General features: G+C 60.0%; 51 protein-coding genes and 1 tRNA gene (1 of these 52 only partly in view). 40 read left to right on the plus strand and 12 right to left on the minus strand.

All coding sequences use genetic code 11. The features are described 5' to 3' along the window. From PMI36_RS24395 to PMI36_RS24375, 5 genes are all read left to right on the plus strand, one after another. On the plus strand, positions 1 to 2777 hold a 2777-nt coding region (locus PMI36_RS24395; protein ID WP_032830124.1), incomplete at its 5' end, for an Ig-like domain-containing protein. 40 nt (positions 2778 to 2817) lie between these two features. Beyond that, positions 2818 to 4332 (plus strand): TolC family protein, encoded by a 1515-nt coding sequence (locus tag PMI36_RS24390; RefSeq protein ID WP_008068569.1) that lies wholly within the window; start codon positions 2818 to 2820, stop codon positions 4330 to 4332. Beyond that, positions 4316 to 4921 (plus strand): adenylyl-sulfate kinase, encoded by a 606-nt coding sequence (gene cysC, locus PMI36_RS24385; protein ID WP_008068571.1) that lies wholly within the window; start codon positions 4316 to 4318, stop codon positions 4919 to 4921. The genes PMI36_RS24390 and cysC overlap by 17 nt, the downstream gene beginning before the upstream one ends. Continuing rightward, positions 4918 to 5703: an aspartyl/asparaginyl beta-hydroxylase domain-containing protein gene (locus tag PMI36_RS24380; RefSeq protein ID WP_008068572.1), complete on the plus strand. Its 786-nt coding sequence runs from the start codon at positions 4918 to 4920 to the stop codon at positions 5701 to 5703. Before cysC ends, PMI36_RS24380 begins: the two co-directional genes overlap by 4 nt. Next, a complete protein-coding gene (locus PMI36_RS24375) occupies positions 5691 to 6701 on the plus strand; it encodes a sulfotransferase family protein (RefSeq protein ID WP_008068574.1) in 1011 nt (336 codons plus the stop codon). Before PMI36_RS24380 ends, PMI36_RS24375 begins: the two co-directional genes overlap by 13 nt. Before the next feature lie 277 nt (positions 6702 to 6978). Here the strand turns inward: PMI36_RS24375 and PMI36_RS24370 are convergent, their stop codons facing one another. Then, entirely contained in the window at positions 6979 to 7737 is a 759-nt protein-coding gene (locus tag PMI36_RS24370) for a slipin family protein (RefSeq protein ID WP_008009522.1), read from the minus strand. A 22-nt stretch (positions 7738 to 7759) separates the two neighbouring features. After that, entirely contained in the window at positions 7760 to 8287 is a 528-nt protein-coding gene (locus PMI36_RS24365; RefSeq protein WP_032830125.1) for an NfeD family protein, read from the minus strand. A gap of 210 nt (positions 8288 to 8497) precedes the next feature. Here PMI36_RS24365 and PMI36_RS24360 point away from each other — a divergent pair, with 210 nt between their 5' ends. Beyond that, the gene (locus tag PMI36_RS24360) at positions 8498 to 8965 is read left to right on the plus strand and encodes an aminoacyl-tRNA deacylase (protein WP_007899556.1); all 468 of its coding nucleotides are present in this window, start codon (positions 8498 to 8500) and stop codon (positions 8963 to 8965) included. Between the two features lie 134 nt (positions 8966 to 9099). Continuing rightward, positions 9100 to 9345, plus strand: a complete 246-nt coding sequence (locus tag PMI36_RS24355) for a DUF2789 domain-containing protein (protein ID WP_008068578.1) — start codon at positions 9100 to 9102, stop codon at positions 9343 to 9345. 3 nt (positions 9346 to 9348) lie between these two features. On the opposite strand, the gene PMI36_RS24350 is transcribed toward PMI36_RS24355, so the two are convergent. Next, complete coding sequence (locus tag PMI36_RS24350; protein WP_008068579.1) at positions 9349 to 9630, minus strand: type II toxin-antitoxin system RelE/ParE family toxin; 282 nt, start codon at positions 9628 to 9630, stop codon at positions 9349 to 9351. Further along, the gene (locus PMI36_RS24345) at positions 9627 to 9905 is read right to left on the minus strand and encodes a hypothetical protein (RefSeq protein ID WP_008068580.1); all 279 of its coding nucleotides are present in this window, start codon (positions 9903 to 9905) and stop codon (positions 9627 to 9629) included. Before PMI36_RS24345 ends, PMI36_RS24350 begins: the two co-directional genes overlap by 4 nt. A gap of 232 nt (positions 9906 to 10137) precedes the next feature. On the opposite strand from PMI36_RS24345, the gene PMI36_RS24340 reads away from it, so the two are divergent. The 6 genes from PMI36_RS24340 (at position 10138) to pgaD (ending at position 19373) form a co-directional block, all read left to right on the plus strand. Beyond that, positions 10138 to 10773 (plus strand): hypothetical protein, encoded by a 636-nt coding sequence (locus tag PMI36_RS24340; protein WP_008068581.1) that lies wholly within the window; start codon positions 10138 to 10140, stop codon positions 10771 to 10773. 299 nt (positions 10774 to 11072) lie between these two features. Then, positions 11073 to 12584: a YdgA family protein gene (locus PMI36_RS24335; protein WP_008068582.1), complete on the plus strand. Its 1512-nt coding sequence runs from the start codon at positions 11073 to 11075 to the stop codon at positions 12582 to 12584. A 417-nt stretch (positions 12585 to 13001) separates the two neighbouring features. Continuing rightward, positions 13002 to 15482 (plus strand): poly-beta-1,6 N-acetyl-D-glucosamine export porin PgaA, encoded by a 2481-nt coding sequence (pgaA, locus tag PMI36_RS24330; protein WP_008068583.1) that lies wholly within the window; start codon positions 13002 to 13004, stop codon positions 15480 to 15482. A 12-nt stretch (positions 15483 to 15494) separates the two neighbouring features. Further along, entirely contained in the window at positions 15495 to 17492 is a 1998-nt protein-coding gene (gene pgaB / locus PMI36_RS24325) for a poly-beta-1,6-N-acetyl-D-glucosamine N-deacetylase PgaB (protein ID WP_008068584.1), read from the plus strand. 1 nt (position 17493) lies between these two features. Further along, positions 17494 to 18849, plus strand: coding sequence for a poly-beta-1,6-N-acetyl-D-glucosamine synthase (gene pgaC, locus PMI36_RS24320; protein ID WP_008068585.1), 1356 nt, complete (start codon positions 17494 to 17496; stop codon positions 18847 to 18849). Then, positions 18846 to 19373, plus strand: a complete 528-nt coding sequence (pgaD, locus tag PMI36_RS24315) for a poly-beta-1,6-N-acetyl-D-glucosamine biosynthesis protein PgaD (RefSeq protein ID WP_008068586.1) — start codon at positions 18846 to 18848, stop codon at positions 19371 to 19373. The genes pgaC and pgaD overlap by 4 nt, the downstream gene beginning before the upstream one ends. 136 nt (positions 19374 to 19509) lie before the next feature. Here the strand turns inward: pgaD and PMI36_RS24310 are convergent, their stop codons facing one another. After that, entirely contained in the window at positions 19510 to 21039 is a 1530-nt protein-coding gene (locus PMI36_RS24310; protein WP_008068590.1) for an apoptosis inducing factor family protein, read from the minus strand. 138 nt (positions 21040 to 21177) lie between these two features. Here PMI36_RS24310 and PMI36_RS24305 point away from each other — a divergent pair, with 138 nt between their 5' ends. The 5 genes from PMI36_RS24305 to PMI36_RS24285 all read left to right on the plus strand — a co-directional run bounded on the left by PMI36_RS24305 (position 21178) and on the right by PMI36_RS24285 (position 25086). Beyond that, the gene (locus PMI36_RS24305) at positions 21178 to 21738 is read left to right on the plus strand and encodes a YbhB/YbcL family Raf kinase inhibitor-like protein (protein ID WP_008068591.1); all 561 of its coding nucleotides are present in this window, start codon (positions 21178 to 21180) and stop codon (positions 21736 to 21738) included. An 86-nt stretch (positions 21739 to 21824) separates the two neighbouring features. Further along, the gene (locus tag PMI36_RS24300) at positions 21825 to 23561 is read left to right on the plus strand and encodes a vWA domain-containing protein (protein ID WP_008068592.1); all 1737 of its coding nucleotides are present in this window, start codon (positions 21825 to 21827) and stop codon (positions 23559 to 23561) included. 17 nt (positions 23562 to 23578) lie between these two features. After that, positions 23579 to 24160 carry an RNA polymerase sigma factor gene (locus PMI36_RS24295; protein WP_008068593.1) on the plus strand — a complete coding sequence of 194 codons (582 nt, stop codon included), beginning with the start codon at positions 23579 to 23581 and terminating at the stop codon, positions 24158 to 24160. Then, positions 24157 to 24795: a hypothetical protein gene (locus tag PMI36_RS24290; protein ID WP_008068594.1), complete on the plus strand. Its 639-nt coding sequence runs from the start codon at positions 24157 to 24159 to the stop codon at positions 24793 to 24795. Before PMI36_RS24295 ends, PMI36_RS24290 begins: the two co-directional genes overlap by 4 nt. Positions 24796 to 24816: 21 nt before the next feature. Further along, entirely contained in the window at positions 24817 to 25086 is a 270-nt protein-coding gene (locus PMI36_RS24285) for a hypothetical protein (protein WP_238543564.1), read from the plus strand. 147 nt (positions 25087 to 25233) lie between these two features. Here PMI36_RS24285 and PMI36_RS24280 read toward each other — a convergent pair. After that, positions 25234 to 25310, minus strand: a tRNA-Arg gene (locus PMI36_RS24280). A gap of 347 nt (positions 25311 to 25657) precedes the next feature. Between PMI36_RS24280 and gabD the strand changes: the two genes are divergently transcribed. The 3 genes from gabD to PMI36_RS24265 all read left to right on the plus strand — a co-directional run bounded on the left by gabD (position 25658) and on the right by PMI36_RS24265 (position 29921). Further along, the gene (gabD, locus tag PMI36_RS24275; RefSeq protein ID WP_008068633.1) at positions 25658 to 27100 is read left to right on the plus strand and encodes an NADP-dependent succinate-semialdehyde dehydrogenase; all 1443 of its coding nucleotides are present in this window, start codon (positions 25658 to 25660) and stop codon (positions 27098 to 27100) included. Positions 27101 to 27280: 180 nt separating this feature from the next. Then, on the plus strand, positions 27281 to 28558 hold the full coding sequence (gene gabT, locus PMI36_RS24270) for a 4-aminobutyrate--2-oxoglutarate transaminase (protein WP_008068635.1): 1278 nt from the start codon (positions 27281 to 27283) through the stop codon (positions 28556 to 28558). A gap of 148 nt (positions 28559 to 28706) precedes the next feature. After that, positions 28707 to 29921, plus strand: coding sequence for a response regulator (locus PMI36_RS24265; RefSeq protein WP_008068636.1), 1215 nt, complete (start codon positions 28707 to 28709; stop codon positions 29919 to 29921). 125 nt (positions 29922 to 30046) lie between these two features. On the opposite strand, the gene PMI36_RS24260 is transcribed toward PMI36_RS24265, so the two are convergent. Next, complete coding sequence (locus PMI36_RS24260; protein ID WP_032830126.1) at positions 30047 to 31036, minus strand: GGDEF domain-containing protein; 990 nt, start codon at positions 31034 to 31036, stop codon at positions 30047 to 30049. 238 nt (positions 31037 to 31274) lie between these two features. Beyond that, on the minus strand, positions 31275 to 32456 hold the full coding sequence (desA, locus tag PMI36_RS24255; protein ID WP_008068638.1) for a delta-9 fatty acid desaturase DesA: 1182 nt from the start codon (positions 32454 to 32456) through the stop codon (positions 31275 to 31277). 147 nt (positions 32457 to 32603) lie between these two features. Here desA and dibA point away from each other — a divergent pair, with 147 nt between their 5' ends. The 6 genes from dibA (at position 32604) to PMI36_RS24225 (ending at position 39008) form a co-directional block, all read left to right on the plus strand. Further along, complete coding sequence (gene dibA, locus PMI36_RS24250) at positions 32604 to 34523, plus strand: phosphodiesterase DibA (protein WP_008068639.1); 1920 nt, start codon at positions 32604 to 32606, stop codon at positions 34521 to 34523. Positions 34524 to 34769: 246 nt separating this feature from the next. Then, positions 34770 to 34952 carry a sulfur starvation response protein OscA gene (gene oscA / locus PMI36_RS24245; protein ID WP_007899630.1) on the plus strand — a complete coding sequence of 61 codons (183 nt, stop codon included), beginning with the start codon at positions 34770 to 34772 and terminating at the stop codon, positions 34950 to 34952. A gap of 143 nt (positions 34953 to 35095) precedes the next feature. After that, positions 35096 to 36109, plus strand: a complete 1014-nt coding sequence (locus PMI36_RS24240) for a sulfate ABC transporter substrate-binding protein (RefSeq protein ID WP_008068640.1) — start codon at positions 35096 to 35098, stop codon at positions 36107 to 36109. A 204-nt stretch (positions 36110 to 36313) separates the two neighbouring features. Continuing rightward, positions 36314 to 37132 (plus strand): sulfate ABC transporter permease subunit CysT, encoded by an 819-nt coding sequence (cysT, locus tag PMI36_RS24235; protein WP_008068641.1) that lies wholly within the window; start codon positions 36314 to 36316, stop codon positions 37130 to 37132. Positions 37133 to 37145: 13 nt separating this feature from the next. After that, positions 37146 to 38015, plus strand: coding sequence for a sulfate ABC transporter permease subunit CysW (cysW, locus tag PMI36_RS24230; RefSeq protein WP_008068643.1), 870 nt, complete (start codon positions 37146 to 37148; stop codon positions 38013 to 38015). A 3-nt stretch (positions 38016 to 38018) separates the two neighbouring features. Continuing rightward, on the plus strand, positions 38019 to 39008 hold the full coding sequence (locus PMI36_RS24225; RefSeq protein ID WP_008068645.1) for a sulfate/molybdate ABC transporter ATP-binding protein: 990 nt from the start codon (positions 38019 to 38021) through the stop codon (positions 39006 to 39008). A 107-nt stretch (positions 39009 to 39115) separates the two neighbouring features. Here PMI36_RS24225 and PMI36_RS24220 read toward each other — a convergent pair whose 3' ends face one another. Next, the gene (locus PMI36_RS24220) at positions 39116 to 39634 is read right to left on the minus strand and encodes an Mpo1 family 2-hydroxy fatty acid dioxygenase (RefSeq protein ID WP_008068647.1); all 519 of its coding nucleotides are present in this window, start codon (positions 39632 to 39634) and stop codon (positions 39116 to 39118) included. A gap of 85 nt (positions 39635 to 39719) precedes the next feature. On the opposite strand from PMI36_RS24220, the gene PMI36_RS24215 reads away from it, so the two are divergent. Both PMI36_RS24215 and PMI36_RS24210 read left to right on the plus strand, forming a co-directional pair. After that, positions 39720 to 40406, plus strand: a complete 687-nt coding sequence (locus tag PMI36_RS24215) for a Crp/Fnr family transcriptional regulator (RefSeq protein WP_008068648.1) — start codon at positions 39720 to 39722, stop codon at positions 40404 to 40406. A 111-nt stretch (positions 40407 to 40517) separates the two neighbouring features. After that, positions 40518 to 40883 (plus strand): response regulator, encoded by a 366-nt coding sequence (locus tag PMI36_RS24210; protein ID WP_008068650.1) that lies wholly within the window; start codon positions 40518 to 40520, stop codon positions 40881 to 40883. A 151-nt stretch (positions 40884 to 41034) separates the two neighbouring features. On the opposite strand, the gene PMI36_RS24205 is transcribed toward PMI36_RS24210, so the two are convergent. Next, positions 41035 to 42039, minus strand: coding sequence for an AraC family transcriptional regulator (locus tag PMI36_RS24205; RefSeq protein ID WP_008068651.1), 1005 nt, complete (start codon positions 42037 to 42039; stop codon positions 41035 to 41037). Between the two features lie 100 nt (positions 42040 to 42139). On the opposite strand from PMI36_RS24205, the gene PMI36_RS24200 reads away from it, so the two are divergent. From PMI36_RS24200 to PMI36_RS24165, 8 genes are all read left to right on the plus strand, one after another. Next, positions 42140 to 43213 (plus strand): fatty acid desaturase, encoded by a 1074-nt coding sequence (locus tag PMI36_RS24200; protein ID WP_008068652.1) that lies wholly within the window; start codon positions 42140 to 42142, stop codon positions 43211 to 43213. A 465-nt stretch (positions 43214 to 43678) separates the two neighbouring features. Beyond that, the gene (locus PMI36_RS24195) at positions 43679 to 44260 is read left to right on the plus strand and encodes an alpha/beta hydrolase (protein ID WP_008068653.1); all 582 of its coding nucleotides are present in this window, start codon (positions 43679 to 43681) and stop codon (positions 44258 to 44260) included. A 60-nt stretch (positions 44261 to 44320) separates the two neighbouring features. Then, positions 44321 to 45253: a sigma 54-interacting transcriptional regulator gene (locus PMI36_RS24190; RefSeq protein ID WP_008068654.1), complete on the plus strand. Its 933-nt coding sequence runs from the start codon at positions 44321 to 44323 to the stop codon at positions 45251 to 45253. A 262-nt stretch (positions 45254 to 45515) separates the two neighbouring features. Then, positions 45516 to 46298: a MetQ/NlpA family ABC transporter substrate-binding protein gene (locus PMI36_RS24185; RefSeq protein WP_008068655.1), complete on the plus strand. Its 783-nt coding sequence runs from the start codon at positions 45516 to 45518 to the stop codon at positions 46296 to 46298. 564 nt (positions 46299 to 46862) lie between these two features. After that, entirely contained in the window at positions 46863 to 47528 is a 666-nt protein-coding gene (locus tag PMI36_RS24180) for an amino acid ABC transporter permease (protein ID WP_008068657.1), read from the plus strand. After that, positions 47509 to 48168, plus strand: a complete 660-nt coding sequence (locus PMI36_RS24175) for an amino acid ABC transporter permease (protein WP_008068658.1) — start codon at positions 47509 to 47511, stop codon at positions 48166 to 48168. Before PMI36_RS24180 ends, PMI36_RS24175 begins: the two co-directional genes overlap by 20 nt. Next, a complete protein-coding gene (locus PMI36_RS24170) occupies positions 48165 to 48947 on the plus strand; it encodes an amino acid ABC transporter ATP-binding protein (protein ID WP_007903149.1) in 783 nt (260 codons plus the stop codon). Before PMI36_RS24175 ends, PMI36_RS24170 begins: the two co-directional genes overlap by 4 nt. Further along, complete coding sequence (locus tag PMI36_RS24165) at positions 48944 to 49825, plus strand: transporter substrate-binding domain-containing protein (protein ID WP_008068660.1); 882 nt, start codon at positions 48944 to 48946, stop codon at positions 49823 to 49825. The genes PMI36_RS24170 and PMI36_RS24165 overlap by 4 nt, the downstream gene beginning before the upstream one ends. A 143-nt stretch (positions 49826 to 49968) precedes the next feature. Here the strand turns inward: PMI36_RS24165 and PMI36_RS24160 are convergent, their stop codons facing one another. Beyond that, complete coding sequence (locus tag PMI36_RS24160; RefSeq protein ID WP_008068662.1) at positions 49969 to 51138, minus strand: AAA family ATPase; 1170 nt, start codon at positions 51136 to 51138, stop codon at positions 49969 to 49971. A 304-nt stretch (positions 51139 to 51442) separates the two neighbouring features. On the opposite strand from PMI36_RS24160, the gene PMI36_RS24155 reads away from it, so the two are divergent. The 3 genes from PMI36_RS24155 to PMI36_RS24145 are packed head-to-tail and all read left to right on the plus strand — an operon-like array spanning position 51443 to position 56660. Beyond that, positions 51443 to 52546 carry an efflux RND transporter periplasmic adaptor subunit gene (locus tag PMI36_RS24155; RefSeq protein ID WP_008068664.1) on the plus strand — a complete coding sequence of 368 codons (1104 nt, stop codon included), beginning with the start codon at positions 51443 to 51445 and terminating at the stop codon, positions 52544 to 52546. Next, positions 52543 to 53610, plus strand: coding sequence for an efflux RND transporter periplasmic adaptor subunit (locus PMI36_RS24150; protein ID WP_008068667.1), 1068 nt, complete (start codon positions 52543 to 52545; stop codon positions 53608 to 53610). The genes PMI36_RS24155 and PMI36_RS24150 overlap by 4 nt, the downstream gene beginning before the upstream one ends. Further along, positions 53607 to 56660, plus strand: a complete 3054-nt coding sequence (locus PMI36_RS24145; RefSeq protein WP_008068673.1) for an efflux RND transporter permease subunit — start codon at positions 53607 to 53609, stop codon at positions 56658 to 56660. Before PMI36_RS24150 ends, PMI36_RS24145 begins: the two co-directional genes overlap by 4 nt. A 134-nt stretch (positions 56661 to 56794) precedes the next feature. On the opposite strand, the gene PMI36_RS24140 is transcribed toward PMI36_RS24145, so the two are convergent. Continuing rightward, positions 56795 to 56799, minus strand: partial view of a class I SAM-dependent methyltransferase gene (locus tag PMI36_RS24140; RefSeq protein WP_008068674.1) — the 3' portion only. 622 nt of this gene lie beyond the right edge of the window; the window shows 5 of its 627 coding nt (coding positions 623–627); the start codon falls outside the window, past its right edge; the stop codon is at positions 56795 to 56797.

The following is a 56799-nucleotide window of genomic DNA, read 5'->3' on the forward strand; positions in this document are numbered from 1 at the left end:
GTGTGGCCGACATCGCCGGCAACACCGGCAGCGGCACCACCAGTTCCGGCAACTACACCATCGATACGGTGCTGCCGACCGCGACCATCGTGGTTGCCGACAATGCGCTGAGAATCGGTGAAACGTCGCTGGTGACCATTACCTTCAGCGAAGCGGTCAGCGGTTTCAGCAACGCCGACCTGACCATTGCCAACGGCACCCTGAGCGCCGTGAGCAGCAGTGACGGCGGCGTCACCTGGACCGCGACCTTCACGCCGACCAACGCCATCACCGACACCACCAACCTGATCACCCTGGATAACAGCGGGGTGCAAAATGCTTCGGGCAATGCCGGTAGCGGCACTACTGATTCCAACAACTACGCGATCGACACCGTGCGGCCAACGGCAACCATCGTGGTTGCGGACGCGGCACTGGGGGTGGGGCAAACATCGGTAGTGACCATCACGTTCTCCGAGGCGGTGACCGGTTTTACCACGGCCGACCTGACGGTGAGCAACGGTACCCTAAGCAGTCTGAGCACCAGCGATAACATCACCTGGACCGCCACCCTGACGCCGACGGCGAGCATCACCGATTCGACCAACCTGATTACTCTGGACAACACCGGGGTCCTGGATGTGGCCGGAAACGCGGGTGCCGGCACCACGGATTCGAATAACTACGCAATCGACAGCCAACGGCCGACCGCCACTATCGTGTTGAGCGACACGACCCTGAAACCGGGGGAGACGTCGCTGGTGACCATCACCTTCAGTGAAGCGGTGACGGGTTTTGACAACAGTGATTTGAGCATCGCCAACGGCACCTTGAGCGCGGTCAGCAGCAGCGACGGTGGCATCACCTGGACCGGGACCTTCACCCCGACTATCGGGATTACCGACGCCAGCAACATCATCACGCTGAACAACAGCGGCGTCTTGGACCTGGCCGGCAATACCGGGTCAGGCACCACCAACTCGGCCAATTATGTGGTGGAAACCGAGGTGCCGACCGCCACCATCGTAGTTGCCGACAATGCCCTCAAGGCCGGTGACACCTCGCTGGTCACTATCACTTTCAGCGAAGCAGTCAGCGGTTTCAGCAACGCCGACCTGACCGTTGCCAACGGCACCCTCAGTAACGTTTCGTCTGTCGATGGTGGCGTGACCTGGACCGCGACCTTCACACCTGCGGTCAGCGTGACGGACACCACTAACCTGATCAGCCTGGACAACAGTGGTGTGACCAACGCGTCGGGCAATAGCGGTGTTGGCGTGACCGACTCCAATAACTACGCGATTGATACCGCTCGCCCTAACGCGACCATTGTGGTGGCGGACAATAAGCTGGGCATTGGTGAAACCACCACGGTGACCATTACCTTCAGCGAAGCGGTGTCCGGTTTCGACCTGTCGGACCTCAGCGTGGCCAATGGTGTACTGTCGAACCTGGCCAGTAGCGACGGCGGTGTGACCTGGACCGCCACACTCACACCGACCGCGAGCCTTAACGATGCGACCAACCTGATCCTGCTCGACACCGGCAATGTGCTCGACGCGGCGGGGAATGCCGGCGCCAGCATCGCCATTTCCAACAACTACGCACTCGATGCGACTCGCCCGACCGTCACCATCGTGGTTGCCAACCCGAACCTGGGCATTGGCCAGACGACGCTGGTGACCTTCACGTTCAGTGAGGCGGTAAGCGACTTCGATTTGTCGGACTTGAGCGTCACCAACGGCGAGCTGACCAATCTGGCCAGCAGCGACGGCGGCAAGACCTGGACCGGAACGTTCACCCCCACCGCGAACATCACCGACCCGAGCAATTTCATTGCGCTGGACACCAGCAACGTGACTGACCTGGCGGGCAACATCGGCGCCAGCGTCGCGGTGTCCAACAACTACGCCATCGACGGCGAACGGCCGACGGCCACGGTGGTGGTTGCCAACCCGAACCTGGGCGTGGGCCAGACCTCATTGGTGACCTTCACCTTCAACGAAGCAGTGAGTGGCTTCGACCTGTCCGACATCAGCGTGGCGAACGGCAGCTTGTCCAGTTTGAGCAGCAGCGATGGCGGTAGAACCTGGACCGCGACCCTGACGCCGAACGCCAATGTCAGCAGTGGCAACAATGCGATCAGCCTGAGCGTCGCTGGCGTCAGCGATTCAGCAGGCAACACGGGCAGCGGTGTCAGCCTATCGAACAGCTATGCGATCAATACGGTCGTTGCACCGTCGTCGCCGATTGTCGTGGTGCCGCCGGAACCGGAATTCCGGGCCTCGGATCCTGTCAGCGTGCCCGATCTGCCCAACGTGCCATTACAACCGATCATCTTCACTGCGCCCACTGGCGATCTCGGTTCGCCGCTGACCTTTACCCCGCTGTTTGAACAGCGAGTGATCGGCAACGGCATTCGGCCTTTGGGCGATATTTTCATGAGCCACGGGGCGCTGACGCCTAGCTTTATCGCGCAGGTATTCAGCAGCAGTGAAAACGGTGGCGATGGCTCAGGTCACGGCTTCCTCGGTTTTGGCGGTGGCGACGGCGGGGTCTTTGGCAGCAGCACGCTGTCAAATCTGTTCAATCAGGACACGGGCAGTGAGGGGGACTCGCTGAACGCCTTCGGCCATAACTCAATCAGGATGGGAGATGCTTCCCAAGGACTGCGCGGTGTGTTTGGCGCACCGAGTCTTGGTCAGCAATTGCAACAACTCAAGGACACCGAGCAGCGGCAGGTCGAAAGCCTGGCCGCGGCTTTGCACCAGGTCGGCATCAGTGAAATGCAGGCCTGAAAAAACCATTAAAGCAGGGCGGCACCTGGGGGCTCCAAGGATGAAGAGAAGTCAGAAGTTATTCGGCGCCAGCCTGCTGGCGCTGGCGATCAGCGGGTGTGCAGTCACCAGTGAACCGATCGAACGCAGCGTCAGCCAACAGCGCGCCAAAAGCGATCTGCAAAACATGTACAAGGGGCAGGAGCCTCTCAGCGGCCCGCTGACCCTGCACCAGGCCATGGCCCGTGCGGTGAAATACAACCTCGAAGGCCGGCTCAAGATCATGGAAGAGGCCTTGGCCAAGCGCCAACTCGACCTCGCCAGTTTCGACATGCTGCCGCGCATGGCGCTGGATGCCGGTTACGTGGGGCGCAACAACGTCAGCGCCTCCAGCAGCCAGAGCGTCGAGACCGGGGCCCAGTCCCTGGAACCGTCGACCTCCCAGGACCGCGACCGTGAAGTGGCGGACCTGACCATGGTCTGGAACGTGCTCGACTTTGGTGTCAGCTACATCAGCGCCAAGCAACAGGGCGACCAGCGACTGATCGTCCAGGAGCGTCGGCGCAAGGTTATCAACACCATCGTGCAGGACGTGCGCTCGGCCTATTGGCGAGCCATGGCCGCCGAACGTTTGCTCAAACAGATCGACAGCCTCATGGTCCGGGTCGAAACCGCTCGCACCAATAGCCAGAGCATGAGCGAGCAGCGTATCGGTGATCCGATTCAGGCATTGGGCTATCAACGCTCGCTGATCGAAGCCACCCGGCAACTGGAAGAACAACGCCGCGCACTGTCGTTGGCGAAAACCGAACTGGCAACGCTGATCAACCTGCCGCTGAGCACCGAGCTGACCCTGGCGACCCAGGATGATTACATCATCCCGGAACTCAAGGTCGATCTCGCCAGCCTGGAACAGGAAGCCCTGACCAGTCGGCCGGAGTTGCGCGAGCAGGATTACCAGACCCGGATCAGCGCCGCCGAAACCCGCAAAGCCATGCTGCGTCTGCTGCCGGGGCTGGAGTTTGCCGCTGGCGGGCATTACGACAGCAACTCGTTTTTGGTGGAGCAGGGCTGGGCGGATTACGGGGTGAAAGTCACCTGGAACCTGTTCAATGTGATTTCCGCGCCCGCCGCGATTGACGTCGCCAAGGCTGGTGAAGAAGTCGCCGCGGCGCGCAGGCAGGCGATGTCGATTGCCATACTGGCGCAGCTTTACGTGGCCAACGCCAACTATCGCGAGGCGATGCGGCAGTTCAAGACCAATCAGCAACTGTCAGACATCGATGGGCAAATCGTCGGCCAGCTGCGCAATCGTCATCAGGCGGCCGGGCTGGGCGAACTGGACCTGATCCAGGGCGAGCTGAACACCTTGCAGGCCGATCTGCGACGCGACCTGTCTTACGCCGATCTGCGCAACGCTTACGGGCAGATCTTCGCCAGCGCCGGTCTCGATCCGCTGCCGGACGAAGTGCAATCGACCGAAGTCCAGTCCATCGCCACGGCCCTGGCCAATCGCGAAGAGGCCTGGGCGGCGGGCAACATCTCTGTGCCGGTGGCCCATGCCCCGGTCCAATAATCTGCTGGCGCCGACGGCGAGCATCAGCCGCGCCCAAAGGGAGACCCGCAACGGCCATCGCGGCACGGCAATTCTGCTGACCGGTTTGCCGGCCGCGGGCAAATCGACATTGGCCCAGGCACTGCACGCCGAGTTGTTCGAGCACGGCGTGCAGAGTGTGGTGCTCGATGGCGACGGACTGCGGGTCGGGCTCAATCGCGATTTGGGGTTTACCGACAGCGATCGCCTGGAAAACATCCGCCGCGCCAGTGAACTCGCGGCACTGTTGGTCGAGAACGGCCAGATCGTCATCCTCGCGATGATCGCGCCTTTGGTGGAGTTGCGTGAATTGTTCGCCCGACGATTGGGGGAGGATTACCGTGAAGTCTGGTGCAGCGCCTCGTTGGCGGTGTGTGAACAGCGTGACCCCAAAGGTCATTACGCCCGCGCTCGACGGGGTGAGTTGGCGGGGTTCACCGGTATTTCCGCGCCTTACGAACCACCGCCATCCGCATCGTTGGTGCTCGACACAGGTGTGCAATCGGTGGAGGCCTGTCTCGACCGTTTGCTGACCTGGCTCGGCGAATGCGCGGTGCTGCCGAAACGATGAGTCGGCCGGCCTTCTCCCGCTTGCCGGTAACGGTGGATTTGCCGTTGCTGTTGCAGGCACTGACGGCGATTGGCGAGGGCGACTGGCACAGTCACTTCAATAGCGATTATTACGCTGGCGACTGGAGCGGCGTGGCACTGATTTGCGCGGCCGATGCCTTGACTGAACTGTCGCCCGGTCGCGGCGAGACGCTGTTGCGTGAGCCTTGGCGGCGGGATGTTCGATGGCAGCAAGGGCTGCGGGATCTGCCGCTGCAGATCGTCTGCGCGCGTCTGCTGCGGCTCGGCCCGGGCGGGCGCATCCATGAACATCGCGACTATGACCTGGGCGCGCCAGACGCTGACTTGCGTCTGCATATCCCGTTGCTCAGTCCACCCCGAGTGGACTTTCTGCTGGACCGCCAGCGCATGCCGATGGCCGCTGGCGAATGCTGGTTTCTCGACCTGTCGCGGCCTCATCGCGTGGACAATCGCGATACCCGGGCACGGGTTCATCTGGTGCTCGATTGCCGGCCCGATACCTGGCTGGAGCAAGCGATTCTCGACGGGTTGGCAACCACGCCGCTGCCGCAAATCGGTCATGACGCTTTAGCGCAGTTCCAGGCGTTGGTGGCCAGCGATCCGCAGCTGTGCAAGTCCTTGCAGGGGTTGCAGGACAACGAAGCCTTTATCGTCCGTACCCTGGAACTGTCCGCCGAGCGTGGACTTGCGTTCACCGCTGAAGAACTGCGCGCGGCGATGCGCGACGGTCGCCGTCAATGGAATGAACAATGGAGCGCCTGAACCTGGAAGGCTGGTTGCCGATTCGCGTGTGGCAAGAGGCCGGGCAATGGCAAGTCGACTGGTGCTGGTTCGGTGACACACCGCTGCATCAGCCGTTTTTTCGTGAGGCCGTGGAAGACGCGCTGCGACTGCCGTTCAATCAGGCGTTTCGCCGGAAAACTGCATTGTCGACCCTCGCTGACTGGCAGGTTTGCAGCCCTGGGCTGGCCCCGAGTGCGTTTATCTTTCATGCCTCGCGATGTGGCTCGACCCTGATCAGCCAGATGCTGGCGCAACTCGACAGCCACATTGTCGTCAGCGAGCCACCGCCGCTGGATGCGCTGTTGCGCAGTGATTTGCCCGCCGTCGAGCGCCGTGCTGCCATCAAAGGGTTGTTGTCCGCCTATGGTCAGCGTCGGCTCGGTTCGGAACAACGACTGATCATTAAGCTCGATGCCTGGAACATCACTGAATTGCCTGTGTTGCACGAGTGTTTTCCCGAAACGCCTTGGTTGTTTGTGTACCGCGATCCGCTGGAAATCGCCGTCTCGCATCTGCGTCGCCCGGGCATGCACATGGTGCCGGGGATGATCGGGGCGAGCGGGCTGGACGACGAATTGCCGTTCGATAGCCGCGAGGATTACATCGCCCGGCGGGTGGGGCGGTTACTGGCGTCGGGGTTGGCGCAATGCCGGGCGTTTGGCGGCCTGGCGGTGAACTACAGCGAACTGCCACAGGCCATGGCCGGGCGATTGGCTGAGTTTTTCGGGTTGGATGAATTGCAGCGTGAGCAAGTGTTCGCGGCAGTGGGACAGCATGCCAAACAGCCGTCGGACGTGTTTGTCGGAGACAGCGATGACAAGCGTCGCGAGGCCACGGCCCTGTTGCTCGAGCGGGTAGAGCGTTGGGCGCGAGCGCCGTATGAGGCGCTAGTTGCCAAGTCATGTATCGACGGCACTGACGCCATCGCGAGCAAGCCCGCTTCCATATTGGATGGGGGGCGCCCCCGTATTTCTTGAACATCCGAAATCCACTGTGGGAGCGGGCTTGCCCGCGAAAGAGGTGTGTCAGTCAACATTGATGTTGAAGCTGATGGCCCCTTCGCGAGCAAGCCCGCTCCCACAGTAGTCCTGGGGTGCACACAGCATTTGTGAACGCCCAAGATCAAATGTGGGAGCGGGCTTGCTCGCGAAAGCGATCTTCAATTCACCACAAATCTATCGAGCTAAACCTTGGCCCGAGCCTGCATCTGCGACTTCTCCCAATGATCCAGCGAGTAGGAAGGCTGCGATCTGTTCAAGGCTTGGACGACAAATCCGCCATCCCCTTGAGCAATTCGATCGGCAGCGGAAAGACGATAGTCGAACTCTTGTCCCCGGCAATCGAACTCAGCGTCTGCATGTAACGTAATTGCATGGCCCCCGGCTGACGACCGAGCATTTCGGCGGCCTGCATGAGTTTTTCCGAGGCTTGCAACTCGCCTTCGGCGTGGATCACCTTGGCCCGACGTTCCCGCTCGGCCTCGGCCTGCTTGGCGATGGCACGAATCATCGATTCGTTGAGGTCCACGTGCTTGATCTCGACGTTGGCCACCTTGATGCCCCAGGCGTCGGTCTGCGCGTCGAGCACTTGCTGGATGTCGACGTTCAGCCGTTCCCGTTCGGCCAGCAATTCATCGAGTTCATGTTTACCGAGCACCGCCCGCAACGTCGTCTGCGCCAGTTGGCTGGTGGCCATGAGAAAGTCTTCGACCTGAATGATCGCCCTTTGCGGATCGAGCACGCGGAAATACAGCACCGCATTGACCTTGACCGAGACGTTGTCCCGGGTGATGACGTCTTGCGGCGGTACGTCGAGCACCACGGTACGCAGGTCGACGCGAACCATTTGCTGGACCACTGGAATCAGCAGGATCAGGCCTGGGCCCTTGACCTGCCAGAAGCGTCCGAGCTGGAACACCACGCCGCGTTCGTATTCGCGCAGGATACGGAAGGTCGACCCCGCCAGTGCAATCAGCAGTAACAGCAGCGCGGCAAAACCCAGTTGCAGACCCATGACTATTCTCCGCCATCATTGTTCATACGGGCGCCGCGTCAGCCGCGACCACTTCCAGCAATAGACCCTTGCGTGCCACTACCCGGACCTGTTGACCCGGCTGCAGCGGTGTTTCGCTCATTGCCTGCCATTGCTCGCCTTGCAGGTGCACCCAGCCGATATAAGCACTACCGGCCTGCAACGACGTTATCGGCGTCACGCTGCCCAGTAATTCGTCGTCACCGGTGACGTTGCGGCGCGGTCTGGTTTTCAAGGCGCGGATCAGCAGGAACGTCAGCAGCAATGCGCTGATCAGCCCCAAGCCGATTATCAAGGGAACGGGGACTTCGGCATTGGTCAGAATCACCGCCCCAATCACGAACATCACAAGGCCGCCCAAGCCGACCACGCCGTAATTAGGCAAGGCCGCCTCGGCGATCAGAAACGCAATGCCGAAGGTGATCAACCAGAGCCCGATGGGATCGGGAACCAGCACCACGAGAGTGTCCGCCGCGAAAACCGGTCCGTTCAGGGCCAGCAGCAGCGTAATTGCACAGCAACGCATGTTCACTTGACCCTCCGGGAGAGTCATCCGTCCGCGAGCCGTTCATGACTCTGTATACCAGTCTAGTTGACCCTGCATTGGTATGAATTTTGACCAGTGTCGACAGCGTCCGACGGGCGGATTTCCCGCCGGATCCCACCAGCGGGCCTAGACTTTTAAGGGAGGCAAAAGTTAACCATCGTCCGCGATTCGTTGCTGCGGACACCGAGGTGCATCATGCGTATGGCAAAAACCGTACAGAACAGCCTGGACAAGGCCCACTGCGAATATGACATCGTTTCCCACCCGCACTCGGCCAGCAGCCTTGAAACGGCTCGGCTCGCGGGTATCCCTGCCGAACGGGTCGCCAAATCGGTGATCCTCGACGACCGCCACGGGCATTACTTGATGGCCGTGCTGCCTGCCAGCCGTCACCTGGACCTGAGCAAAGTCCGTGGCAGCAGCGAATGGCAAGTCACCCGGGAAAGCAACCTGCCGCACCTGTTCGACGATTGCGAACGCGGCGCCGTGCCTGCACTGGGTGAATCCTACGGGATGGACATGGTCATCGACCCACAGCTGACCCGGCAGAAAGATATTTACCTGGAAGCCGGCAACCACAACAACCTGGTACACATGAGCGTGCCGGAATTCTTGAAAATGGTGCCGCATGCCGAAGTGTGCGAGTTGAGTCTTTCGGCATAACAGTCGCCCCGACTGACGTCATCGCGGGCAAGCCTCGCTCCTACAGGACTTGCGAAAACCCTGTGGGAGCGGGCTTGCCCGCGAATAGCCGCACCGCGGTCACCCATCCAATAAGCGATCACAAGGAGCCCGACATGGAATCCCCAACCCACAGCCTCCCATCCCTGTTCAAACAACTCGGCCTGCCGGATGACGCCGAAAGCATCGATAAATTCATCGCTACCCATTCACCGCTCAAACCCGAACTGCACCTGGCGGACGCGTTCTTCTGGAGCGAGAGCCAGGCAGAGTTGCTGCGTGAGGAGATTCTGGATGATGCGGATTGGGCGGAGGTGGTGGATCAGCTGGATGTGCTGTTGAGGAAGGGGCGGGGGGTGTAACAATCATCTTTCTGGTGGCCACTGTCGGGACGTATGCGCTAGAGCGAGTATCCAGATCGCGTCTGGCCCCAGTTCATAAACGACACGATAGCTCTGATGTGGAATTAACTCGCGGGTACCTGCAATGATTCCGCCAGGGCCGCTTTCTGGGTATTGGGCAATGCGGGATATCGCGTCTTTGAAGCGATTGTCCATGTCGATGGCGGCTTGCGGGTTGACGGCATGCAGGTAATCCCAAATGTCTGCACGATCCTGTGCTGCTGTTGGCGTCCAGATTATCTTCATTCTTGTATGGCTGCTCGCACTCGCCTGGCAGTGAATTCTGCTTCAACTTCCTCATTTGTCAGGCCATCCCCAGCGCGCATGGAAACTCGGGCCTTGTCGACCTTACGTTGCAGGAATGCTTCGTACTCGCGCGATTCTCGCTGGGTTTGAACGAATTGACGCATCATTTCCCTGACGATTTGAGAGGCAGGACGATGAGAAGCTTCTGCTTCGGCCATGAACTGTTCACGCAATTCGGGTTCGAGTTTCATCGTAAAAACGGCTTGTTTTGACATGTCCAAGTCCTCGGAATATGTACTGACGAAGTATATACATCTTCACTACATTCTTTGGTTCAAGCTTGTACACGTCACGACAGACGGACGTTCCTTGCATTGCGGCCGGGAAAGCGGACGAACGCAAGGGTCACACCCCGGCAAACCCTGAGGCCGTTGCTATGCTTTGACTTGATGGGGGCGCGTGGCGAACCCGTCGATCAAGGCTTGCGTTGATCATGGGGATCTAATAATGAAAAACCCTTACGCTCCCGGCTTCTGGTGCGCCATTGCGGCATTGGTTTTGCTGTCGGCCACCTATTTCTACGGCGTCATGCTGGCCCACCAACTCGACACGGCGCTGATATTCCTCGACAGCGCGGCGGCGTTGATCGCCGTGATGGCTATCGTGGTGGTCGCCTGGGCTTCATTACAGAACCAGCGCATCAAGAAGCGACAACTTGAACAAGGCAAGACCCTGGTGCTGATCTGGGACACCAAGGTGGCTTTGCGTCGCGTCGAAACGGTGTTCGACCGGTATTTCTGGGGCAGTTACTGGCAACCGGGGCGCACGTTCCAGGAAGTCATGGGCGAACTCACCGGCACGCCGCTGGAAAAAAGCCTCGAAACCTTGAAAAAACAATGCCTGGCGCTGGACAAGCAAGTGGCCGATGAAGGGTGGCACTGGCTCAACAATGCGCGAGAGCTGTCCGATGTCGCCAACGCCATGGCCCGTGAACGCTATCAGCTGGATTTCTGCGACCCGCGCGCGGAAGTGACCGGCGGGGCGGTGATTAATCGGGATTTTGAAGTGCTGGTGTATACGTGGACCGCACGGTTGAAAAGCTTCGATCATCAGCTTGATGAAATTGAAGTGCAGTATTCGTGAATTGAGGTTGGCTGGACTGACGCCTTCGCGAGCAAGCCCGCTCCCACATTGGAATGCGTTCCCCTGTGGGAGCGGGCTTGCTCGCGAAGGCGATCGGATAGTCACCGAAACTCTCGACCCTTGCCAGTTGTCCACAGGCAGCCACATCCCCTGGACACTCTTTCACCTTTAATCATTGGGCCGCTTTGCGGAGCAAATGCTAATCTCCACCCCACTTCCAGCGCAGTCGGAACCGTAACCCGCCATGGGTTCAGGGAAGACGACCACACTTTCAACAACGGACATTGAACGGATACTTCATGAATAAATCAGCAGGCGTGCTACTAGGAATTGTCGTGGCCATCGGTGCAATCAGCGCTGGCGGTGCGTGGTACACCGGCAGCAAACTCGACGGGGTGCTGACCACCTCGATCGCCGACGCCAACAAAGAGCTGCAAGCCGCGCTGGCAGGTTCCAACGGCACGGCGTCGCTGGAACTGGTGTCGCTGGATCGCCATGTATTCAGCAGCACCGCGCACTACCGCCTCAAGGGCGAAGGCGAAATGTTTGGTGAAGCACCGGTCGAGTTGCTGTTCGTCGACCGCATCGAACACGGTCCGCTGCCGTTCTCACGCCTGGTGTCGCTGAAGTGGTTGCCGGTCCTGGCGACCAGTCACTACGAGCTGGAAAAGACCCCACTGACCGAAAAGTGGTTCGCTGCCGCCAAGGACAAATCCCCGGTCAAAGGCGTGGTTAACATCGGCTACGACAATTCCACCAAGGGCACCCTCGAGTTTCTACCGCTGGAAACAGCACTGGATGATAAATCCAATCTGACCTTTTCCGGTATGAAACTCGATGTAGCCGCCAGTGCCCAGGCGCAAAAGGTCAAGGCAGACGGTTATATGGACAGCCTGAAGCTGACCACCGTGGCTGAAGATCAGACCCCGGTGCAGGTCGAGCTCAATGGCTTGACCGTGGCCAGTAACCTGAACAAAAGCACGTACGGCTATTACACCGGCGAAAACACCGTCGTGCTGACCAGCAGCAAAACCACCTTCGGCGCCAAGCAATCGGTACTCGGCGTCAAGAACTTTGAAATGAAGAACCAGACCGAGGAAACGGGTACCAACGCTTCGGGGCGTGCCGATTACAAAGTCGGTGAAGTGTCCTTGAACGGCAAGGTTATCGGCTCTGCGAAGATGGCCATGAGCCTGAAAAATCTCGACATCCCGTCAACGATGTCGCTGATGCAGATCTACCAGACCAAACTGCAACCCTACGAAAGGGCCGCCGCTGAAGCCGCTGCCGCCGGTGAACCGGCGCCGGAGCTGAACCTGACCCCGGCTGAAGAGGCTCAGGTCAAGACCGGCCTGGAGAAACTGCTGGCCGCAGGTCCCCAAGTGGCCCTGGAAAACCTGTCGTTCAACACCAGCAACGGCGAAAGCCGCGCCAACCTGGTGCTGGACCTGACCAAACCGCAGTCCATGGACCTGCCGCCAGACCAGTTGGTCAAGCAATTGATCGCGCTGCTGGACTTCAACCTCTTGGTGTCCAAGCCAATGCTGGTTGACGTGCTTACCGTGCAATCGCAAATCGACGGCCAGACCGACGCCAAGCTCATTGCCGATCAGGCGAGCGCAACCGCCGACATGTTCAGCAGCATGGCGGTGGGCACGCAACTGGCGAAACTGGACGGTAACAACGTCGTCACCAAGCTGCACTACGCCAACAATCAGGTGGACTTCAACGGCCAGAAAATGACCCTCGAGGAATTTGTCGGCTTCGTGATGAGCAAACTCGGTGGCACGGGCGACGTCAGCATCCAGTAAAAACTACAGGCTTCAACACAACGCCTGGCCTCTGCAATACGCAGACGCCGGGCGTTTTGCTGTCTGGGTTTTCGAAACGGGGAGAGGGGGGAGGAGGTTCCAATGCCAGTCAGTCAAGCGCAATCCATGTGGGAGCGGGCTTGCTCGCGAAGGCGTCGTGTCAGTCAATATCAATGTCTACTAACAGACCGCTTTCGCGAGCAAGCCCGCTCCCACAGGTTCTGCATCTTGACTGACTGGCATTGAGAGAAGGCCCGAGCACCACGAATCTGAACAATTATTGTGCGCTGAATAGTTGACTTCGCTTGCATGCAAAACTGCGTCGATAAAGCCTGGCCGGGTCTTTCGATCCGGCTTTCCGCTACGAATGGGCAAGGGGACATTGCGACCCGGCTGGCCATGTAAGGATGCTGACGAATGCCGTGTATTGCTGGTCCCTTTATTCATCGTGGTTTACGCCCCTTGTTTCGCGTTGCGCTGTGCGGCCAATTGCTGTGGCCGGTGCTGGCGTTCGCCGATACGCCTTATGACCAAATGGTTCGCGATGCACGAGCCGGCAACTACACGCCTGCGCTGGCTGTATTGCGCCAGGTGCCAGTCAACCAGGCCACCACCGGCCAGATCAGCGATCACTTGCAGATCGCCAGCTGGGCAGGCCTGGACGCTGAAGTGGTTTGGGTCTATGAAACCCAGGGGCACAATCGGGCGTTGCCGGTTCAGGCCCTGACCGCCACCGCGCGTGCCTATCGCAACCTCAAGCGCTGGGACTCGGCGACCCAGGTGTACAACAAGGCTCTGGCCCTTGACCCGAAAAATGCCGACCTGCAGCTGGGGTTGGCGATGACCCAGGCCGACGCCGGTAAGCCTGACGAGGCGGTTGCCCGCGCCAAGGCTCTGGTGGCGGCGAAACCGGATGACCCTTCCCGCCGCTTGGCCCTGGCGTACGCCTTGACCCGCGCCGGTGCCACCTACGACGCATTGTTTGAATACGACCAGGCTTTCATCCGCGCCGGCAGCAAGCCCGACGTCGCTCGGGAATACGTGATTGCCCTGCAACGCGCCCGCCTGCCGGAACCGGCCTTGCGCCTGGCGCATCAGCGGCCGGGATTGCTGGATCCGGTCACGCTGCGACGTCTTGAAGGTGATCTGGCCGCAGAACGCGTGCGGCTGGCCGAGCTGGCCACCCGCAGCGAAAAAGAACGTTATCTGATCGCTGATCGGGCTCTGGCCGATTACGACCAGTTGCTGACGACCTGGACGCCGGATCCTCAGGCCCACGATGACGTCATCCGCTGGCGAATCGATCGCATGGGCGCCCTCAAGGCCCGCGCGCGCACCGCTGATGTGATCGCCGAATACCAGAAATTGCTCGCCGAAGGTGTGAAGATTCCGACCTATGCCTTGCGTTGGGTGGCGTCGTCTTATCTGGACCAGCGTCAGCCAGAAATCGCCACCGATTTGTATCGTCAGGTGCTGGTCGCGCCGGATGCCGATGTCGGCGACCGTCTGGAAGACAGTACCGCGCTCTATTACGCCTTGCTCGAAAGCGATAAGGCCGATGAGGCACGTCAGGTCGCCGAGGACTTGGCCAAGACCCAGAAGCCACGGATCGAGCTCAAGGGCTTGCCGGTGGGTAATCCCAACGATGAATGGATGGACGCGCAGCAACTCGCTGCCCAGGCCGGCACCTACGGCGCTGATCTGCCGTCGGGTGAGCAGCGTTTGCAGACGCTGGTGGATCAGGCCCCGGGCAACCTCGGCCTGCGTCTGGCCCAGGCCGATCTGTACCTGGCCCGGGACTGGCCCCGGCGCGCCGAGAATCAGCTCAAGGAAACCGAGAGCATGGCGCCGCGGGACATCGGGCTGGAAGTTGCGCAAGGTCACACCGCCATGGATCTGCAGGAATGGCGGCAGATGGATGCGCTGACCGACGATGTGGTCGCGCGTTTTCCGGGCAACCGTCAGGTCCAGCGTTTGCAGCGCCAGCGTGCGGTCCATGACATGGCCGAGCTGCGGGTGGAGGCCTACGGCGGCAAGAGTTATGGCGGGGGCAACGGCGACGCCGGGGCGGTCAACGGCAGTCGCGATTTCGGCATCGAAACCACGCTGTACAGCCCGCCCATCGATGAAGACTGGCGCGTGTTCGCCGGTGTCGGTTACGCCACCGGCGACTTCCAGGAAGGCACCGGCCACCATCGTTTTCAGCGCGTCGGGCTAGAACGCCGGACTCGCGATATGACCCTGGAGGCGGAAGTCTCCAACCATTCCTATGGCTTCGGTGACAAACAGGGCGCGCGCCTGGCGATTGCCCGAGACATCGACGATCACTGGCAGTACGGCGGCAGCCTCGAATACCTGTCGGCGCAAACGCCGTTGCGGGCCTTGAACAGCGACATCACCGCCAACGGCGGCAGCGGTTTCATCCGTTGGCGCGCCAATGAGAGCCGCGAGTGGAGGCTGGCGGTCAGCCCCTCGCACTTCAGTGACGGCAACAACCGTGTCGAAGCCTTGCTCACCGGTCGCGAGGGTGTTTACCGCGCGCCGGGGTTGCAGGTCGACCTCGGCCTGGAGGTCGGCACCAGCCATAACTCCAAGTCCGACGACGTGCCGTATTTCAACCCCAAATCCGACTTCAGCGTGCTGCCGACGGTGAACGTCAATCACGTGCTCTACCACCGCTACGAAACCTCCTGGAGCCAGCAGTTCCAGGCCGGTGCGGGCACCTATAGCCAGCGCGATCACGGGACCGGCGGCGTCGGCCTGTTGGGTTACGGCCAGCGCTACAGCTGGAACGACGTATTCGAGGTGGGCGGCCTGCTGAGCGTGATCAACCGGCCTTATGACGGCGACCGCGAAACCGATCTGCGCCTGCTCGTCGACCTCACTTACCGCTTCTAGAAGAGTTTGAAGATGCCTTTTATTTCGCGTTTCATCCTTTTGCTGGGAGTGCTGTTGATCAGCGCCTGCGCCCAGCAAGCCCCGGCCTTCGCACCGCCGTCCGAACGTCCGATGCCGGCCAATGAAAAGCCGTGGCCGAAAAACCACGTACTCGGAATCGCTTACCACGATGTCGAAGACCGTGACCCCGATCAGGCGGTGGTGGCCGTGCGCACCGAGCGTCTGCTCGAGCAACTGGCGTGGCTGCGGGAGAACAACTACAAGCCGGTCACCATCAACCAGATCATGGCCGCTCGCAACGGTGGCCCCGAGCTGCCGCCACGGGCGATCGTGTTGAGTTTCGACGATGGGTATTCGAGCTTCTACACCCGCGTTTTGCCGGTGCTGCGCGCCTATAACTGGCCCGCCTTGCTGGCGCCGGTCGGGGTATGGATCGATACGCCGCTGAACCAGCCGGTGGATTTCGCCGGTACACCGCGCAAGCGTTCGGACTTCCTGACCTGGGAGCAGATCCGGGAGATTTCCCGATCCGGCCTGGTGGAAATCGCCGCCCACACCGACGCCAACCACAAAGGCGTGTTGGCCAACCCGCAAGGCAACCTGCAACCGGCGGCCGCGACCCGGCGCTATGACGCGGCTACCGGTCGCTATGAAACCGAAGCGCAATTCCAGGCCCGGATGCGCGCCGATGTGGCGGCCATCTCGGAGAAGATCCTCAAGGTCACCGGTTACAAACCGCGTGTCTGGGTCTGGCCCTATGGCGCGGCGGACGGCACCTCGCTGCAAGTGGTCAACGAGCAGGGTTATCAGATGGCCCTGACTCTGGAAGACGGCCTCGATGCCCTCGACAACCTGATGAGCAGCCCGCGCTTTCTGGTGGCCTCGGACCCGGATGGCGAACACTTCGCCAACAGCATCGTTTCGGTGCAGGCCGAATCGCCGATGCGAGTGGTGCATGTGGACCTGGACAACGTCTACGACCCGGACCCGGCCCAACAGGAAATCAACCTCGGCAAACTGATCCAGCGCATGGCCGACATGGGCGCCAATACGGTGTTTCTGCAAGCCTTCGCCGACCCTGCCGGCGATGGCCTGGTGCACTCGCTGTACTTCCCCAACCGGCACCTGCCGATGCGCGCCGATATCTTCGACCGCGTGGCCTGGCAGTTGCGCACTCGGGCTCAGGTCAAAGTCTATGCCTGGATGCCGGTGCTGAGTTTTGCCCTCGATTCGAAGCTGCCACGGGTCACTCGCTGGAACCCGAAAACCGGCGTCACCTCGATCGATCCGGACCAGTACAAGCGCTTGTCGCCATTCGATCCGAACGTGCGGCGCATCATCGGTGAAATCTACGAAGACATGGCGCGCCTGACCTCGGTCGACGGCGTCCTCTATCACGATGACGCGGTGCTGTCGGACTTCGAAGACGCCGGCCCTGAAGCCCTGAAGGTTTACGCCGCCAACGGTCTGCCGGGTTCGATTGCCGCCCTGCGTGACGATCCGGTCACCTTGCAACGCTGGACGCGGTTCAAGAGCCGCTACCTGATCGATTTCACTCACGAACTGACCGCCAAGGTTCGCGCCATTCGCGGCCCGCAAGTGAAAACGGCGCGCAATATTTTCGCCGAGCCGATGCTCAACCCCGAGAGTGAAGCGTGGTTCGCGCAGAACCTCGACGACTTCCTGGGCGCCTACGACTGGACGGCGCCGATGGCCATGCCACTCATGGAAAAACAGAGCCGCAAACAATCCGGCCCTTGGCTCGAAGCGCTGGTGGCAACGGTCAAATCGCGCCCCGGCGCACTCGAGCGCACGGTGTTCGAATTGCAGGCCCGTGACTGGACGAAAAAAACCGACGCCGACATCGACGGCGAACAGCTGGCTGACTGGATGGGCCGCCTCAAGCGTCAGGGCGCCACCAGTTTTGGTTACTACCCGGACAACTTCCTCGAGAACCAGCCGGACCTGAAAACCGTGCGGCCCGCGCTCTCCAACAAGTGGAATCCATAACATGCTGGACAGACTTTTAGCCCTGCTGGTTCTGGCGATCGTCCTTGGGGTTCCCCTCGGGCTGATCTTTCTGCTCACCGGGCAATTCCTGATGGACTTCGTGTTCTTTTATCCACTGTTCATGTCGGGACTGTGGATCGCCGGCGGCCTGTATTTCTGGCTGCATTGGGAGCGGCACTGGCCGTGGCAGGACGATACTTTGCCGCCAGCGCTGGCCGGCGAACCGCTGATCTCGATCCTGATCCCTTGCTACAACGAAGGCGACAACGCGGCCGATACCATCCATGCGGCGCTGGCCCAGCATTACCCGAACATCGAAGTGATCGCGATCAACGACGGCTCCAAGGACAACACCGCCGCGGTGCTCGATGCACTGGCGGCGCAGGATCCGCGTCTGCGGGTGCTGCACCTGGCGGAGAATCAGGGCAAGGCCGTGGCCCTGCGCATGGGCGCCATTGCGGCGCGCAGCGAGTATCTGGTGTGCATCGACGGCGACGCATTGCTGGCGCCGAACACCGCGGCGTATCTGGTGGCGCCGATGCTCGACAATGCGCGCCTCGGCGCCGTGACCGGCAACCCGCGAATCCGCACCCGTTCGACCTTGATCGGCCGCGTACAGGTCGGCGAGTTCTCGTCGATCATCGGCCTGATCAAGCGCACCCAACGGGTGTTCGGGCGGATCTTTACCGTCTCCGGGGTGATCGTCGCTTTCCGTCGCACGGCGCTGAACCGGGTCGGCTACTGGAGCCCGGACATGATCACCGAAGACATCGACATCAGTTGGAAGTTGCAACTGGATCACTGGAGCATTTTCTACGAGCCCCGCGCGTTGTGCTGGATCCTCATGCCGGAAACCCTCGGCGGCCTGTGGAAACAGCGTCTGCGTTGGGCCCAGGGCGGCGCCGAGGTGCTGTTCAAAAACATCCGTGGCATCTGGCAATACCGCCATCGTTACCTCTGGCCGCTGCTGTTCGAATACTGCCTCTCCACCGGCTGGGCCTTCACCTTTCTGCTGTCGGTGATTTTCTGGGGCGTCGGCAAATTCATCGAGATGCCGCCCGCCATTGCCGTTGATCACCTGATGCCACCGGCCTTTACCGGACTGCTGTTGGCAGTGGTCTGTCTGGTGCAATTCGCGGTCAGCATCCTGATCGATCGCCGTTACGAAAAGGGCCTCGGCAAGACCATGTTCTGGGTGGTCTGGTATCCGCTGGTGTTCTGGCTCATCAGCCTGCTTACCACCCTGGTCAGCTTCCCGAAAGTGCTGTTCGGTCAACATCAGAAGCGCGCGCGTTGGGTCAGTCCGGACCGGGGCATCAAGCCGCTGAATGACGATGAAGAGGAAGTCATCAAATGAAAATCATCAGAACCCGGCAGCGGCCCTTTCTGGTCGTGATCGATGTCTTTTTAACCGTGCTGGCCTGGGTCGGTCTGCTGTATTTACTGGTTCGGGGTTTGTGGCCGTTGGTCGATACCCATGACGGCCCGCGCATCGATGCGTCGTTTTTCGACGCCCTCGGCACGTTGCAGATTTACCTGTGGGTGGCGTTGTTGAACGCGGTGATCCTGATCACATGGGCGCGTTATCAACAGCGCAAAAGCAAGAGCTTCGCCCAGCGCCGTTTGCCGGCGCCGGTGGTGGATGATCAGGGGCTCAGCAAAAGCTTCAAGCTGACCGGCGACCGATTGGCGAAACTGCGCACGCCGGGCTCGATGACCATTCATAACGATCAGGATGGCGATGTCAGTCATGTCGTTACGCACTTCTTCCCGGTCGCCCCGGCTGACCTACCGCCGCCTTTGGCGCCGCTTGAGCATCCGCTGGTGATCCGCCTGTCAGCCGAAGATGACGATAACCGAGAGCCAATGAGCCACGTCTGAGCCCAGTGCATTGGCCGGCTCTATGTAGGAGCTGCCGAAGGCTGCGATCTTTTGATTTTCAGCGGTTTTGAAAATGCCAAAGATCAAAAGATCGCAGCCTGCGGCAGCTCCTACGGGGGAATGCGGAAGATGTCGGTCAGCCAACATCCCGAATCAGCCTCCACGCCTCATCCACCGACAACGGCTGTTTCATCCGTTCAGCGAGCATCGCCATCGCCCGCTCTTCATCGCAGGCCACGGCCGCCGCCACAACACCGTTCTTGCCGAACAGGCCGATAAACGGTGGATGGTCAGGATCGCCTTTGAACTCAACCTCGTCCCAGGCCTGGGCGTGACCGAGGTAGTCGTAGTTTTTGCCGAAGTGCCAGGTCCAGAAATACGGCACGTCGAGGTAGCGTTCGTCGCCGCCGAGCATGTTCGCCGCCGCAATCCGCGCCTGTTGCTGGGCCAGGCGCCAGTGCTCGATCCTTTTCGGCTGGCCGTTGAGCGGGAAGGTCGCAATGTCGCCGACGGCCCAGATCCCGTCGGTCACGCGCATCCCACCGTCGACCTTCAACGACAGATCCTTTTCTTTGGGCAAATCGGCAAACGGGGCCGTTGCCGGAGTGACGCCAATGCCGACCAGCACCAGATCCGCCGGCAAGCGCAGACCATTGTCCAGCAGCACTGCTTCGACTTTGCCTGCGCCTTCGATCCGGGCCGCTTCGCCATTGGTATGAAACACCACGCCGTTGGCCTCGTGCAGGGCACGAATCGCTTTGCCGACGGCATCGCCGAAGTGCGCCTCGAACGGGATGGCATGGCGGGCCAGAACGGTGACATCCAGGCCGTACTGACGCAGGGATGAAGCGGATTCCAGAGCAATGAAACTGTCGCCAACGATCACTGCCCGTTGACCGGGTTTTGCGCTCGTCAGAATCCGCTGCGCCTGGGCCTTCGAGCGCAGCACGAATACCTGCGGCAGGTCGGCGCCAGGTAGCGACAGGGTTTTGGGTATGCCGCCGGTGGCGATCACGGCGGCGTCATAGCTCAACGATTGACCATCGGCCAGGCGCAGAGTCCGGTTCGCTGCATCCAGGCCCATCACATCACTGTTTATCCGCTCAATGCGCTGTTCTTGATAAAAGTTTTCATCGCGCAGAGGTGGCACTTCGTCCGGCGGCATCTCGCCTGCAATCACGAATTTGCTCAACACCGTACGGTCGTAGCCGGCCTCGGGCTCACGGTCGATCAGCAATACCCGGCCGCCGAAGCCTTTCTCCCGTAGCGCTGCGGCACAAGCCGTACCGGCGGCACCGGCGCCGATAATGACAAAGGTCCGCTTATCATCAGCCGGCGGTGTGCTCGCGGTGGGCATTGGCTGGTCATCGACCCAGACCTCATCGTCGCGGATTTCAAGCGGGTAGCGTCGCAGACTGTCCAGGGACGGCGGCTCGCATAACGCGCCGTCTTCGAGCCGGTACGCTGCCTTGTGCCACGGGCAGATCAGCCGCCCCTCACACAGCGCACCTTTGGCCAAGGGAGCCCCGGCGTGCGGGCATTTACCCTGATAGGCGCGCAATTGATCGCCGAGCCGCAGCAAGACGATTTTCGTCTTATCGATCCGGACTTCAAGGCCACGGTCTTGGGGTACATCGGCGAAACGGGCGACGCGATGCAGGGCCATGATCGATCTCCTGGCAAGTGTTTCACTTAGGAGTTTGGCGCTTATTCCCAGGTTCAGCCAATTCTGCTGCCAGCGCACGAACGGTCCGGCTATAGTTTGCCAGCCGACGACGGCCTCACCCGCACAAGGTGCTCCGGTATGACCCGATTGACTTTTTTGACCCCTTGGCTGGCGGCCGTTGCAGTCGCCCTTTGCGTGCAGTTTCCGGCGCAGGCCCAGGAGCGTTTCACCCTCAGCATTCCCGGTGTTTCGGACAATCGTCTGTTCACATCGGCGGCGGCCAGCGATGCCAGCGGTTGCGGCGGCAAGAACCAGTCCCCGGCCCTGAGCTGGAACGCCGGCCCCCAGGGCACCCTCAGCTACGCCATCGTCATGCACGACCCGGACGGCCAGAAAGGCCTGGGCGTCGATCACTGGATTCATTACGGCATCAAGGCCACGACACGGCAGATCCCGGCCGGTGTCGGTGCCAAATCTGCCCTCGAAGGCGTGGGCGGCACCAACATCAAAGGCACCACCGGTTACATTGGCCCTTGCCCGCCCATTGGCGACAGCTCCCATCACTACATCATTCAGCTTTACGCCCTGGACCTGGCGCCAGACGCCTTGCCTGCCGGTCTGACCCGCGCGCAACTGATGGAACAAATCAAAGGCCATGTTCTGAAAAACAGCAGCGTGGTGCGGCGATATCACCGCTGAAGATTTTTTCCGGCGATTAACCCGAACCTGCCGGGCTGTCCGTCTCAGAGGATGAATGAGTCAATTTCCTCCTGAGGTCAGCCCCCATGTCCCTCCCTCTGCATTTCCTCCGCCCGGCCGCCCAGGGTTTCGCCGCCGGGTTGTTGCTGGCCGTTGCCGGTTGCGGCGCGTCATCCACGCCAGACTCTGAGACGAACAGCCCGGCAGCGGTTGCGCCACCGATTCAAGAGGCGCCGAAAACTGAAGCGTTGGTGCGCCGCGAAGCAGACATGGCGGACACCTCGATGGCCAAGCGCAGCGCGCGACCGGCACCGTTAGTCGCTTTCGCGCCCATGCCGGCCGGTGAGGCTTATCCACAGGGCTATCGGGATGAGCAGCGGGAGCAATATCAGGCGTTGGCCGATAACCCGATTCACAGCGTGACCGAAGCACCGGTCTCGACCTTCAGTGCCGATGTCGACACCGGCGCCTACGCCAATGTCCGGCGCTTGCTCAATCAGGGGCGCTTGCCTCCCGAAGGGGCGGTGCGGCTGGAAGAAATGGTCAATTACTTCCCCTACGACTACGCCTTGCCCACCGATGGCTCGCCGTTCGGCGTGACCACCGAGCTGGCGCCGTCGCCATGGAACCCGCATACCCGATTGCTGCGCATCGGCATCAAGGCATCCGATCGCGCGGTGGCGCAACTGGCTCCGGCGAACCTGGTGTTTCTGGTGGACGTGTCCGGCTCCATGGACCGTCGCGAAGGTTTGCCGCTGGTCAAAAGCACCCTGAAATTGCTGGTCGATCAATTGCGCGAGCAGGACCGGGTTTCACTGGTGGTCTATGCCGGAGAGACTCGCGTCGTCCTGGAGCCAACTTCCGGACGGGAAAAAGCAAAAATTCGTATCGCCATCGATCAATTGACTGCGGGCGGCTCGACCGCCGGCGCGTCGGGTATCGAACTGGCTTATCAAATGGCGCAACAGGCGTTTATCCCCAAAGGCATCAACCGCATCCTGCTGGCCACCGATGGTGACTTCAACGTCGGCATCAGCGACTTCGACAGCCTCAAGCAAATGGCTGTGGATAAACGCAAGACCGGCGTGTCCCTGACCACCCTGGGTTTTGGTGTGGATAACTACAATGAACACCTGATGGAACAACTGGCCGACGCTGGTGACGGCAACTACGCCTACATCGACAACCTGCGCGAGGCGCGCAAAGTGCTGGTGGATCAGCTCGGTTCGACTTTGGCGGTGGTGGCAAAAAACGTGAAGCTGCAAGTGGAGTTCAACCCGGCGCAGGTCAGCGAATATCGGCTGTTGGGTTATGAAAATCGCGCCTTGAAGCGTGAGGATTTCAGCAACGACAAAATCGATGCCGGAGAAATCGGTGCAGGACATACGGTGACCGCGTTGTATGAAATTGTGCCCAAGGGCGAGAAGGGCTGGCTGGAACCGTTGCGCTATGGCAATGCTGCGGCCGATGTTTCCGCAAAAACCGGAGAATTGGCGATGCTGCGAGTGCGTTATCAGTTGCCGGAAGGTGGGAACAGTCGCTTGATCGAGCGGCCAATCCTGAAGGGTGAGGCCGGCAAACTCTCGGCCGCCAGCGATGACCTGCGCTTTGCCGCCGCCGTCGCTGCCTTTTCCCAGCAGCTCAAGGACGGGCGCTACACCGGCGATTTCAGCCTGAAAGACACCGAAGCCCTGGCCCGTGGCGCACGAGGTGACGATCAGTTCGGCCTGCGCAGTGAGTTCGTGCAGTTGGTGGAGTTGGCGCAGAGCCTGCGAACCCCGACGGCTTCGAATCAACAGCCCAATGACAACCGGATAGAGTGAAAGAGGCCAGCACTGACATGTCCGATCCTGTAATCAGCTCAGCCGCCGGCAGCGACGAATCGCTGCTGGCGCGCTACCGCTCGGGCGACGGGCCGGCGTTCGAAGTTTTGTACGCCCGCCATCGCCAGGGCCTTTATCGATTCCTCCTCGGCCTCAGCGGCAAGCCCGAACTGGCCGAAGAGGTGTACCAGGAAACCTGGCTGAGTCTGATCCGCAGCACCAGTCAGCCACAAGGTCGGGCGAACTTTCGTACCTGGCTCTACCAGATTGCCCGCAACCGACTGATCGATCACTGGCGCAAACACGGAATCCACAACCCCTTGCACGACAGCTATGACGAGCAAACCCATGCACTGATCGATGACGCGGCCGACCCCGAACAACTGCTAAGCCTGAGCCGCGACGGTCAACGCCTCGAAGCCGCCCTGCAAACCCTGCCCGCCGACCAGCGCGAAGTGTTCCTGCTGCGCGCCCACGGCGACCTCGACCTGCCGCAGATCGCCACCCTTACCGAAACCCCGCTGGAAACCGTAAAAAGCCGCTTGCGCTACGCCCAGCAAAAACTGCGTCGGCTGCTGGCCGAGGAGGTACTGACATGACTGACGCCCGACAAACACCGCCATCGCCCGACGATGAAGTGCTCAAGCATTTTCGCGATCACAGCAGCGGCGAACCACCGGCGCATCTCGACGCCTTCATCCTCGCAACGGCCCATCGCGAAGCCCCCGCGCCGAAGCCGAACCTGTGGCAACGCTGGGTGCAGGCCTGCCAGAAACCCCGCTGGCAAGTGGCATTCGCCAGCCTCGTCGGCGTCGCGCTGATGCTGGCACTGGTGCAACGCACGCCGGAACAACTGCCGAGCTATGACTTCGCGCCTGCGCCCAAAGCCTCCGCACCGCTCTCCAAACAGGAAGCCGCTGAAGCGAATGAACCCGCTGCTCGCGCCCAGGCTGCACCAGCCGGCGCCATGTCCGCGCCCGCACCGGCTGCGCCAATGGCGGAGTTTTCTGCGCCGTTGCAGCGCGAGTCGATCAATAGCCAAATGGCTGACGAAGCCAAAGTCAGCAAACGCGCAGCCGCGCCGGCCAAGTCATTGGATGATCAATTACGTGAAGTGATACGCCTGCAAGACGCCGGTCAAACCCAAGCCGCCGAGGCGCTGATGACGACACTGCACAAGCGCTTCCCCAAGGAAAACCTCACGGCCCGACTCAAGGATTTGCAGAAGAAATGAGGTGAACAGCGGTCGGCAAATTTGGCATCGACACCCGAAAGCGCGCACTATCAGCCCATAGCCGATGCGTTGGAGGATGCCGTGGCCCAAAAAATCGACCGCATCGCCCAAATGCTCAACTGCCCGGTGAAGGGTGAGGAACTGCGGCGAGCAGTGACTGAGAGTCGTAAGGAATTTCTGCTGGCGAAGCAGGAAGAGGAAGCGCTTGAGGAAGACGTCCTTGATGATGAGTTGATCGAGGACGAAGAAGACGATGATGAGTACGACGAGTTTGACTGGACGACAGAATGAAAAAACCGCTTTGGCGGTTTTTTGATCAATGGCAGTTGTTCGATTAAACCGAACAACTGCATCCCTTCAGCAAGTCGCCTTGGGGCATGAAGAAAGCCCACAAAAAAGCCCCAGACCCTAAGATCTGAGGCTTTCTCACTCTACATATGGTGCACCAGGCGGGATTCGAACCCACGACCCCTGCCTTCGGAGGGCAGTACTCTATCCAGCTGAGCTACTGGTGCGATGCGGGCGCCATGATACTCATATGCACTGCGGGCGTCCATGCTGCTGAATCGTCTGCCTTTTTCAAAAGCGTAACCTACGATTGCTACGCTGATCAGAAAAAATAGGCAAATGCGGCGTTTTCGTTCTTTTTTTCGAACAGCCTATTGTCCTTTACCCCCTTTGATCCTAGGATTCGTTTGAGATTTCAAACGCTCTTGTCTGGGTGCTGAACCGCACGAGTTCGATCAGTGCGCTATTTATGTGCTTCAGCCCGGTGAATGATTTCCCTGACGGCAGCCTATAAGGCGCCTTTCTACAATCATAATTCGCTCCGCCTCGCGCGGTGCTGTTAAGGAAAGCCGACATGCAGCTTAAAGACACCCAGTTGTTCCGCCAGCAAGCCTTTATCGATGGCGCTTGGGTCGATGCGGACAACGGTCAGACGATCAAGGTCAATAACCCGGCAACGGGCGAAATTCTGGGCACTGTGCCGAAAATGGGCGCTGCCGAAACCCGCCGTGCGATTGAAGCCGCTGATAAAGCGCTGCCGGCCTGGCGTGGGCTGACCGCCAAGGAGCGCGCGAACAAGCTGCGTCGCTGGTTCGAACTGATCATCGAGAACCAGGATGATTTGGCTCGCCTGATGACTCTGGAGCAGGGCAAGCCATTGGCTGAAGCCAAGGGCGAGATCGTTTATGCCGCTTCCTTTATCGAGTGGTTTGCCGAAGAGGCCAAGCGCGTCTACGGTGACGTGATTCCGGGCCACCAGCCAGACAAGCGCCTGATCGTGATCAAGCAGCCGATCGGCGTGACCGCTGCGATTACTCCGTGGAACTTCCCGGCCGCGATGATCACCCGTAAAGCCGGCCCGGCCCTGGCCGCTGGTTGCACCATGGTGCTCAAGCCGGCTTCGCAAACCCCGTTCTCGGCATTCGCGCTGGCTGAACTGGCTCAACGTGCCGGTATTCCGAACGGCGTGTTCAGTGTGGTGACCGGCAGCGCCGGCGATATCGGCAGCGAGCTGACCGGCAACCCGATCGTGCGCAAACTGTCGTTCACCGGTTCGACCGAAATCGGTCGTCAGTTGATGACCGAGTGCGCCAAGGACATCAAGAAAGTTTCGCTGGAACTGGGCGGTAACGCGCCGTTCATCGTGTTCGACGACGCGGACCTGGATAAGGCCGTCGAAGGCGCGATCATTTCCAAGTACCGCAACAACGGCCAGACCTGCGTTTGCGCCAACCGCCTGTACATTCAGGATTCGGTCTACGACGCGTTCGCCGAAAAACTGAAAGTGGCCGTGGCCAAACTCAAGATCGGCAACGGTCTGGAAGACGGCACCACCACTGGCCCGCTGATCGATGAGAAAGCCGTGGCCAAGGTTCAAGAGCACATTGCTGACGCCGTCGGCAAAGGCGCTACCGTGTTGGCGGGTGGTAAGAGCATGCAAGGCAACTTCTTCGAGCCGACCATTCTGACCAACGTGCCGAACAACGCTGCCGTGGCCAAGGAAGAAACCTTCGGTCCATTGGCGCCACTGTTCCGCTTCAAAGACGAAGCGGATGTGATCGCGATGTCCAACGACACCGAGTTCGGTCTGGCCTCGTACTTCTATGCTCGTGACCTGGGCCGTGTGTTCCGTGTGGCTGAAGCCCTGGAATACGGCATGGTCGGCGTCAACACCGGGTTGATCTCCAACGAAGTCGCACCGTTCGGCGGCATCAAGGCGTCGGGCCTGGGCCGTGAAGGCTCCAAGTACGGCATCGAAGATTACCTGGAAATCAAATACCTCTGCCTGGGCATCTAAGGCAAGGCATTGCTTCAAGCGCAAAGGGCACGAGAGCGCTGTCCCTTTGCGACGCTTCAAACGGAATTTTCTCTGTGGCCGGGAAAGCTGTGGCAGTCGATCATCGCATGCTGCCGTAGTTGCCTCCCCGCCGCACTTTCCTTGAACCACGCCGCCCGATGAGCGGTGAATGAGGACACTATGAGCAAGACTAACGCATCCCTGATGAAACGCCGCGAAGCTGCTGTACCGCGCGGTGTTGGCCAGATTCACCCGATCTTCGCCGAGTCCGCGAAGAACGCCACCGTGACCGACGTTGAAGGTCGCGAGTTCATCGACTTCGCCGGCGGCATCGCTGTGCTGAACACCGGTCACGTGCACCCGAAAATCATCGCCGCCGTTACCGAACAGCTGAACAAGCTGACCCACACCTGCTTCCAGGTACTGGCCTACGAGCCGTACGTGGAAGTGTGCGAAAAAATCAACGCCAAGGTGCCGGGTGATTTCGCCAAGAAAACCCTGCTGGTGACCACCGGCTCCGAAGCCGTGGAAAACTCGATCAAGATCGCCCGCGCCGCCACTGGCCGTGCTGGCGTAATCGCGTTCACCGGGGCTTACCACGGTCGCACCATGATGACCCTGGGCCTGACCGGTAAAGTCGTGCCTTACTCGGCCGGCATGGGCCTGATGCCAGGCGGCATCTTCCGCGCGCTGTACCCGAACGAACTGCACGGTGTGAGCATCGACGATTCGATCGCCAGCATCGAGCGCATCTTCAAGAACGACGCTGAGCCGCGTGACATCGCTGCCATCATCATCGAGCCAGTTCAGGGCGAAGGCGGTTTCTACGTCGCGCCTAAAGAGTTCATGAAGCGTCTGCGCGCCCTGTGCGACCAGCACGGCATTCTGTTGATCGCTGACGAAGTACAGACCGGCGCTGGCCGTACCGGCACCTTCTTCGCCATGGAACAGATGGGTGTTGCTGCTGACCTGACCACCTTCGCCAAATCCATCGCTGGCGGTTTCCCGCTGGCCGGTGTGTGCGGCAAGGCCGAATACATGGACGCTATCGCTCCAGGCGGCCTGGGCGGTACTTACGCCGGTAGCCCGATCGCTTGCGCCGCGGCCCTGGCCGTGATGGAAGTGTTCGAAGAAGAGCACCTGCTGGACCGTTGCAAAGCGGTTGGCGAGCGTCTGGTGACTGGCCTCAAAGCCATCCAGGCCAAATACCCGGTCATCGGCGAAGTGCGTGCCCTGGGCGCAATGATCGCGGTCGAGCTGTTCGTCGACGGCGACAGCCACAAGCCGAACGCTGCTGCAGTGGCATCGGTTGTGGCCAAGGCGCGTGATAAGGGCCTGATCCTGCTGTCGTGCGGCACCTACGGCAACGTTCTGCGCGTACTGGTACCGCTGACCTCGCCGGACGAGCAACTGGACAAAGGTCTGGCGATCATCGAAGAGTGCTTCGCCGAGCTGTGATCCGAGTGCTCTGATTCATTTGTGATCTGATCGACAAAAAACCCGCCTCGGCGGGTTTTTTTATGGTGCTTGAAACACATCAGGGCAATTGAGCTGTATCGAATGGCCATCATTGACTAAGGTGCAAGCATTGCCGTTGGAGTGTGCGATGACTGCTGTGGTTTTACCTGCTATACCGCGTGTGCTGATTGCCGAGGCGGACCCTTGGTCTCGCGATCTGCTCAAGCAGGTGTTGTTGAATGTGCGCTGCGACGCGCGGCTGGACCTGTGTGCCGATGGCCAGGAGACCTTGCAGCTGTTGGCGGAAAATCCTTATGACCTGGTAATCGTCGACTGGGAGTTGCCTGGCGTCGATGGCCTGAACGTTCTGCGCAGTGTCCGGCAGCGTAAGCGTAATCCGCCGCTGCCCTTCATTCTGATGAGCAGCCGTAACGACAGCGCCAGCGTGCGCGAAGTCTTGCCCCTGGCGCCCACGGCGTACCTGACCAAACCCTTGAACATCGAAAGCCTGACCCAGCGCCTGCAGGATTTGTTGCTGAACGCCGGCGAAGAGGTGTCCTGTGAGGCGCCTTCATTGGCGCCAGGCATGACCTTGTCGGTGTACCTGGAGCGACGTCGCGAACTGGCGGAGGGTGCGCCGTTGATGACCGATGTGCAGGTGGCGATCAAACGTAGCCTCAACCCCGATGGCCTCGATCTGACGCGGCTGGAAGACGAAATCCGCACTGATCCGCAAATTACCGCTGTCCTGATCGCCGCCGCCAACAGCGCAGCCCAGCATCATGGCGTCGCTGTGCAAACCCTGGCCCAGGCGCTGCAACGCTTGGGCACCGGGCAAAGCATGAACCTGATTCTGGGGCTCGCTCTCAAACGCAGTGCCCGGCTCAGTGATCCGCAGCTGGCGGACTATGCCGAGCGTTATTGGGAGTTGTCGCTGCACACCGCCGAATACGCCCGGACACTGGCGCGTTTGCTGGATCTGGATCAGGCGCGCTGTTATTGCGCAGGCATGCTGCATTGCCTCGGCGACCTGGCGTTGCTGCGTTGTTTGCAGGAGTGGAAGCAGGCCGGCGGTGAGCTGGATGAATGGCAAGAAGTCGGCGATGTATTGGCCGAATTCGGCGCGGCCTATGGTTCGGCGCTACGGACCCGCTGGCGGCTGCCCTTGGAGCTGCGGGAGCTGATTGCGGCGGTTTACCAACTCGGTGGCGGGGTTTACTCCCGTGAAGCGCTGGTGATGAACATGGCCGCGCAACTGGCGCGCCTGACCGAGCATGAGGGGATCGAGGCGCTGGCCAAGAGCCGCACAGCGCGGTTGCTCAAGATCGGATTGCCGGAATTGATGCGTTTGCGCAAAAAATAAGCTCAACCCAGACCCTTGTGGGAGCGGGCTTGCTCGCGAAGAGGGTGTGTCAGCCACATTGATATTGACTGACACACCCTCTTCGCGAGCAAGCCCGCTCCCACATTTGGTCCGTGTCAGGTCTGTCAGCCAGAAATGATGCGGTTCTTGCCCTGGCGCTTGGCCTGGTACATCGCCGCATCGGCGCGGGCGAACAGCCTGTCGATGCTTTCATCCTCGTATGTAAGGCTGCTCAGGCCCTGGCTGACGGTGATGCCGAAGGTCTGGTTGTCATGGCTGAAGCTTAACCGCTGAATTTCCCGTTGCAGACGCTCGGCCACTTGCATGGCCATGTCCGGTGCACAGCCGGGAAACACCGCCGCGAATTCCTCACCGCCGATCCGTCCGAACAGATCACCACGCCGCAGGGCCGCGCGACCGCTCTCGGCGATGCGTTGCAGCACCTTATCGCCCTCCTGATGGCCGTAGGTGTCATTGACCACTTTGAAGTCATCGATGTCCAGCAGCAGGAACGCCATCGGCGCACCGTTCAACCGCGCCTGCTCGAATTCGCGATGGGCGCATTCGAAGAAGTGTCGGCGATTGCTGCTTTGGGTCAACACGTCGGTGCTGGCCAGATGTTGCAGCTCGGCTTCCATCTGCTTTTTTTCGGTGATGTCTTCGGCAATGCCGACGATGATCACCGGTTGACCCGGCTCGGCCTGACGGTTGATGAAACACTTGTCGCTGAGCCAGCGCACCTGGCCGTCGGCAGCGATGATGCGGTACTCGCGGTCTTCAACGGCGCCTTTGACCAGCACTTGCGCCAGGCTACGCTCGGCGTAGTCCAGATCGTCGGGATAGACGCTGTCGCGCCAGTGGTTGTAGTCGGACAGCAACAGACCGGCGGGGCGGCCGAAAATCCGTTCATAGGCCGGGCTGACGTAAAGCACCTGACGGGTTTCCCAGTTGAATGCCCAAAGCACGGCGTTGACGCTGACCAGCAGCGAGCTGAACAGCTGTTCGCGTTCGCTCAGGCGTGCCACTTCACCCTGGGCATGCATCAGCGCCATCAGGGTTTGCGCGGCCTCGGGCCACTGTGGAAGGGATGTGTCTTGTAGGCTTTTATTAACCATCGGCACAAATCTCAAAGGGCGTGCCGCTATGTCGACAGCGGCCAAAAACAGAGCCCGCCTGGATGGCGAAGTGTCTTTGAGATAGGGGATTTGGAGCGAAGTTCCCGGTATTTGTGGTGATGGGGGAGGAGGCCGCTGGGCGGTACTGGCGATGCGTTTGTAGGAGCTGTCGCAGGCTGCGATCTTTTGATCTGCTCTTTCAAATCAAAAGATCGCAGCCTGCGGCAGCTCCTACAGGTCAGGTGGCAGGGCGCAGGGAGTAGGTTTTCAACTGGCCGGCGAAGTCACGCAGGGATTGAATCCCGCTGGCCTCGGCCTCGTGTACCCAATCCTTGATGGCGGCCAGCATGTCGTGACCATTTGAGCTGGTCTTGACCCAGATCTGTTGCAAGGCCAGGCGTTTCTCGTAAATTACCTTCAGCGCCTGGCTGTGCTCGAGCATGGTCTGGATGCGCATATGGTGCTTGTCGTCCAGCAGGCTGGTTTCCCGCGACAGCAAGCGCTTGGCCCGGTGGAACTGATGACGGACCGAGTGATCGACCTTTTCCAGCTCTTGCTTGACCAGCGGCGCGATCACCAGCTTGCGGTATTGAGCCATGATCTGGAAGCGGTTGTTGAGGATCGCCATGGCAGTGTCCATGTCCAGGCTGCCTTTGCCTTCAACGCGGTGGGCGATCGGCGCAACCCGCTGGACCTTGGCCAGACGCAGGAAGCTGAAAACCTGGATCCAGGCCCAGCCGAGGTCGAATTCCCATTTCTTCACCGACAGTTTGGCTGAGTTAGGGTAGGTGTGATGGTTGTTATGCAGTTCTTCGCCGCCGATCAGGATGCCCCAAGGCACCAGATTGGTCGCCGCATCGCGGCATTCGAAGTTGCGGTAGCCGATGGCATGGCCCAGGCCATTGACCACGCCTGCGGCCCACACCGGGATCCACATCATCTGGATGGCCCAGATGGTGATGCCGATGGTGCCGAACAGCAGCAGGTCGATGACGCCCATGATCGCCACGCCCAACAGCGGGAAGCGGCTGTAGAGGTTGCGTTCGATCCAGTCTTCGGGGCAGTTCTTGCCGTAGATGCGCAGGGTTTCGGGGTTTTCCGCTTCGGCGCGGTACAGCTCGGCGCCTTTGCGCAGAACGGTGGACAACCCCTTGATGACCGGGCTGTGCGGGTCATCGACGGTTTCGCATTTGGCGTGGTGTTTGCGGTGGATGGCGGTCCACTCACGGGTGTTCTGCGCCGTGGTCAACCACAGCCAGAAGCGGAAAAAATGTTTCAGGCCGGCATTGAGCTCAAGCGAGCGATGGGCTGAATAGCGATGCAGATAAACCGTGACGCCGACGATCGTCACGTGGGTCATCAGTAGGGTGACTGCCACCAGTGACCAGGGCGATAAGCCAAGAAAACCTTCGTACCACATAGCCTATAGGACCCTCGATAAAGAAAAAAACAGCCGTTGCATTATCACTTAGCCCACAGATAAAACCAGTCGCCCTTTCAGATAAGAGTGGCTGGATGTGTCTTTAATCTATAATTCCAGCCTTTTTGTAGGGACATGGACGCTCTAATGTCAGCCACCTATCGCGATGCTTTGCGTGCAGCGCTGCTCTACCTGGTGCTTTCCGTCGCCTGGTTCCAGTTTAGTGGTTATTTACTGAACAGGTTCTTCGATAGTTCCCCCGACCTCCTGCGCTGGCAGCTGATCAACGGTTATGCCTGGGTGGCGTTCAGTGCCGGACTGATCTTCATTGCGCGGGCGCGATTGTTTCGCTGTCTGGGTGTCGGCGCCAAGTTGCGTGAGCGTAATGCAGACAGGGAACGTTTGCGTCAGGCGGCAGCGGTGTTCGATTGCACCCGTGAAGGGGTGCTGGTCACTAATAGCAACGGGTTGATCGTCCATGTGAACCGGGCGTTCATGGAAATCACCGGCTATCAGCGTGAAGAAGTGCTGGGGCAGCGACCGAACATGTTCAAGTCGGGCCATCACCCGCCGGTTTTCTACCAGGTGATGTTCGCGGCACTCGACAGCCTTGGTGAGTGGAGCGGAGAAATCTGGAATCGCCGTAAAAACGGCGAGATCTACCCGCAATGGCAGACGATCCGCCTCATTCGCGACGATCAGGGACGGCTCAGCCAGTACGTTGCGGTGTTTTCCGACATCAGCGCGATCAAGAACTCCGAGCATGAATTGACGCATCTGGCCCATAACGATCCGTTGACCGATCTGCCCAATCGCCTTCTGCTAACCGACCGTGCCGGGCAGGCCGTGGCCTCGGCGCAGGTCCACAAGCGCGGTTGCGCGTTGCTGATGATCGACCTCGATCATTTCAAGTTGATCAATGACAGTCTCGGTCACAGTGTCGGTGACCAACTGCTCAAGGCTGTGGCTGAGCGCCTGAATGCCTTGTTCGGCCCGGGCAACACTCTGGCGCGGCTCAGCGGCGACGAATTTGCGGTATTGACTGAAAACTGCCCGCAACCGGGGCATGCCGCGGCGCTGGCTCAGCGAGTCATCGATGGCCTTAAGGAACCGTTCCAGATCGACGGACATCCGCTATTTATCAACGCCAGCATCGGCATCAGCCTGTTTCCAAGCGATGCCTTGAGTGCCGAGCAACTGTTGCGCAACGCCGACTCGGCGCTGTTCAAGGCCAAGAGCGCTGGCCGCGACGGCTATGCCCTCTACACCGAAGAATTGACCGCGCACGCCCAGCAGCGCGTCGAGATCGCATTCCAATTGCGCCGAGCGCTGGAGCAACAGCAATTGCGGGTTTATTACCAACCCGTGCATGACCTCAAAACCAGTCGCCTGATCGGCGTCGAGGCTCTCGTGCGCTGGGAGCATCCGCAACGTGGGTTGGTGTCGCCGGCTGAATTCATCCCCATCGCCGAACGCACCGGGCTGATTGCCGAGATCGATGCCTGGATCATGCGTCAGGCCTGCCAGCAGATGTGCCAGTGGCAAGCGGCGGGCGTGGTGTTGTCGTTTGTCGCGGTGAACGTTTCTTCTCGCCTGTTCGCCCGACGCGAGTTGTATCAGCAGGTGGCTCAGGTGCTGCACGACACCGGGCTGGATCCGGCGTATCTGGAGCTGGAAGTCACCGAAAGCGCGGTGATGGAAGACCCGGAAGTGGCGCTGGAGCAGATGCATCGCTTACGCGAGTTGGGCGTGCGGCTGGCCATCGACGACTTCGGCACGGGCTATTCATCGTTGCTGCGGCTCAAGCGTTTGCCGGTGCAAAAGCTCAAGATCGATCAGGGGTTTGTCGCAGGCTTGCCGGGTGATGAGGATGACGCGGCGATCGCGCGGGTAATCATTGCGCTGGCGCAGAGCATGGGGATGCAAGTGCATGCCGAGGGGATCGAGCAGGTCGAGCAGGCGAGTTTCCTGTTCGAGCACGACTGTGATTTGGGGCAGGGGTACTGGTTTGGGCGGCCAGTGTCGGCGGCATCATTGGATTGGGCTCGGGCGCCAGTGATTTCCTGAAAGCGAAAAGATCGCAGCCTTCCTGCAAGGGGTCGGTGAGCCCCTGTAGGAGCTGCCGAAGGCTGCGATCTTTTGATCTTCAAGCTAATAACGTTCCGCAAATCCTTGCCCCATCAAATAATGCCTTCTAGTTATATAAACATTCTTAAATAGTCTTTTTAAGAATATCCGCGCCTATCTACTATTGCCCTTACGCCGTAAGCAGTGCCCGCCACTGCCAGGCATATCTCATTAAGGAGCAGCACCATGAGCGCATCCCTACGTAGTGTTGACGGGCAGGACGAAGCCACCATTTTGCGTGAGATCCAAAGCGCTTTGCGCGATCTGCGCTTTGGCGCGGTGGAAATCACCGTGCATAACGCCCAGGTGGTTCAGATCGAACGCAAAGAGAAATTCCGTTTGCAGAGCCCGGGCAACAAGCCGAGCTGAAGCGAAAGATTGAAAGATCAAAAGATCGCAGCCTTCGGCAACTCCTACGGGAGGCTGATGTAAAGGCTGCGATCTTCGAACAGGCAACCCGTTCCAGACCATAAGAAAAAGCCAACACATCAAGAATTCCAGGAGCTTTCACCATGTCGTCGATTCGTCATTTTGCTTTGGCCGCCCTGGCCAGTGCCCTTTTTGCTGGTTCCGCGGTTGCCAAGGATTACGAGCTGCTCAACGTGTCGTATGACCCGACCCGTGAGCTGTACCAGGAGTACAACGCCGAGTTCATCAACTTCTGGAAAAAGGACCACGCTGGCGACAACGTGAAAATCCAGCAGTCCCACGGTGGTTCGGGCAAGCAGGGCCGGGCGGTGATCGACGGTCTGCGGGCCGACGTGGTGACCCTGGCCCTGGCTGGTGACATCGATGAAGTCGCCAAGCTCGGCAAGAGCCTGCCGGTCGACTGGCAGAAGCGTCTTCCGGAAGCGAGCACACCTTACACCTCGACTATCGTGTTCCTGGTGCGCAAAGGCAACCCGAAAGGCATCAAGGACTGGGGTGATCTGACCAAAAACGGCGTGGAAGTCATCACCCCGAACCCGAAAACCTCCGGCGGCGCACGCTGGAACTTCCTCGCGGCCTGGGCTTATGGCCTGAAAGCCAACGGCGGTAATGAAGCCAAGGCCAAAGAGTACGTGCAGACCCTGTTCAAACACGTGCCTGTGCTGGACACCGGTGCTCGCGGCTCGACCATCACCTTCGTCAACAACGGTCAGGGCGACGTGTTGCTGGCCTGGGAAAACGAAGCCTTCCTGGCGTTGAAAGAAGACGGCGGTGCCGACAAGTTCGACATCGTTGTACCGTCGCTGTCGATCCTTGCCGAACCACCGGTGGCCGTGGTCGACAAGAACGCCGAGAAAAAGGGCAACACTGACATTGCTGAAGCGTACCTCAAGCACCTGTACAGCCCGGCCGGCCAGGAAATCGCGGCGAAAAACTTCTATCGTCCACGTAACAAAGAAGTGGCCGCCAAGTACGCCAAACAGTTCCCGACACTGGAGCTGGTGACCATCGACAAGGACTTCGGCGGCTGGAAAACCGCGCAACCGAAATTCTTCAATGACGGTGGCGTGTTCGACCAGATTTATCAGGCGCAGTAACCTGAAATAGATCAGCCAATGCGCAATCCATGTGGGAGCGGGCTTGCTCGCGAAGACAGCGGCACAGTCAACATTGATGTCGCCTGAGGCACCGCCTTCGCGAGCAAGCCCGCTCCCACAGGTTTAGCACTTAAGTGGCTGGCATTGGCTAACAGGCCCCGATTTCACCGTCGGGGCTTAGCGCGTTCTCAACCAAGGACTTTTATGTCGCGTCGTATCTCCCCCGTCATACCCGGCTTCGGGCTGACGCTGGGCTACACCTTGGTGTACCTCAGCTTGATTGTGCTCATTCCACTGGCGGCGATGTTCGTGCATGCCGCTCAACTTACCTGGGAGCAGTTCTGGGCGATCATCTCGGCGCCACGGGTGCTCGCGGCGTTGAAGCTGAGTTTCGGCACCGCGCTCTATGCCGCGATCATCAACGGCATCATTGGCACGCTGCTGGCCTGGGTGCTGGTGCGCTACACGTTCCCGGGACGCAAAGTCATCGACGCGATGATCGACCTGCCCTTTGCTTTGCCCACAGCGGTGGCCGGTATCGCGCTGACCGCGCTGTACACCCCCACCGGTCTGGTGGGTCAGTTCGCGGCGGACCTGGGCTTCAAGATCGCGTATACCCCCCTCGGTATCACCCTGGCGCTGACTTTTGTAACACTTCCATTCGTAGTACGTACGGTACAGCCTGTACTGGCCGATATCCCTCGCGAAGTGGAGGAGGCGGCAGCTTGCCTGGGGGCGAAACCGTTACAGGTTTTCCGCCATATCCTGGTGCCGGCGCTGCTACCAGCCTGGCTGACCGGTTTCGCATTGGCCTTTGCCCGCGGGGTCGGCGAGTACGGTTCGGTGATTTTCATCGCCGGCAACATGCCGATGAAAACCGAAATTCTGCCGCTGCTGATCATGGTCAAACTCGACCAGTACGATTACACCGGCGCCACCTCCATTGGTGTACTGATGCTGGTGGTTTCCTTTGTCCTGTTGCTGCTGATCAACTTGCTGCAGCGGCGCATCGAAACCCCATAAGGAGGCGCGAAAAATGTCCCAATCGTCTATTGCAGCAGCCTCCTCGAACGCCGCCCGCCGTGGCAGTGCCACGTCGCGGCGAGTCTTGATCGGCCTCGGCTGGCTGATCTTCGCGCTGTTTTTGCTATTGCCGTTGTTCATCGTGGTGTCCCAGGGGCTGAAGCTGGGCCTGGGCGCGTTCTTTACCGCGATCTTCGAGCCGGACGCCTTGTCGGCGTTGAAACTCACCGTGATCGCGGTGCTGATCTCGGTGCCGCTGAACCTGGTGTTCGGTGTCAGCGCGGCGTGGTGCGTGAGTAAATACTCGTTCCGCGGCAAGAGCATGCTGGTGACCCTGATCGACCTGCCGTTCTCGGTGTCGCCGGTGATTGCCGGTCTGGTCTATGTATTGATGTTCGGCGCCCAAGGCCTGTTCGGCCCGTGGTTGCAGGATCACGACATCCAGATCGTCTTCGCCTTGCCGGGCATCGTGCTGGCGACGATTTTCGTCACCGTGCCGTTCGTGGCACGTGAGCTGATCCCGCTGATGCAGGAACAAGGCACTCAGGAGGAAGAGGCCGCGCGCCTGCTTGGCGCCAATGGCTGGCAGATGTTCTGGCACGTCACCGTTCCCAATATCAAATGGGGCCTGATCTATGGCGTGGTGCTGTGCACGGCCAGGGCCATGGGTGAGTTCGGTGCGGTGTCGGTGGTTTCCGGGCACATTCGCGGGGTGACCAACACCCTGCCGCTGCACGTCGAGATCCTCTACAACGAATACAACCACGTGGCCGCGTTCGCCGTGGCGAGCCTGTTGCTGATCCTGGCGCTCTTCATCCTGCTGCTCAAGCAGTGGAGCGAAAACCGTATTAACCGCCTGCGCGCCAGCGCCGCGGAGGAATAAGTCATGTCGATCGAAGTGCGTAACGTCAGCAAGAACTTCCACGCGTTCAAGGCGCTGGACAACATCAGCCTGGACATTCAAAGCGGCGAACTCGTGGCGCTGCTCGGCCCGTCCGGCTGCGGCAAGACCACGTTGCTGCGAATCATCGCCGGCCTGGAAACCCCGGATCAGGGCAACATCGTGTTCCATGGCGAAGACGTTTCCGGCCACGACGTGCGTGATCGCAACGTCGGTTTCGTGTTCCAGCACTACGCCTTGTTCCGGCACATGACGGTGTTCGATAACGTCGCGTTCGGCCTGCGCATGAAGCCGAAAAACCAGCGTCCGAGCGAGAGCCAGATCGCGGTGAAAGTCCACGAACTGCTGAACATGGTGCAACTGGATTGGTTGGCTGATCGCTACCCGGAACAACTCTCCGGCGGTCAGCGTCAACGCATTGCGTTGGCTCGTGCCTTGGCGGTGGAACCGAAAGTCCTGCTGCTCGACGAACCCTTCGGTGCGCTGGATGCCAAGGTCCGTAAAGAGCTGCGTCGCTGGCTTGCACGGCTGCACGAAGACATCAACCTGACGTCGGTGTTCGTGACCCACGACCAGGAAGAGGCGATGGAAGTCGCCGATCGTATCGTGGTGATGAACAAGGGCGTGATCGAGCAGATCGGCTCACCGGGCGACGTCTACGAAAACCCGGCCAGCGATTTCGTCTATCACTTCCTTGGCGACTCGAACCGTCTGCATTTGGGCGAAGACCGGCACGTGCTGTTCCGTCCACACGAAGTGTCACTGTCGCGGCATGAGCTGGAAGATCACCATGCGGCTGAAGTGCGCGATATTCGTCCGCTGGGCGCGACTACGCGGGTGACGCTGAAGGTCGAAGGTCAAAGCGAGCTGATCGAAGCCGAAGTGGTGAAAGACCACGACAGCCTGGTCGGATTGGCCAAGGGTGAGACGCTATTCTTCAAGCCCAAGGTCTGGCAGAAAGTCGCCAACATTTAAGGGCAAAAGCATCGCGGGCAAGCCCGCTCCCACAGTGAATCTGCGTTGAACACACATCTGTGGCCAACCCAAAACCCTGTGGGAGCGGGCTTGCTCGCGAAAGCGATCTACGCCGCAGCACCTTTCTGACGCAAACGCACACCGCCCACTCGCGCCTCGATCTGCTCTTTCAGCTCACGCCGCATCCCGAGCAAAAACGCCAGCTCAACCACCACGAACAACGGTCCGACAATCAACCCCGTCACATCATCGACAAACGCCGGTTTGCGCCCTTCGTAATGATGCCCGACAAACTGAATCGCCCACCCCACCACAAACATCCCGATGCCGCTGGCCAGCCAGACCAGCGTACTTTGCTGCGCGAGTACCTGGCCCGCCCAAATGCACAGACCGAGCAACACAGTCATCAACACCCCAAGACGAATCTCCAGGCGCAGGTAAAACCACGCCGATGCCATCGCGACCAGCACCGCCGGCGAAATCCAGCCTGCGCCCCATTGCGGCCGCGACAGCAACACCGCAACCGCCACTACAATCAGCGGGATACCGATAAAGTGGCTGGCAATATTGCGCGGGTCACGGTGGTAGGCGGCGTATTGACTGAGATGGTCAACGAGGCTTTTCATTGTTATTCCTCCTGTAGGGTGATGGATGATGCCCCGGGTTTCATCTTTCGCTCTGTCAGCCAGGCGACAATCTCCAGGAGTTTTCATGGACATGCAGATTTGGCGTTCTCGCCTGGATACGGGGCAGTGGTTCAGTCATTTACCTGTTCCTTTACAGGATAGTCTGCTGACTGCGGCCCGGGTTCGGCGCCTGCCGTCGGGGCAACTGCTATTCAAGCGCGGTGATCCGCCGTGCGGGCTGTATGCAGTGCTCGAAGGTTCGGTGCGCATTGGTGCGGTGAGCGAGCAGGGCAAGGAAGCGCTGCTGAGCCTGGTGGAAGCGCCGCACTGGTTCGGCGAAATCTGCCTGTTCGATGGCCAGCCGCGAACCCACGATGCCTATGCCGTCGGCCAGTGCATCCTGTTGCACATCCCGCAGGCGACGCTGCTGAAGTTGCTCGACCAACAACCGGTTTACTGGCGGCAACTGGCGTTGCTGATGAGCCAAAAACTGCGCCTGACCTTCATCAACCTCGAACAGCTCAGCCTGATGCCAGCCCCGGCACGCTTGGCTCATCGCTTGCTGATGATCGCCGAGGGTTACGGTGAAATCGACCCGCCGCGCCGTGTTCTGCAACTGCCTCAGGAGCAACTGGCGTCGATGCTGTCGCTGTCGCGCCAGACCACCAACCAGCTCCTCAAGGATTTGCAGGGGCAAGGGATTCTGAATCTAAAGTATGGCGAGATCGAGATTCTGGATGCCGAACGGTTGCGAGCATTGGCGGTGATTTGACGTGCACCTGTAGGCGCTGCCGAAGGCTGCGATCTTTTGAAATCACCACGGTATTGATGGGCTTTATCCGCGAACGCGCCTAGCCTGTGACGACGACAATCGAGGTGTGCCATGCGTGTGTTGCTAGTGGAAGACGAACCCGAAACCGCCAGCCTCCTGGCCAAAGGCTTGAGCGAAGCGAGTTACGCGGTGGATGTGGCGCTTAATGGCATGGACGGCCGGCGCTTTATCGAGTCCGGTGAGTACGAACTGATCATCCTCGACGTGATGCTGCCGGGACTCAACGGCTGGCAATTGCTGCAACAGATCCGCAAGCTCGGCGACACGCCGGTGCTGCTCCTCACCACCAAGGATGGCATCGAAGATCGGCTGCGCGGGCTGGAATTGCATGAGGATGATTACCTGCTCAAGTCGTTTGCCGTCAGTGAACTGGTGAAGCGGGTGCGCAAGTTGTTGCGGCGGGATCGCGGGCGCTGAAGGTTTGCGGCGTATGGACTACCGCCTTCGCGAGCAAGCCCGCTCCCACAGGGTTTTCGGTTGTTCACAACATTGTGATTCACACAGGTTCACTGTGGGAGCGGGCTTGCCCGCGAAGAGGCCGGAAAACTCAAAACACCTCTCGGATCTGTCACTGCAACCCATCCCGAAACTGCCCCGGCGTCATCCCGGTCCAGCGCTTGAACGCACGGCTGAAGCTGCTGGTGTCGGCGAACCCCAGCAGGTAACTGACTTCGCTCAACGAGCATTGCGGGTCGCGCAGGTGCAGCAGCGCCAGGTTTTCCCGACTTTCGTTGAGCAGCGTATCGAACCGACAACCTTCGTCCGCCAGGTGCCGTTGAAGGCTGCGCAGACTCAAGTGCAGCGCTTGGGCGATGCATTCGGCCGACGGTTCACCTTCGGGTAATTGCTCTTCAATGGCGTCACGAACCTTGCGCTCCCAGGTCAGGGGTTTGAGTTGCGCCAGGGTGCGTTTGAGCACGGTTTCGTTGTGTTCGGCCAGTTCCGGGTTGGCATCGTCCAGGTGACTGTCGAAATCCACCAGGGCGAATTCCAGTCGGTCTTCGTCGGCGGCGAAATATACCGGCGAGCGGAACACTTTGTGCCATTGGTGCGGGTCGGCCGGTTCCGGACGACGCAGGTAGACCGCCAGCGGGGCGTAGTCACGGCCCAGGCGATTGCGGCAGGTGCGCACGTAAATCGCCGCGAAGGCGTCGATGGCCTCGAAGGCTGGCGCGGGGTTGCCTTGGGGGATTTTCAGGCGGAAGTAGTAGCGATCCTCAGCGCGGATCAATTCCAGATCCAGCGCGTTGCTGACCACCTGGTGATAACGCACGATGCGCTCGAAGACTTCCCGCAGGCTGCCACTGGCCACCAACGCATAACCCAGCGCATGAAACGTGGTGGGGCTGACGAAGCGCGACACCCGCAAGCCAATCGCCGGGTCGCCGCTGACCTGCACCGCGATGTGCCACAGGCGCGTGGTGCCGGACAACGGGTAACGGGCGTTCGGGTCGTCCATCAACTGCGGGTCGAGCCCCGCCTGTTGGCACAGGGCTGTGCTGTCGAGCCCCAGCGCATCGAGCTGCTTGCGCAGTGCGCGGGTCCAGCTGGCGAGGGAGGTCGGTTCAGTCATGTTGATTGGCGCGTCCGGTCAACAGGTTGGCGTTCACGGCTACCGCTCTGTAAATCATCACAGGGCAGGATGCGAACATCAATAACCAGAGGATGGAAGCATGGACGGTACTTGTGCAAGTCCCCAGCGACTGAATGCAGCACAGCGATCAGCGCATATTCGCGAGGTGGTATTGGCCAAAGGCGTCGAACTGCGCCAGCGCTACCCGATTCTTACCCATCAGGACGCCCTGGGCGCGGGTATTCTGACCTTCGCGTTGGCCGGGATGATCGGTTGCGCAGCGCTGTACATCACCGGGTACATGGCCTGGTGGGTATGCCTGTTGCTCAACGCGTTTTTCGCCTCGCTGACCCACGAGCTGGAGCATGACCTGATCCACAGCATGTACTTCCGCAAACAGCGCGTGCCGCATAACCTGATGATGGGCCTGGTATGGCTGGCACGGCCGAGCACCATCAATCCCTGGATCCGCCGTCATTTGCACCTAAACCATCACAAGGTGTCCGGTACCGAAGCCGACATGGAAGAGCGGGCGATCACCAACGGTGAGCCGTGGGGAATCGCGCGGCTATTGATGGTCGGCGACAACGTGATGTCGGCGTTCATCCGCATGCTGCGGGCCAAGACCCGGGCGCACAAGTTCAGCATCATCAAGCGCTTTCTGAAGGTTTACGCACCGCTGGCGCTGGTGCATTGGGGGGCGTGGTACGTGTTCCTCGGTTTTCACTCCGCCAACGGCATCGCGCATCTGCTGGGGGCGCCCATCGAATGGTCGGCGACTACTTTGGCGGTGATGCAGGTGATCGACATCGCGGCCGTCGTGATCATCGGCCCGAATGTGTTGCGTACGTTCTGCCTGCACTTTGTCAGCTCGAACATGCACTACTACGGTGACGTGGAACCGGGGAACGTGATTCAGCAGACCCAGGTGCTGAACCCTTGGTGGATGTGGCCGTTGCAAGCATTCTGCTTCAACTTTGGCAGCAGCCACGGGATCCATCATTTTGTGGTGAAGGAGCCGTTTTACATCCGGCAGATGACCGTCCCGGTGGCGCACAAGGTTATGCGCGAGATGGGGGTGCGGTTCAATGATTTCGGGACGTTCGGGCGGGCGAACCGGTTTGTGCGCAAGGACACCACCGAGACGCAGGAGGTGCGTGCCGCTCAGGTTTGATGATGTAACCGGAAACTCAAATGCTGGTCATCAATTTGACCCAAAGGGACGATACGGTGTGACGCAAGCAGTGATTCGTATATGCGATTCAGGTCTATTAAAGTAATTAAACATTCCTTTATCGGATAACCGTTTCAGCCAATTATCGCGTCACAGCGATGTTGATCAGCGCTAACAGATTTCGAGTTTCCGGGGCCGTCTCCTTGGCAGGGTGCGGTCCCTTTTTTTATCCCGGATAAAGTGCCAGTCAGTGAACCCTGTGGGAGCGGGCTTGCTCGCGAAGGCGTCGTGTCAGTCAATATCAATATCAACTGACAGACCGCCTTCGCGAGCAAGCCCGCTCCCACATTTGATCGTGTTATATATTCGATATGGGTCTTAATAAATAGCTTCTTATTCCTTAACGAATATAACTCTCCTCCCTATACTCGGTCACGAACAGACACGCAGCAGGAGAGCTTCCCCATGCGCAACGAATCAATTCGCTACCTGATTGTGCCGGGCTGGCAAGGATCGCCAGAAGATCATTGGCAAACCCATTGGCAGAACAGCCTGCCAAACAGCGCGCGGGTGGAGCAAGCCGACTGGCTGACGCCTCGTCGTGAGGACTGGGTCGCGGCACTGGCCGAGGCGATTGCCGCCGACAGCACGCCAGTGATTCTGATCGCCCATAGCCTGGGTTGCATCACGGTTGCGCATTGGGCCGCCACGGCGCCGTTGCAGTTTTTGCGTCAGGTGCGCGGCGCCTTGCTGGTCGCGCCAGCGGACGTCGAACGCCCGGCTTGCGCGCCGGCGCTGCGCAACTTCGCACCGATCCCGACTCATTTGCTGCCGTTCCCGAGCCAGGTCGTCAGCTCCGACAACGACAGCGCCGTGAGCGCGCCACGAGCCCTTGAACTGGCGCGCCAGTGGGGCGCCGAGGCGGGGATTTTATCGGGGGCCGGGCACATCAACGTGAAGTCCGGTCACCAGCGTTGGGAGCAGGGTTTTGCGTACCTCTATCGTCTGCAAAACCGCATGGAGCAACACGCCCTGCGTCGCGCCTGAACCCTTTATATTTTTTAAAAAACGCCCCCGTCTGCCGGCGGTTTTGGGCGGGAGTCTGCCATGAGCTTGCATGAAACCTTCGGTCAGCCGCTGCTGACCTTTCCTGACGCGGAAAAAAGCCCGTTGAGCATTCGCGCCAAGGCGTTGGTGTTTGTCGATCCGCGTTCCCGGCAGTTGCGCCAGGAGCTGGAACAACTGGCGCCACGTTCGATCTCGGTATTGATCCGCGGTGAAACCGGCAGCGGTAAAGAACTGCTGGCGCGGCATATCCATCGCGCCAGTGATCGTGGCGGGTTGTTCGTGTCGGTCAATTGCGGGGCGATCAGCCCGACCTATGCCGACGCTGAACTGTTCGGCTACGCCGCCGGCAGTTACAGCGGTTCGGCCAGCAGTCGCGCTGGCTGGTTCGGTTCGGCCAATGGCGGCACGCTCTATCTGGACGAGATCGGCGACTTGCCGTTGCCAATCCAGATCAAGTTGCTCGCAGCCCTGGAAAACCACGAAGTCACTCGCGTTGGTGCTCAGCAGCCAAGCCCGGTGGACGTACGTCTGGTGGCCGCCACCAGCATCGATCTGGTTCAGGCCGTGGCTGCCGGAAAATTCCATGAGCGGCTCTATCACTACCTCAGTGAAGGCCAGCTCGAACTGCCAGCCTTGCGTGAAAGGGTGGGCGATATTTTGTCGCTGGCCGAATACTTCCTCGGCATCTACAGCCAACGCCTCGATCTGCCGGTGCCATTGATCAGCGACGCCGCACAGCAGCTGCTGGAGCAGCACAGTTGGCCGGGCAACACCCGGGAGCTGGAGAACGTCATCCACTTTGCGTTGTTGGTGAGTACCGGCGATGAGATTTTGCCGGAGCATTTGAATTTGCCCGAGGCATCGGTATCGCTGCTTCAGATCGAACAGCAACTCAAAAAAATCCTCGGCAACGGGTCCGCCGCCGAGAAAGAGGCCTTGAAACAACTGCTCAAAGCCACCGGGCTTGTGTAGGAGCTGGCGCAGCCTGCGATCTTTTGATCTTGATTTTCGGTGCCTTTGAAATCGCCAAATCAAACGATCGCAGGCTTCGGCAGCTCCTACATCGGGCGTGGCGGTTGTATGAACAAAATGGAATATGAAAGTGAATAAAAGATATTGTTCGGGAATAAAAAATCCCGGTATTGTCCGCGTCACGCCAGCGATAGCACATCACTGGCACTCGTACTAATTAGCCGTCGTCGATGATGGCCGCGAATTTCGATAAGGACACTGCATGAAAAAGGTTCTGTTGTTTACCGCATTGGCGGCTGCCCTGACTGCGGGCCTGGCCCAGGCTGGCGAGAAACTGGTGGTTGCGGCGACGCCGATTCCACATGCCGAGATTCTTGAATTGATCAAGCCAACCCTCGCCAAAGAAGGCGTGGACCTGGAAATCAAAGTCTTCACCGACTACGTTCAGCCGAACGTGCAGGTCGACCAGAAGCGTCTGGACGCCAACTACTTCCAGACCCTGCCGTACCTGAAAAACTTCAACGAAGGCAAAAGCACTAACCTGGTGACCGTGATCGGCGTGCATGTCGAACCCTTCGGCGGCTACTCGAAGAAAGTCAAAAGCCTGGCTGAGCTGAAAGACGGCGCAACCATCGCCATCCCGAACGAAGGCAGCAACAGTGGCCGTGCCCTGATCCTGCTGCAGAAGGCTGGCCTGATCGAGTTGAAAGACCCGAAGAACGCCGTGGCCACACCGAAAGACATCGCCAAGAACCCGCACAACTTCAAGTTCAAGGAACTGGAATCGGCCATGCTGCCGCGTGTTCTGGATCAGGTCGACCTGGACATGATCAACACCAACTACGCGCTGGACGCGGGTCTGAACCCGGCTAAAGATGCACTGGTGATCGAAGGTGCCGATTCGCCTTACGTGAACTTCCTGGTGGCGCGTCCAGACAACAAGGACAGCGTTGCCATCCAGAAACTGGCCAAGGCCCTGACCAGCCCGGAAGTGAAGGCATTCATCGCCAAGAAGTACAGCGGCGCGGTACTGCCGGCGTTCTGATTGGCCGCAGTCTCAAACCCCTTCAAGGTTTCAACGCCGACGGCTGATATAGCGTCGGCGTTTTTTATTACGCCAAGATCAAAAGATCGCAGCCTCGTTTCACTCGACAGCTCCTACAGGGTGTACACCATCCCAATGTAGGAGCTGTCGAGTGAAACGAGGCTGCGATCTTTTGCTTTAAAGTTTCAGGCCACCCGCGCCTTCAGCGCCTTGCGCAACGCCACCAGCAATTTCACGATGTCTTGCGGATCCAGCCGCTGCGGCACGTTTACGTCAGCCATTTTTCTCTTCCTTGTGATGGTTCGGCCGGGGGGAGTCTGGCCAAAAGCTGTACGTCCTTGGAGGGGCTTTTTGAAAAAAAGATCCGTCCTACGGCTGAAAGAAAAATAGTCGTCTTCCCCAGTCTCGGCAAATCCGCAGGATAGTCTTTTGCGTGATATCAATATGCTTTAACGGTATTTAAATTCTTCTTTTTATGCCTTTAAAGTCGGTTCCTGCCGGGTGGTTATCCACTGCCCATGGACTGCGCCATCGTCGCTTACCGAGCGGCGTACAGGATGTTCAATGATCTTCGATTACGCTTTTATCCTCAGCACTCTGCCGACGTTTCTCAAAGCCGTGGGCGTGACGCTGCAGGTCGGCTTTATCGCCATCGGCACTTCGTTGCTGGTGGCGCTGATCAACGCGACGATTCTGGTGTTTCGCACCCCCTACCTTCAACGCCTGGTCGGGCTGTATGTGGAACTGGCACGCAACACGCCACTGCTGATTCAGTTGTTCTTCGTCTACTTCGCCTTACCGGCGCTGGGCATAAAAGTCTCGGGCTTCGCGGCGGCAATCATCACCATGACTTTCCTTGGCGGTGCCTACCTCACCGAAGTCCTGCGTGCCGGCGTGGATGCGGTGCCCCAGGCGCAACTTGAGTCCGGCCGCTCCATCGGCTTGTCCCACGATCAATTGCTGCGCTACGTGATCCTGCCGCAGGCCGGCATTCTCAGCCTGCCGTCGCTGTTCGCCAATTTCATTTTCCTGCTCAAGGAAACCACCGTGGTCTCGGCGGTGGCGGTGCCGGAGATTCTCTACACCACCAAAAGCTACATCGCGCTCTACTACAAAACCTACGAAATGCTCGCCGTGCTGACGCTGATTTGCGTGCTGCTGTTTTTGCCGTTGTCGCTGCTGCTCAGCCGTCTGGAAAGGAGGCTCCAGCATGGCCAGTTCGGGTCTTGAGTTGCTCTGGGTGTCGTTGCCGCAACTGGGCAAAGGCGCTGCGCAAACCCTGTCGATCTCTTTTTTGAGCATCGTCATCAGCACCGTGGGCGGCGTGCTCTACGGCGTGATGCGAACGCTGAATTCGAAATGGCTGAACGCGGTTCTGCGGGTCTATCTGGAGCTGTTCCGGGCAATCCCGGTGCTGGTCTGGCTGTATTTGCTGTTCTTCGGCTTGCCGATCTTTTTTGGGCTGAGCCTTCCGAGCTTTTGGTGCGCGGTGCTGGTGTTGTCGCTGTGGGGCGCCAGCGAAGTCGGTGAAGTGGTGCGCGGCGCGTTGCATTCGTTGCCGCGCGGCCAGCGTGAGGCCGGGCTGTCGATTGGCCTGGATGGCCCGCAACTCTACGGCTACGTGCTGCTACCTCAAGCGCTGAAACGCATGACGCCGCCAACCATCAACGTCTACACGCGCATCATCAAGACCAGTTCCCTGGCGGTGCTGATCGGCGTGGTGGATGTGATCAAGGTCGGCCAACAGATCATCGAACGCACCTACGAATCGGTGCTGATCTACGGCGCGCTGTTTCTGTTCTTCTTTTTCATTTGCTACCCGCTGTCGGCCGCTTCACGCGTGCTGGAGCGGCGCTGGACGCAAGCATGAGTGCATTGATCGAGTTCAAGGGTTTCAACAAGTTTTTCGGCGAGCAGCAGGTGCTCGACGGCATCGACCTGCAGGTGAAACCGGGCGAGGTGATCGTCATCCTCGGCCCCAGCGGCTGTGGCAAAAGCACCTTGCTGCGCTGCCTCAACGGCCTGGAAGTCGCGCATAGCGGCAGCTTGAATTTTGCCGGGCGCGAGTTGCTGGACAAGGGCACCGACTGGCGCGAAGTGCGTCAGCAGATCGGCATGGTGTTCCAGAGCTATCACCTGTTCCCGCACATGAGCGTGCTCGACAATCTGTTGCTCGGCCCGCTCAAGGTACAGAAGCGCGAACGCCGTGAAGCCCGCGCGCAGGCCGAGGCCTTGCTGGAGCGCGTGGGTCTTTTGGACAAGCGCGACGCCTTCCCGCGCCAGCTCTCCGGCGGCCAGCAGCAACGCATCGCCATCGTCCGTTCGCTGTGCATGAACCCCAAGGTTATGCTCTTCGACGAAGTCACCGCGGCCCTCGATCCGGAAATGGTCAAGGAAGTGCTGGAAGTGATTCAGGGCCTGGCCCGCGAGGGCATGACCCTGCTGATCGTCACCCACGAAATGGCCTTCGCCCGTGCGGTGGCCGACCGCATCGTGTTCATGGACGCCGGGCGCATCCTTGAACAACACCCCCCCGAGATTTTCTTTACGAACCCGCAAACCGCACGAGCGCAGCAGTTCCTGGAGAAGTTCTCCTACGTCGCCGCACTACCCAAAACGACTCAAACAAAGGAACTGGAACTGTCATGAAAACTGCCAAGTCTTCTCTGCTGCTGCTCCCGCTGTTCGGCCTGGCGCTGCTGGCCGGCTGCAACAAAACCGAAGAACCGACGAAGCCGAAAGCCGCAAGCGTCAGCACCGCACCGGCCGGGTACCTGGAAAAAATCAAAGCCCGGGATAAGCTGATCGTCGGCGTCTTCACCGACAAGCCGCCGTTCGGTTTTGTCGATGAGGCCGGGCGCTACGTGGGGTTCGATACTGATATCGGTCGTCAATTCGCCAAGGATCTGTTGGGCGATGAGAACAAGGTCGAATTCGTTGCGGTGGAGCCGGCGAGCCGGATTCCGTTCCTGCAAAGCGACAAGGTCGACCTGATCCTGGCCAACATGACCGTCACCCCGGAGCGCAAGGACGCAGTGGACTTCACCAACCCGAACCTCAAGGTCGCGGTGCAGGCACTGGTACCGCAGGCGAGTTCGGTGAAGAACCTTGATGACCTGGCGACCCGCACCACCATCGTGACCACGGGCACCACGGCGGATATCTGGCTGACCAAGAATCATCCTGACTGGAAACTGCTGAAGTTCGAGAAAAACTCCGAGTCTTTGCAAGCCCTGGCCAATGGTCGCGGCGACGCTTATGCGCAGGACAACCTGGTGCTGTTCAGCTGGGCCAAGCAGAACCCGGGTTACCGCGTGCTGGAGGAAAAACTGGGTGCTGAAGCACCGATCGCTCCGGCGGTGAAGAAGGGCAATATCGAACTGCGCGACTGGGTGAATGTGGAGTTGGCGAAGTTGGGTGAGGAGAAGTTTTTGCTCAAGCTGTACGACCAGTATGTGCGTAAAGAATTGAGCGATGACACCCAGCCTGAGAGCGTGATTGTCGAGGGTGGGAAGTGGCAGGGGTGATTCTTCAAGTTCTGTGTTGACCCGCCTGCCGTCTTCGCGAGCAAGCCCGCTCCCACACTCGATTTTCAGTGGACACAAGACTTGTGTCCGTCCCCGATCAAATGTGGGAGCGGGCTTGCTCGCGAAGCTTTTTCAGACGCTGATCAATCCGGCCAATACCACGCCGGCTCATCCAGCATCCGCTGCCCGACCATCCCGGTCTGGCCGAAATTCTTCTCCAGCACAATGCAATTGCATTCCGGGTCTTGCTGCAGCGCCGAGATCAACCGCCGCGCATGGGACACCACCCAAACCTGACACTGTTCGGACGCTCGAATAATCAAGCGTGCCAACGCCGGCAGCAGGTCTGGATGCAGACTGGTTTCCGGCTCATTCAACACCATCAACGTCGGCGGCCGAGGAGTCAGCAATGCCGCAACCAGCAACAAATAGCGCAACGTCCCATCCGATAACTCGGCGGCGGACAACGGCCGCAACAATCCTTCCTGATAAAACTCGATCGCAAACCGTCCGCCCTGCAGCGGCGCGATGTTCAACGTTGCACCGGGGAATGCATCGCTGATCGCTGCCTGCAACGCTTCGGGATCGCCGATTTCGCGGATGGTCTGTAACGCTGCGGCGAGGTCGCGACCGTCGTGGTGCAACACTGGCGTGCGGGTGCCCAGTTGCGGTTGGCGCACTGGCGCGTCGGCGTCGCTGCGAAAGTGGTCGTAGAAGCGCCAGCGGCGGATGAACTCACGCAGCTGCAAGACTTCCGGCGAGGTGCGCAAGCTACCGACCTGATCGAACAGGCTGTCGAAGTTCGGCGTGTGCTGCGCCAGTACTTCCCAGCCGCGACCGACCCGAGCGCGGATCATCGGGCCGTCGCGATCCACCAGCAGGCTGGCCGGGCGATAGAACGGCCCGGACCAGATGCATTCCTTTTTGATTTCCGGGTCGAGGGAAAAGTACGTCACATGATCTGGCAGCGGCATGGGTAGCCCCAGCGCGATCGCATAACTGAAATCATCACCGGCAAAGCCCAGACGCAAACGCTTGGGTGACTGGCGCACGCTTGCCTCGACCGGCACTTCGCCGTTACGCATACGCCGGCTGATGTTTTCCGGCCCGGCCCAGAATGTCGAATCCAGCCCACCCTCGCGGGCCAACGCATTGACCACGCCACCTTGAGCGGTTTCCGCCAGCAGGCGCAAGGCGCGGTAGAGGTTGGACTTGCCGCTGCCGTTGGGGCCGGTGATCAGGTTCAACCGGCCAAGCGGAATCACCAATTTATTGATCGAGCGGTAATTGGCCACCGCGAGGGTTTTGAGCATGGGAAGCTTCCTGCTGCATGGTTCGTCATTCTGCCTTATTGTCGGCAACACAATGATCCCTGTGGCGAGCGAGCTTGCTCGCGCTGGGCTGCGAAGCGGCCCCAAAGCCATTCAATGAGGTGTGTCAGGTAGAACGAGATAGCAGGTGTTGCGTCTGCTGCGCAGTCGAACGGGAGCAAGCTCCCTCGCCACAGGTAAGCCCCACGCCGCAAGGTGTGCAGCAACCCCGTGCAGACGTGGAACGCTGTTCTAAGCTCACAGTCGTATCGTCACTGGCAGGTTTGTACAACGCAAAGGAGTTTGCATGGCAGGTCCCGGATTGAAATTCATGGTTGGCCTGAGCCTCATCGCCCTGCTGACCGCCTGTGGCGATAAAAAGCCCGTCGAGAAGGACCGCCCACGAGTCTTCGTGCAAGAGGTCAAGCCAACCGATTACGCCGCCGCAGTGACACTCACCGGCGACGTCCAGGCGCGAGTGCAAACCGAGTTGTCGTTTCGTGTCGGCGGCAAGATCATCCAGCGCATGGTCGATGTCGGTGACCGGGTTTCGGCCAAACAAGTGCTGGCCAAGCTCGATCCCAAGGACCTGCAAACCAGCGTCGACTCTGCCCAGGCCCAGGTCGTTGCCGAACAGGCGCGGGTCAAACAAACCGCCGCCGCCTTCGTTCGCCAACAAAAACTCCTGCCCAAGGGCTACACCAGCCAGAGCGAATACGACTCCGCCCAAGCCGCCTTGCGCAGCAGTCAGAGCGCGCTGACCGCCGCTCAAGCGCAATTGGCCAACGCCCGTGATCAACTGAGCTACACCGCGTTGATTGCCGATGCGCCGGGGGTGATTACCGCGCGCCAGGCTGAAGTCGGCCAAGTAGTACAAGCCACAGTGCCGATTTTCAGCCTGGCCCGGGACGGCGAGCGTGACGCGGTGTTCAACGTGTACGAATCACTGCTGACTGAGCCGCCGGCGGATAGATCGATTGTGGTCAGCCTGCTCGACAACCCGAAAATCAAGACTACGGGCACCGTTCGGGAAGTCACGCCAGCCGTATCCGCGCAGACCGGCACGGTGCAAGTCAAAGTCAGTCTCGACAGTCTTCCCGAGGGCATGCAGCTCGGATCGGTAGTGAGCGCCACCGCAAAACCGGTGGGCAAAACCGCAGTGGAGCTGCCTTGGGCGGCGCTGACCAAGAACCTCAGCGACCCGGCCGTGTGGCTGGTGGACGCCGAGGGCAGGGCGCAATTGCACACCGTCACCGTCGGCCGTTACCTGACCGGCAAAGTCATTGTCAGCGCTGGCCTCAACGGGGGCGAAAAAGTCGTCACTGCGGGTGGCCAGTTACTGCATCCGGGTGTGCGCGTGGAGATTGTCGAAAACACCTACCAGCCCTCAGCGACAGGAGCCCAGCCATGAAGAGTCTGTTGCTGTTGTCCGCCGGTTTGTTGCTGGTCGCCTGCTCCAAGGAGGAAGCGCCGCCAGAACCGGTTCGGCCGGTGTTGTCTGTGGAAGTGAAGGCGCTCAATCAAGAAAACCTCGGCCGGTTTGCCGGCAGCATCCAGGCCCGTTACGAAAGCAACGTCGGTTTCCGGGTGCCGGGGCGTATCGCCAGCCGTAACGTCGATGTTGGCGCAGAAGTCCAGAAGGGCGCGTTACTCGCGACCCTCGACCCCACCGATCAGCAGAACCAGTTGCGCTCCGCCCAGGGTGATCTGGCGCGGGTTCAGGCGCAGCTCATCAACGCTCAGGCCAACGCCCGGCGTCAGCAGGAACTGTTCAATCGCGGGGTTGGCGCACAGGCGCAGCTGGACATCGCCCAGACCGACCTGAAAACCACCCAGGCGTCCCTCGATCAAGCCAGGGCTGCTGTCGATCAGGCACAGGACCAACTCAACTACGTTGAGCTGCGCGCCGATCACAAAGCCATCGTCACCGCGTGGAACGCCGAAGCCGGGCAAGTAGTCACGGCCGGCCAGCAAGTGGTGACCCTGGCGCAGCCGGACATCAAGGAAGCGGTGATCGACCTGCCCGATACCCTGGTCGATCAGTTGCCAGCCGACGTGGTGTTCCAGGTCGCCTCACAACTGGACCCGAGCATCACCAGCACCGCCATCGTGCGCGAGATCGAACCCCAGGCGCAAAGCGCGACCCGCACCCGTCGTGCCCGCCTGAGCCTGGCCGATACGCCGCCGGGCTTTCGCCTCGGCACGGCGATCAGCGTGACCCTCAGCTCCGCGATCAAGCCGCGCCTCGAACTGCCAGTGAGTGCGCTGCAGGAGGTCGATGGAAAACTGCGGATCTGGGTCGTTGATCCACAGACGCAAACCGTTTCGCCACGGGAGGTCAGCCTGATCAGCCGGACTGATGCCACGGTGGTCCTGGCCAACGGCGTGAAAACCGGCGAGCGGGTGGTCAGCGCGGGCGTGAACAGCCTCAAACCGGGGCAGAAAGTGAAAATTGACGAGGGCAGCCCGCAATGAAAGGGAGTTTCAACTTATCCGAGTGGGCCCTCAAACATCAGTCGTTTGTCTGGTATTTGATGTTCGTCGCGCTGCTGATGGGCGTGTTCTCGTACCTGAACCTGGGGCGCGAAGAAGACCCCTCGTTCACCATCAAAACCATGGTGATCCAGACTCGTTGGCCCGGCGCGACCCAGGAACAGACCCTCAAGCAGGTCACTGACCGGATCGAGAAAAAACTCGAAGAACTCGACTCGCTCGACTACGTGAAAAGCTACACCCGCCCAGGCGAATCAACGGTCTTCGTTAACCTGCTCGACACCACCAGTGCCAAGGACATCCCGCAAATCTGGTACCAGGTGCGCAAGAAGATCAACGACATTCGCGGTGACTTCCCGAAGGGCCTGCAAGGGCCGGGTTTCAACGATGAGTTCGGCGACGTGTTCGGTTCGGTGTACGCCTTTACCGCCGATGGCCTGTCGATGCGCCAGTTGCGCGATTACGTGGAACAGGTGCGTGCCGAAATCCGTGAAGTCCCGGGGTTGGGCAAGGTCGAGATGGTCGGCGAGCAGGATGAAGTCCTTTACCTGAACTTCTCCACTCGCAAACTCGCCGCGCTCGGCATCGATCAGCGTCAGGTGGTGCAGAGCCTGCAATCACAGAACGCCGTGACCCCGGCCGGGGTGATCGAGGCCGGCCCGGAGCGGATTTCGGTGCGGACCTCGGGCCAGTTTGCCTCTGAAAAAGACCTGGCCAATGTCAACCTGAAACTCAACGATCGCTTCTATCGACTGGCCGATATCGCCAACATCAGCCGTGGTTACGTCGATCCATCGACCCCGGAGTTTCGCTTCAACGGCCAGCCGGCCATTGGCCTGGCGATCGCCATGAAGAAGGGCGGCAACATTCAGGACTTCGGCAAGGCGTTGCACCTGCGCATGGATGAACTGACGGCGGACCTGCCGGTGGGCGTCGGCGTGCATAACGTGTCCGACCAGGCCGACGTAGTGGAAGAAGCCGTCGGCGGTTTCACCAGTGCGCTGTTCGAAGCCGTGGTGATCGTGCTGATCGTCAGCTTCGTCAGCCTTGGTGTGCGCGCCGGGCTGGTGGTGGCGTGTTCGATTCCATTGGTGCTGGCGATGGTCTTCCTCTTCATGGAATACAGCGGCATCACCATGCAGCGGATCTCCCTCGGTGCGCTGATCATCGCCCTCGGCCTGCTGGTGGACGATGCGATGATCACCGTGGAGATGATGGTCACACGCCTGGAAATGGGTGAAACCAAAGAGCAAGCGGCGACCTTCGCCTACACCTCGACCGCATTCCCGATGCTCACCGGCACCTTGGTCACCGTCGCCGGTTTTGTGCCGATCGGCTTGAATGCAAGCTCGGCCGGTGAGTACACCTTCACGCTGTTCGCGGTGATCGCAGTGGCGATGCTGGTGTCGTGGATCGTCGCCGTGCTGTTCGCCCCGGTGCTCGGTGTGCACATTCTGAGCGCCAATGTGAAACCTCACGACGCAGAGCCTGGGCGCATCGGTCGGGCGTTCAATGGCGGCCTGCTCTGGGCCATGCGCAATCGCTGGTGGGCCATTGGCATCACCGTGGCGCTGTTTGTGCTCTCGGTGTTTTCCATGCAGTTCGTGCAGAACCAGTTCTTCCCGTCCTCCGACCGCCCGGAAATTCTCGTCGACCTGAACCTGCCGCAAAACGCCTCGATCGCCGAAACCCGCAAGGTGGTGGACAAGCTCGAAGCGACGCTCAAGGATGACCCGGACATCGTGCGCTGGAGCACTTACATCGGTGAGGGGGCGATCCGTTTCTACCTGCCCCTCGACCAGCAATTGCAGAACCCGTACTACGCGCAACTGGTGATCGTCAGCAAAGGCCTGGAATCGCGCACGGCCCTGACGGCGCGACTGCAAAAGCGCCTGCGCGAAGAATTCGTCGGTGTCGGCAGTTACGTCCAGGCGCTGGAAATGGGCCCGCCGGTAGGGCGGCCGATTCAGTACCGGGTCAGCGGCAAAGACATCGATCAGGTGCGCAAACATGCGATTGCCTTGGCCACCGAGCTGGATAAGAACTCGCACATCGGCGAAATCATTTACGACTGGAACGAGCCGGGCAAAGTCTTGCGCATCGACATCGCCCAAGACCGGGCACGGCAACTGGGGCTGTCGTCGGAGGATGTGGCGAACCTGATGAACAGCATCGTCGTCGGCTTGCCGGTCACGCAGGTCGATGATGATATCTACCTGATCAACGTGGTGGGTCGTGCCGAGGATGCCGAACGCGGCAGTCCGAAAACCCTGGAGAACTTGCAGATCGTCACCCCGAGCGGCACGTCGATTCCGCTGCTGGCGTTTGCCACGGTGCGTTATGAACTCGAACAGCCGCTGGTCTGGCGTCGTGATCGCAAACCGACCATCACCATCAAGGCCGCGGTGCGTGACGAGATTCAGCCGACCGACCTGGTGCAACAGCTAAAGCCGGACATCGACAAGTTCGCCGCCAGTTTGCCGGTGGGCTACAAAGTCGCCACCGGCGGTACGGTAGAGGAAAGCGGCAAGGCCCAGGGGCCAATTGCCAAAGTCGTGCCGTTGATGCTGTTTTTGATGGCGACCTTCCTGATGATCCAGTTGCACAGCGTGCAGAAGCTGTTCCTGGTGGCCAGCGTCGCGCCGCTGGGCCTGATCGGCGTGGTGCTGGCGCTGATCCCGACCGGCACGCCGATGGGCTTCGTGGCCATCCTGGGGATTCTGGCGCTGATCGGCATCATCATCCGCAACTCGGTGATTCTGGTGACCCAGATCGACTCTTTCGAGAAGAGTGGCTACACGCCGTGGGACGCGGTGGTGCAGGCCACGGAACACCGGCGCCGACCGATTTTGTTGACGGCGGCGGCGGCGAGTTTGGGGATGATCCCGATCGCCCGGGAAGTGTTCTGGGGGCCGATGGCCTACGCGATGATTGGCGGGATCATCATCGCGACGTTGCTGACGCTGCTGTTTTTGCCGGCGTTGTACGTGGCCTGGTACAAGGTTCGCGAGCCGAAGAAAGAGGTGCAGTGAGGCGAGCGCTGCGCGCTCTGTTCGCGAGCAAGCCCGCTCCCACATTCGATCGCGTCCGTCTGGACAACTCGGTCGAATGTGGGAGCGGGCTTGCTCGCGAAAGCGTCAGTACCGACACCTCAGACTTGAGCTGCTTACA

This window comes from Pseudomonas sp. GM79 (assembly GCF_000282495.1).
Lineage (GTDB): Bacteria > Pseudomonadota > Gammaproteobacteria > Pseudomonadales > Pseudomonadaceae > Aquipseudomonas.

Coding starts and splice junctions, on each gene's coding strand:
- pgaC (WP_008068585.1), top strand. CDS start 17,494: ATGCTGGACAGACTTTTAGCCCTGCTGGTTCTGGCGATCGTCCTTGGG.
- PMI36_RS24170 (WP_007903149.1), top strand. CDS start 48,165: ATGAGTGCATTGATCGAGTTCAAGGGTTTCAACAAGTTTTTCGGCGAG.
- PMI36_RS24155 (WP_008068664.1), top strand. CDS start 51,443: ATGGCAGGTCCCGGATTGAAATTCATGGTTGGCCTGAGCCTCATCGCC.
- PMI36_RS24160 (WP_008068662.1), bottom strand. CDS start 51,138: ATGCTCAAAACCCTCGCGGTGGCCAATTACCGCTCGATCAATAAATTG.
- PMI36_RS24300 (WP_008068592.1), top strand. CDS start 21,825: ATGTCCCTCCCTCTGCATTTCCTCCGCCCGGCCGCCCAGGGTTTCGCC.
- cysT (WP_008068641.1), top strand. CDS start 36,314: ATGTCGCGTCGTATCTCCCCCGTCATACCCGGCTTCGGGCTGACGCTG.
- dibA (WP_008068639.1), top strand. CDS start 32,604: ATGTCAGCCACCTATCGCGATGCTTTGCGTGCAGCGCTGCTCTACCTG.
- PMI36_RS24380 (WP_008068572.1), top strand. CDS start 4,918: ATGAGTCGGCCGGCCTTCTCCCGCTTGCCGGTAACGGTGGATTTGCCG.
- PMI36_RS24370 (WP_008009522.1), bottom strand. CDS start 7,737: ATGGGTCTGCAACTGGGTTTTGCCGCGCTGCTGTTACTGCTGATTGCA.
- PMI36_RS24195 (WP_008068653.1), top strand. CDS start 43,679: ATGCGCAACGAATCAATTCGCTACCTGATTGTGCCGGGCTGGCAAGGA.
- PMI36_RS24215 (WP_008068648.1), top strand. CDS start 39,720: ATGGACATGCAGATTTGGCGTTCTCGCCTGGATACGGGGCAGTGGTTC.
- PMI36_RS24335 (WP_008068582.1), top strand. CDS start 11,073: ATGAATAAATCAGCAGGCGTGCTACTAGGAATTGTCGTGGCCATCGGT.
- PMI36_RS24290 (WP_008068594.1), top strand. CDS start 24,157: ATGACTGACGCCCGACAAACACCGCCATCGCCCGACGATGAAGTGCTC.
- PMI36_RS24390 (WP_008068569.1), top strand. CDS start 2,818: ATGAAGAGAAGTCAGAAGTTATTCGGCGCCAGCCTGCTGGCGCTGGCG.
- PMI36_RS24205 (WP_008068651.1), bottom strand. CDS start 42,039: ATGACTGAACCGACCTCCCTCGCCAGCTGGACCCGCGCACTGCGCAAG.
- PMI36_RS24200 (WP_008068652.1), top strand. CDS start 42,140: ATGGACGGTACTTGTGCAAGTCCCCAGCGACTGAATGCAGCACAGCGA.
- pgaB (WP_008068584.1), top strand. CDS start 15,495: ATGCCTTTTATTTCGCGTTTCATCCTTTTGCTGGGAGTGCTGTTGATC.
- PMI36_RS24295 (WP_008068593.1), top strand. CDS start 23,579: ATGTCCGATCCTGTAATCAGCTCAGCCGCCGGCAGCGACGAATCGCTG.
- PMI36_RS24340 (WP_008068581.1), top strand. CDS start 10,138: ATGAAAAACCCTTACGCTCCCGGCTTCTGGTGCGCCATTGCGGCATTG.
- PMI36_RS24220 (WP_008068647.1), bottom strand. CDS start 39,634: ATGAAAAGCCTCGTTGACCATCTCAGTCAATACGCCGCCTACCACCGT.
- PMI36_RS24355 (WP_008068578.1), top strand. CDS start 9,100: ATGGAATCCCCAACCCACAGCCTCCCATCCCTGTTCAAACAACTCGGC.
- PMI36_RS24185 (WP_008068655.1), top strand. CDS start 45,516: ATGAAAAAGGTTCTGTTGTTTACCGCATTGGCGGCTGCCCTGACTGCG.
- PMI36_RS24165 (WP_008068660.1), top strand. CDS start 48,944: ATGAAAACTGCCAAGTCTTCTCTGCTGCTGCTCCCGCTGTTCGGCCTG.
- PMI36_RS24240 (WP_008068640.1), top strand. CDS start 35,096: ATGTCGTCGATTCGTCATTTTGCTTTGGCCGCCCTGGCCAGTGCCCTT.
- PMI36_RS24150 (WP_008068667.1), top strand. CDS start 52,543: ATGAAGAGTCTGTTGCTGTTGTCCGCCGGTTTGTTGCTGGTCGCCTGC.
- pgaA (WP_008068583.1), top strand. CDS start 13,002: ATGCCGTGTATTGCTGGTCCCTTTATTCATCGTGGTTTACGCCCCTTG.
- PMI36_RS24180 (WP_008068657.1), top strand. CDS start 46,863: ATGATCTTCGATTACGCTTTTATCCTCAGCACTCTGCCGACGTTTCTC.
- PMI36_RS24210 (WP_008068650.1), top strand. CDS start 40,518: ATGCGTGTGTTGCTAGTGGAAGACGAACCCGAAACCGCCAGCCTCCTG.
- PMI36_RS24145 (WP_008068673.1), top strand. CDS start 53,607: ATGAAAGGGAGTTTCAACTTATCCGAGTGGGCCCTCAAACATCAGTCG.
- oscA (WP_007899630.1), top strand. CDS start 34,770: ATGAGCGCATCCCTACGTAGTGTTGACGGGCAGGACGAAGCCACCATT.
- desA (WP_008068638.1), bottom strand. CDS start 32,456: ATGTGGTACGAAGGTTTTCTTGGCTTATCGCCCTGGTCACTGGTGGCA.
- PMI36_RS24305 (WP_008068591.1), top strand. CDS start 21,178: ATGACCCGATTGACTTTTTTGACCCCTTGGCTGGCGGCCGTTGCAGTC.
- gabD (WP_008068633.1), top strand. CDS start 25,658: ATGCAGCTTAAAGACACCCAGTTGTTCCGCCAGCAAGCCTTTATCGAT.
- PMI36_RS24260 (WP_032830126.1), bottom strand. CDS start 31,036: ATGGTTAATAAAAGCCTACAAGACACATCCCTTCCACAGTGGCCCGAG.
- PMI36_RS24360 (WP_007899556.1), top strand. CDS start 8,498: ATGCGTATGGCAAAAACCGTACAGAACAGCCTGGACAAGGCCCACTGC.
- PMI36_RS24310 (WP_008068590.1), bottom strand. CDS start 21,039: ATGGCCCTGCATCGCGTCGCCCGTTTCGCCGATGTACCCCAAGACCGT.
- PMI36_RS24265 (WP_008068636.1), top strand. CDS start 28,707: ATGACTGCTGTGGTTTTACCTGCTATACCGCGTGTGCTGATTGCCGAG.
- cysW (WP_008068643.1), top strand. CDS start 37,146: ATGTCCCAATCGTCTATTGCAGCAGCCTCCTCGAACGCCGCCCGCCGT.
- PMI36_RS24225 (WP_008068645.1), top strand. CDS start 38,019: ATGTCGATCGAAGTGCGTAACGTCAGCAAGAACTTCCACGCGTTCAAG.
- pgaD (WP_008068586.1), top strand. CDS start 18,846: ATGAAAATCATCAGAACCCGGCAGCGGCCCTTTCTGGTCGTGATCGAT.
- PMI36_RS24345 (WP_008068580.1), bottom strand. CDS start 9,905: ATGTCAAAACAAGCCGTTTTTACGATGAAACTCGAACCCGAATTGCGT.
- PMI36_RS24175 (WP_008068658.1), top strand. CDS start 47,509: ATGGCCAGTTCGGGTCTTGAGTTGCTCTGGGTGTCGTTGCCGCAACTG.
- PMI36_RS24375 (WP_008068574.1), top strand. CDS start 5,691: ATGGAGCGCCTGAACCTGGAAGGCTGGTTGCCGATTCGCGTGTGGCAA.
- cysC (WP_008068571.1), top strand. CDS start 4,316: ATGCCCCGGTCCAATAATCTGCTGGCGCCGACGGCGAGCATCAGCCGC.
- PMI36_RS24190 (WP_008068654.1), top strand. CDS start 44,321: ATGAGCTTGCATGAAACCTTCGGTCAGCCGCTGCTGACCTTTCCTGAC.
- PMI36_RS24350 (WP_008068579.1), bottom strand. CDS start 9,630: ATGAAGATAATCTGGACGCCAACAGCAGCACAGGATCGTGCAGACATT.
- gabT (WP_008068635.1), top strand. CDS start 27,281: ATGAGCAAGACTAACGCATCCCTGATGAAACGCCGCGAAGCTGCTGTA.